Raw genomic sequence first — 57671 nt, 5'->3', positions numbered from 1 at the left:
AAGGTCTTGGACGAATCGACTCCCGGCTCGAACAATGGGCAACCCGTTGCCGCAATGCGACCGCCAACGGTACGGGATCTGATGCGCCACACGGCGGGCCTTGACTACGGGTGGCTGGCGCCGCACTCCGAGCGTACCAAGCTGCTGAACGCGACAAGCCGGGACTACCCCCGTGACTTCAGCACCGCTGAGCTTGCTACCTGGCTGTCACGCGCTCCGTTGGCTTCGCAGCCTGGAACTGTGTGGGCCTACAGCTCGGCCATCGACGTGTTGGGGCGACTCGTCGAGGTGGCCTCCGGAAAGTCGCTGGGCGCGCTCATGAAGGATCGGATCCTCGACCCCTTGGACATGCGTGATACTGACTTCATCGTTTCGCAGCCCGAGAAGACGATGCGTATCGCCGAGCCCTTTCCAGGTGAGCGCCCGCCGATGGACGATCCCCGGCGAGTTCGTCGACTCCAGTCAGGAGGCCAGGGGCTTCACTCCACGGCCACGGACTACGCACGCTTTCTTCAGATGCTGCTCAATGGCGGCGAGCTCGACGGGCGGCGTGTCTTGAGTGCGCAGAGCGTCTCGGCCATGACGACTGATCAGCTCGGCAAGGGAATAGGCCGAGGAACGAACTACCTGCCAGGACCTGCCTACGGCTTCGGACTGGGTCTTGCGGTGAGAACACTTGACGGCGCTACTGCGCCGCGAGGTGAACTCGGCGACTACTGGACAGGCGGCGGCGCAGGCACGTACTCGTGGGTGGACCCCCGGAACAAACTCGTTGTGGTCTTCATGATGCAATCCAGAAGTCTGCGCGAACCCTATCGTGCGGCTCTGCGCGACGCCGTGTATGAGGCCTTGCAATAGGCGTGCAGATGATCGTATGCGTCCGGCAATCCCGTCTTGACCGAGCTTAGGATGCCGCGGTCGCCGGCCAGCGATGCGGCAACAGGCCTGCTATCCGATGTGCGGGATGGTTGGGAGTCGTGGACGAGGAAAGCCCGTGCTCAGCGCGGCACGCGGATCAGCGGCTGCGAGCGTGGCCTTCAACTGCCACCCGTTCAGCTTTCGAAGCCACGCATGATGAGCGTCGTCCCCGAAGACGCTCGCCGCTTTCGGACACGTTCATCGGAAGACCATCGCGCGCACCGTCCCGATGGCATCCAGCCACCCGCAGGTGTAGGCTGCTCTTCCATGGGGTGCTCGCAGGCTCGCTCGTCGGCGCCGGAAGGCCCCCGAGGAGCCGTCCGTGAAGCATCTGGCCTGGCTGTTTTGCGTGCTGACCCTGCTGGCCGCCCCCGTCGGGCCGGCCGGTGCAGCGGCAGTGCCTGCCCCGGCCGGCCCGGTCTTCGTGCTGCGCCTCGAAGGCGCCATCGGCCCCGTCGCCGCCGATCAAGTCCAGCGTGCGCTCGCACGCGCGTCCGTCGAGAGCGCCCAGCTCGTGGTGCTGCAGTTGGACACCCCGGGCGGACTGGACACCGCCATGCGCAGCATCATCAAGGACATCCTCGCGTCACCCGTGCCCATCGCGGGTTTCGTCTCGCCCCAGGGAGCACGCGCTGCCAGCGCCGGCACCTACATCCTGTATGCATCGCACATCGCGGCGATGGCGCCGGCCACCAACCTGGGTGCCGCGACCCCGGTGGCCATCGGCGTGCCCGGGCTGGGTGCCGAACCGCCGGACCGCCCGGCCAGCGCAGCGTCCGCACCCGGCGCCGGTCACGACACGATGGCTGCCAAGCGCACCAACGACGCCGCCGCCTACATCCGCAGCCTGGCCCAGCTGCGCGGGCGCGACAGCCTCTGGGCCGAGCAATCGGTACGCGAAGCGGCAAGCCTGCCTGCAAGCGATGCGCTGGCACGCCGCGTGATCGATCTCGTGGCCCTGGACCTGGCCGACCTGCTGCGCCAGCTCGATGGCCGCGTGGTCAAGATGGGCGACACCGGCGGGCGAACGGTGACCTTGGCGACGAAGCAGGCCCCCGTGGTGGCCCTGGCGCCCGATTGGCGCGCCCATCTCCTCGCCGTGATCAGCAACCCCAGCCTCGCGTTGCTGCTCATGATGCTGGGCATCTACGGCCTCGTGTTCGAGTTCCTGAACCCCGGCTTCGTCGCCCCCGGCGTGATCGGCGGTGTGTGCCTGCTGCTGGCGTTGTGGGGTCTGCAGATGCTGCCCATCAACTACGCAGGCCTGGCCCTCATCCTGCTGGGTGTCGCGCTGTTCGTGGCCGAGGCTTTCATGCCCAGCTTCGGCGTCCTGGGCATCGGCGGTGTCGCGGCGTTCGGGTTCGGTGCGCTGCTGCTGATYGACGCCGACGTGCCGGGCTTCGGCATCCCGCTGCCACTGATTGGCGCCGTGACGCTGGTCTCGGCGGCGTTCGTCATCGGCGTGGCCGGCATGGCCGTCAAGGCCCGCCGGCGGCCCGTGGTCAGCGGCATCGAACGGATCGTCGGCATGCAGGGCGAGGTGATCGAGTTCGACGGCGGTCAGGGCTGGGCACGGGTCGACGGCGAACGCTGGCAGGTCCGTGCCGACGAGGCGCTGAGCCCGGGGCAGCAGGTGCGCGTCACCCGCATCGACGGCCTGACGCTCGAAGTCCGCACGCTCGGCTTGCACACCACGCCCCAAGGAGCCACGCCATGACCGGTCTGTCCATCACCTTTTCGGTTGTCCTCGTCGGGCTGCTGTTCCTCGCGGTCAATTCGTTGCGCATCCTGCGCGAGTACCAGCGCGGCGTCGTCTTCCAGCTGGGGCGCTTCTGGCGCGTCAAGGGGCCGGGCCTGGTGATCCTGATCCCGGGCATCCAGCAGATGGTTCGCATCGACCTGCGCGTGGTGGTCATGGACGTGCCGAGCCAGGACGTGATCTCGCGCGACAACGTCACGCTCAAGGTCAACGCGGTGCTCTATTTCCGCGTGGTCGATCCGGAGCGCGCGGTGATCCAGGTGGAAGACTTCCTGGCCGCCACCAGCCAGCTCGCGCAGACCACGTTGCGCGCGGTGCTGGGCAAGCACACCCTGGACGAGATGCTGTCCGAGCGCGAGCGCCTGAACATGGACCTGCAGAAGATCCTGGACAGCCAGACCGATGCGTGGGGCATCAAGGTCACCAACGTCGAGATCAAGCACGTCGATCTCAACGAAACCATGATCCGGGCGATTGCCCGCCAGGCCGAGGCCGAGCGCGAGCGGCGCGCCAAGGTGATCCACGCCGAGGGTGAACTGCAAGCCTCCGAGAAGCTGGCGCAAGCCGCGGAGGTCCTGTCCAGGCAACCGCAGGCGATCCAGCTGCGCTACCTGGAGACGCTGACCGTGATCGCGGCCGACAAGAATTCGACCATCGTGTTTCCCCTCCCGATGGACATCGTCGCGCCGCTGATCGATGCGCTCAAGCGCGGTGCGCGGGAATGAGGGCGTGAAGCAGGTGATCGAACGAGCCCTGCCGGCAGGGCTTCGCATCCATCCGGCCGCCCGGATCCTCTCAGCCCAACCGCTCCCGCGTTCCTGCTCAACGTTGCCAACAATGCCAACATGATGTATTGTATTGGCAAAGTTGTCATTTCAAGGAGCTTGCATGAGCCCGGCCTTCGCCAGTCGAGACGCTGCCGACAGGCAGCCCGACAGGGGCGACATCGTCGTCCCGATCAGCATCCCCAAGGACATCGATCCAGCCGCACTTTCCTCGATGGTCGAGGCCATTCAGAAGGCCTTGACCGTGATGGACGGCGCCGGCGTACTCGATCGTGCCGACCGTCTTGCAGAACTCGCCACGGGGTTCGTGGAGCCGTCTCTCGAACTGGTGGAGGAACGCGTTCGCAGGATGCGCACGGTTCAGGAAGTCTTTGCCGCGGGCGACTGGCTCACTGCAGAGCAGTTGAACGCCCTTCAGGCAACGCCACCGGCGAACAGGGCGCATCCGGCAAGCGACTGGAAGCGGCGCGGCCGGGTCTTCAGCGTCAACTACCGCGGCAAGGAATACTTCGCACGCTACCAATTCGACGCACTGTATCAACCCCTGCCCATCGTCAAAGACATCATTGCCGCGTTCGGCGAGGTGGCTGATGCGTGGACCCTGGCTGCCTGGTTCCACTTCCCATCGCCCTGGCTGGTCAAGCGCGACGAGCGCGGCGCCACGAACATCGCCCCGAAAGACGTTCTGGACCGCGGCGATGCCGTGGTGCAGGCGGCAGGCAAACGCTTGAGCAGCTACGTCGCATGAGTTGCGACTTGCCGGCCCCGGGGCCAGCCGAGGACTTTGCCGTCAGGTTCATGACGACCGACGATGTCGGGGTCTGGTATCACGTCTACAACACGGCAACCTTCCCCACCACGGCGACCACCTTCTCCGAGGGTTGGGGCGACACCCGCTTTGCACCCATCCATCAGGCGGATGGGACACCTGTACACACCTACTACGTGGCGAGCTCGCGCGAGTCCGTCTACATGGAATCGGTACTCCACAACGTCTCGCTCTCTCCTCCTGGTGTGTTCGAAGTTGATTCGCTGCGCCACTTCCACCTCGTGACGCTCCGGCTCCCACCGTCGCTCAACTTCGTGAGCTTCCATACGCTGGATCTGCCTCGCCTGAAGTTGACCCGCGCCGGGCTTGTCGACAGCCCGACCGACTGCTATCCGCAGACCCGTGCATGGGCACAAGCGGCCTGTCTTCAGCGCCCAGGGGCGCAGGCGATCGGCTACGGCTCTCGTCGGAACGATTCCGGCCGCTGCCTCATGCTGTTCAAGCAGCGAATGCCTGACCCGCCGTTCACTGTGCTCGCAGAACAGCGCTTGGCCGCCCCGCCCCTGCGAGCCGAGGTACTCGCGCTGGTGCGCAGCTTGGCCATCCATGAGGTGTAGCGCCGGCCACACCGCAGTGGGCCAGTACTGGCAGCGTACTCCCCGCAACCACTGACCTTGCCCCGGCGGCAATCCCGATCTCCATCCCGGGCATTGACCGGCGGCACCTTCTCTTCAATGGGGCGTCAAGCTGGCCCGATGCAGGTTGATCGCCTCCATCACGATCCCCTTCAACTGCGGGCCTGCATCCCCCCCATCGATCTCCGCCAGCAGCTCCCGGCGCATCCGCGGCTCCCAGAACTTCTTGAGATGGTTGGCCACCCCATCGACCGCCTCGGCGTGATCGGGCATCGCCTCGAAGAAGGCCCCGATCTGGTTGGCCATGCGGATCAGCGATTCGACATGCATGCTTGTCGCTCCTTCACTTGGCCGGGATCGACTCGTGGACATTCGCCCGCGCGTCCAGCAGTTCCTGCTGCACCCGGTTGAAGCGGCTGTACTCCTGCTGCCAGGTCGAAGGCTGCATCACCGGCATCACCTGCACCGCCGTCACCTTGTACTCGGGGCAGTTGGTCGCCCAGTCCGAACTGTCGGTGGTGATCACGTTGGCGCCCGACTCCGGGAAGTGGAAGGTCGTGTAGACCACCCCCGGCTGCATGCGCTCGGACACGATCGCGCGCAGCACCGTCTCGCCGGCCCGGCTCTGGATGCCCACCCAGTCGTCGGTCTTGATGCCGCGCTCTTCCGCATCGTGCGGATGGATCTCCAGCCGGTCCTCGCTGTGCCACTGGTTGTTCTCGGTGCGCCGCGTCTGCGCGCCCACGTTGTACTGCGACAGGATGCGCCCCGTCGTCAGCAGCAGCGGGAACTTGCGCGTCACCTTCTCGTCCGTCGGCACGTACTGCGTGATGATGAACTTGCCCTTGCCGCGCACGAAGTGGTCGATGTGCATCGTCGGCGTGCCGTCCGGCGCGGCGTCGTTGCACGGCCACTGCACGCTGCCCAGCTTCTCGAGCTTCTCGTAGCTCACGCCGTGGAAGGTCGGCGTCAGCGCCGCGATCTCGGCCATGATCTCCTTCGGGCTCGCGTAGTTCATCGGGTAGCCCAGCGCATTCGCGAGCTTCACCGTCACCTCCCAGTCGGCCAGCCCGGCCTTCGGCGGCATCACCTTGCGCACCCGCGAGATGCGGCGCTCGGCATTGGTGAAGGTGCCGTCCTTCTCCAGGAACGATGAACCCGGCAGGAACACATGCGCGTACTTCGCGGTCTCGTTCAGGAACAGGTCCTGCACCACCACGCATTCCATCTGCATCATCGCGGCCGCCACGTGCTGCGTGTTGGGATCGCTCTGCACGATGTCCTCGCCCTCGCAGTACAGCCCCTTGAAGCCGCCGCTCAGCGCCGCGTCGAACATGTTCGGGATGCGCAGGCCCGGCTCGGGATTGATCGTCACGCCCCAGGCCGATTCGAAGGTGGCGCGCGAGGTCGCGTCCGACACGTGCCGGTAGCCCGGCAGCTCGTGCGGGAACGAGCCCATGTCGCAGGAACCCTGCACGTTGTTCTGGCCGCGCAGCGGGTTCACGCCCACGCCCTCGCGGCCGACGTTGCCGGTCACCATCGCGAGGTTGGCGATGCCCATCACCATCGTCGAGCCCTGGCTGTGCTCGGTCACGCCCAGGCCGTAGTAGATCGCGCCGTTGCCGCCGGTCGCGAACAGCCGCGCCGCCTTGCGCAGCTCGTCGGCCGGCACGCCGGTGGCCGCTTGCGTGGCCTCGGGCGAGTTCTCGGCACGCGACACGAACTCGCGCCATTCGCCGAACGACTTGCTGTCGCAGCGCTCCGCGACGAAGGCATCGGCCGCCAGCCCCTCGGTCACGATGACGTGCGCCAGCGCGGTGATCACCGCCACATTGGTGCCGGGCCGCAGCTGCAGGTGGTGCGCGGCCTGGATGTGCGGCGACTTGACGATCTCGATGCGGCGCGGGTCCACCACGATCAGCTTCGCACCGGCGCGCAGCCGCTTCTTCATGCGCGAGGCGAACACCGGGTGGCCGTCGGTCGGGTTGGCGCCGATCACCATGATCACGTCGGCCTTGTCCACCGACTTGAAGTCCTGCGTGCCGGCCGATTCGCCCAGCGTCTGCTTCAGGCCATAGCCGGTCGGCGAATGGCACACGCGCGCACAGGTGTCGACGTTGTTGTTGCCGAAGGCCGCGCGCACCAGCTTCTGCACCAGGTAGGTCTCTTCATTGGTGCAGCGCGACGAGGTGATGCCGCCGATCGAGTCCTGGCCGTACTTGGCCTGCAGGCGCCGGAACTCGCTGGCCGCGTAGTTGACGGCCTCGTCCCAGCTCACCTCCTGCCACGGGTCGGTGATCTGCTTGCGGATCATCGGCTTGAGCATGCGGTCCTTGTGGGTCGCGTAACCCCACGCAAAGCGCCCCTTCACGCACGAGTGGCCCTCGTTCGCCTTGCCGTCCTTCCACGGCACCATGCGCACCACCTCGCTGCCCTTCATCTCGGCCTTGAAGCTGCAGCCCACGCCGCAGTAGGCGCAGGTCGTGATCACGCTGTGCTCGCCCTGGCCGAGCCAGATCACCGACTTCTCCTGCAGGGTCGCGGTCGGGCAGGCTTCGACGCAGGCGCCGCAGCTGACGCATTCCGATTCCATGAAGGGCTCGTCCTGCCCCGGCGACACGCGCGAATCGAAGCCGCGGCCGCTGATGGTCAGCGCGAACGTGCCCTGCGTCTCTTCGCAGGCCCGCACGCAGCGGTTGCAGACGATGCACTTCGACGGGTCGTACGTGAAGTACGGGTTCGACTCGTCCTTCTTGCTGTGGATGTGGTTGGCGCCGTCGAAGCCGTAGCGCACGTTGCGCAGCCCGGTCACGCCGGCCATGTCCTGCAGCTCGCAGTTGCCGTTGGCCGAGCAGGTCAGGCAATCCAGCGGGTGGTCGGAGATGTACAGCTCCATCACGCCCTTGCGCAGTTCCTGCAGYCGCGGCGTCTGYGTGCGCACCTTCATGCCGGCTTCGGCCGGCGTGGTGCACGAGGCCGGGAAGCCCTTGCGGCCGTCGATCTCGACCATGCACAGCCGGCACGAGCCGAAGGGCTCCAGGCTGTCGGTGGCGCACAGCTTGGGCACCTGGATGCCGGCGTCGACCGCCGCGCGCATCAGCGAGGTGCCCTTCGGCACGGTGACCTGGTTGCCGTCGATCTCCAGCGTCACTTCCTGTTCGGATTCGCRCTTGGGCGTGCCGTAATCTGTTTCGTTGAGGTGGTTCAGCATCGTGGGCTCCTTGGGTCAGGCGGCGGCGCGGTCGGGGACCACCAGACCGAAGTCCTGCGGGAAATGGTTGAGGGCGGACAGCACCGGGAACGGTGTCATGCCGCCCATCGCGCACAACGATCCATGGACCATCGTGTCGCACAGGTCGCGCAGCAGGATCACCTGCTGGGTCCGGTTCTGGTCGGCGCGGATCTTGTCGATCACCTCCACGCCGCGCGTCGAGCCGATGCGGCACGGCGTGCACTTGCCGCACGATTCGATGGCGCAGAACTCCATCGCGTAGCGCGCCATCACCGACAGGTCGGCTGTGTCGTCGTGCACCACGATGCCGCCGTGGCCCACCGTCGCGCCGACGGCCGCGAAGGCCTCGTAGTCGAGCGGCAGGTCCCATTGCGACGGCGGCACGTAGGCGCCGAGCGGCCCGCCCACCTGCACCGCCTTGATCGGCCGGCCGGTCGCCGAGCCGCCGCCGTAGTCGTACAGCAGCTCGCGCAGCGTCACGCCGAAGGCCCGTTCGACCAGCCCGCCGTGCTTGATGTTGCCGGCCAGCTGGATCGGCAGCGTGCCGCGCGAGCGGCCCATGCCGTAGTCGCGGTAGAACGCCGCGCCGCGCGCCAGGATGATGGGCACGCTGGCCAGCGTGATCACGTTGTTGATCAGCGTCGGCTTGCCGAACAGCCCGGTGATGGCCGGCAGCGGCGGCTTGGCGCGCACGATGCCGCGCTTGCCTTCCAGGCTTTCGAGCAGGGCGGTCTCTTCGCCGCAGACGTACGAGCCGGCGCCCTTGCGCACCTCGAGCACGAAGGCCTTGCCCGAACCCAGCACGTCGGCACCCAGGTAGCCGGCCGCGGTGGCGTGGCCGATCGCCTCGTTCAGCGCCGCGATGGCATGCGGGTATTCCGAACGCACGTAGATGTAGCCGCGCGTCGCGCCGGTGGCGATGCCGGCGATCGTCATGCCCTCGATCAGCACGAAGGGGTCGCCCTCCATCGTCATGCGGTCCGAGAAGGTGCCCGAATCGCCTTCGTCGGCATTGCAGACGATGTACTTCTGGTCGGCCGGTGTCGCCAGCACGGTCTTCCACTTGATGCCGGCCGGAAAGGCCGCACCGCCGCGACCGCGCAGCCCCGAGTCGAGCACCTGCTGCACCACGGCCTCGGGTGCCAGCGCCAGCGCCTGGCGCAGGCCGGCATAGCCTTCGTGCGCCTCGTAGTCGGCCAGCGACACCGGGTCGGTGATGCCCATGCGGGCGAAGGTCAGGCGCTCCTGCTTCTTCAGGTACGGGATCTCGTCGGTCAGCCCCAGGTTCAGTGCATGCGCGCCGCCCGTGGCGAAGCCGGCATCGAAGAGCCCGGCCACGTCGTCGGGCGTCACCGGGCCGTAGGCGATGCGCCCCGCCGGCGTCGCCACTTCGACCAGCGGCTCCAGCCAGAACAGGCCGCGCGAGCCGTTGCGCACCAGTTGGATGTCGACACCGCGCGCCGCGGCTTCTTCCGCGATGCGGCGCGCGACGCGGTTGGCGCCGGCGGCCAGCGCCGCGGAATCGCGCGGCACGTAGACGGTGATGCTGCTCATGCCTCGCTCCTGGCTTGCGCAACCAGCGCATCGAAGGTCTTGGGGGTCACCCGTGCATGCAGTTCGTCGTCCAGCGTCATCGCCGGCGACGACGCGCACAGGCCCAGGCAGTACGCAGGTTCGAGCGTGAAGGCGCCGTCCTTCGACGTGCCGTGCGCACCGCAGCCCAGGTGCAGCTGCGCATGCGCGAGCAAGGCCTCGGCGCCCATCGATTGGCAGGCCTCGGCCCGGCAGATCTGGATCACGTGGCGCGCCGCGGGCTGCTCGCGAAAGTGGTGGTAGTAGGTGACGACGCCGTGCACCTCGGCGCGCGACAGGTTCAACGCGGTGGCGATCTCCGGCACGATGTGCTTGGGGATGTGGCCCAGCGCGTCCTGCACGTCGTGCAGTATCGGCAGCAGCGCGCCGAGCTCGCCGGCATGTCGTTCGAGTACACCTTGCAGCACGGCCGACGGGTCGGCGTGCGTCGCTGGGAGGGGAACAGTCACCAGGGTCTCCTTTGTTGTTGCACCGGGCAAGGGTGCTCTCGCGGAGTGTCGGCAATGGACGCGGACCGGTCTAATTCATTCGGGGAATCGGTCGATAGCGCCACCGAATGATGCACCGCACAACCCCCGGGCGGCAACCCGCCCCCGTTCCACGCGTCGCCTGCCGACGAACCATGACATGCTGCGCAGGATGAGGGAGGCCGTCATTGACTCCGGTCAACAAGCGGCACATTCGGCATGACGGCGCCTCACCGGGTCTGCAGGAGGCCCGAGTGCTGAACGGCCAGGTCGAGCCAGGCGGGATCGCGCGCAAACTCCAGCGCCGCGGCGAGGCTGCGCGATGCGCGGTTGCTGTCGTGCACCATGAAGGCCACCGGCACCGCCACCTCCGGCCCCACCAGCGGCAAGGCTTCGAGTCCGTGATAACCCTGTACTGCGCCGACCAGCGCGCCGGGCATCACGCTGCACACGCGGCCGGCCACCACGCTGAGCGCCAGCGTCAGGATCGAGTTGGTCTCGATGACCGGCGTCGGGTGGGCGCCTGCCGCGGCGAACGCGCGGTCGACGATGCTGCGGTTGTGCATTTCCGCACTCAGCAGGCACAGCGGCAGCGTGGCGGCCTCGGCCCAGGTCATCTGTTCGACGATCTGCAGCGGCTGCGTCCCGGAAGCCGCCTTGCGCAGCAGGAAGTAGTGCTCGGTGTACTGCGGCACCAGCTGCAGCGGCGCGCGGCTGTCGTCCATGCGCTCGGTGTAGCCCAGGCCCATGTCGAGCGCCAGGCTCTCGAGCCCGGTTTCCAGTTCGATCGAGCTCATCGAACGCAGCGTCGGCACGATGCCCGGGTGCCGCGCCTGCAGCATCGCGACGAAGCGCGCGGCGATCGGCATCGAGGTGGGTACGGCGCCGATCAGCAGGTTGCCGCGCGGGTCGCCTTCGCGGCTGTTCAGGTCCTGCTGCAGCAGCTCGTGCTCGCGCAGCATGCGCCGCGCGCTGAGCAGGATCCGTTCGCCTTCGTCGGTGAAGCCGGCGAAGTTGCGTCCGCGCTTGACGATGGACGCGCCGAAATTCTCTTCAAGCGCCCGCAGCGCATTCGACAAGGCGGGCTGCGTGACGTGACAGGCCAGTGCGGCGCGGCCGAAATGCCGGTGATCGTCCAGGGCGACCAAATACCTGAGGGAAACGAACAGATTCATCGGGCGTCATCGGGCCGGGAAAACGAATGTACCCGACAACGGCCTTCACGCCCGGTCGCCTTCGAGGGGTGCGACCGAGGCGCCCTGGATGCCGTGGCGAACCAGGGCATCCCTCACGAAACCGCCGGCCTTCATCGCTTCGACGAAGGCGGCGAGGAAGGTGGCCGCTGCCGGACCCCGTGTTTTCGCCAGGCCCATCGCCTGCCGGATGACCATGAAGCGGCCATCGAGCAAGCGCAGGCCGCCCAGGCGCCGCGCGTCCGCTTCGAGTTGCTGCTTCACGCCCGCGGCCACCTCCGCCTGCTGCCCGATGAAGGTGTCGACCACCGCCGGCGAGGTGGGGGCGCGGACGATCGCCGCGTGCTGCAGCTCGCGTGTCAGGTGCAGGTCGTACGCACTGCCCTTCCCCACCACGACCCGGTGGCCGGCGCGGTCCACCTCGTCGTTGGCCCGGATCGGCGACGCCTCGCGCACCAGGTAGCACCCCTCGATCAGCACGTAGGGCGCGGTGAAGGCGATGCCGGCGCCGCGCACCGGATCGACGGCGAAGAAGCCGATGTCCGCCTGCCCGTCGGTCACCGCCTGCACCGACTGGCTCGCGGCATCGAAGGCCACCAGTTCGATGTCCACGCCCAGCCGCTGCGCGAAGGCCCGCGCCAGGTCGACCGACACGCCCCGGGGCTCGCCGGTGGCGGGATCGGTGCCTGCCAGGATCGGGTTGCCGAGGTTGATCGCCGCGCGCAGCACGCCCGTGGGCGTGAACGCGGCCAAGAGGTCGGGTGCTGCCGTCATGCCATCTCCTTGCGGATCATCTTGCCAAGTATCGAGGCAATGGCAGCGCCGCAGCCTGGCGCACTCGGCGGCGACGACGAAGATCTCGAGGCTGCAAAGAAAAAAGCCCCCGGCGGTGCCGGAGGCTTCATTCAGAGAGAACAAGGCTCCATCAGGGAAAGTTCGTCACCGTCGGCGTGAACGACGCATTGCACCCCGTCTGCGCCCCGGTGTTGTTGATCACGTGCACGATCCCGCCGTTGCCGCCCAGGCACACCGAGATGATGCTGTGGAACTTCACCCCCGGCGTCGCCGGCACCTCGACCGCGCGGTCCAGGAAGATGCCGCCGTTGGTGAACACGCTGTAGATGCCCAGGCCCCAGGCCTCGTGGCTCGTCACGTTGTTCGACACCTTGTACGACGCGAAGCCGCGGCCGGTCGGGCTGTTCCACTGGCCCTGGCTCGGCGGGTCGTACGGGATCTCCGACTGGTAGAAGTACACGCGCCCGCCGTTGCCGTTCCACACCACCTGGTAGTCCTGGAAGTGCTCGACGAACAGGCCGTAGATGGTGACGTCGTTGCCGTTCACCCACAGGCCGTTCTTCGACGGGTTGCTGCCCCAGCTGACGCCATCGCCATGATCGGCGCGCCACAGCCAGGTGTGGTCGACGATCACGTTGTTGGAGTTCAGGCTCAGTGCGATGCCGACCCGGCCCGCGGCGGCGCCGCCGATGCGGAAGAACAGGTCGTGCAGCACCGTCGGGTTGGCCGCGTGGCTGGCGCTCGCACCGTTCGGGCCGACTTCCATCAGCACGCCGGATTCGCTGGCACCCGCATCGAGGAACAGGCCCGAGACGGTCAGGCCGTCCACGTCGGCCGTCTTGATCAGCGGCTGGCCGTTGTCCGAACGCAGCGTCGGGAAGCCCAGGCCCAGGATCACCGTACCGGGGTTGTTCACCTGCAGCGTCTGCGTCAGCACGTACACGCCCGGCGTGAACAGGATGTGCTTGCCGGCCGCCAGTTGCCCGTTGATCGTCGCCGCGCTGTCCGACGGACGGGCGATGAAGAACGCGCTGATCGGCAGCGTCGTGCCCGGCGTGGTGGCGCCATTGGCCCAGGTGATGCCCGAGGTGTTGGTGCCCAGCGCTGGCAAGCGCACCGCATAGCTGCCGTTGGCGTCGATGAACAGGTAGGGCTTCTCGCGGATCACCGGCGTCTGGTTGACCTTGGTGTAGCGCTGGCCCGCGGTCGGGAAGCTGCCGCCCGGCGCGTTCTGCACGCCGACGAACACCATGTTCCAGTTCGAGCCGCTCCAGCTGCCCCACTGGCTGTTGCGCGAGATCCACTGCTGCTGCGACGCCGAGTTGACGTTGCCGTCCACCAGCACGTCGGAGAACCAGCCGCCGCTCGACCAGCCGTTGTTCTGGTTCAGCTTGATGTTGCCGCGCACGTGCATGCGGCGGAACGGGATCGCCTGCGACACCGCCCACTGCATCGTGTTGTTGCCGATGCCCTGGCTCGGCGTGACCGAGAAGTTCTCGGCGCCGCGCCAGAAGTTCTGCGTGGCGTTGTCGCCGCCCAGGAAGGCGTTGGAACGCAGGTCGCCGTTGACGTGCACCTGGTCGGGGTGGCTGCCCAGCCCCAACACCTGGGTGTAGAAGCCCACCGGGATGCGCAGGCCGTTGTAGGTGCCCGGCGTCAGCAGGATCGCGTCGCGGCGCGGGCCGAAGTGGTTCGGCTGCTGCGCGTTGTAGATGGCGTCGATCTGGCCCTGCAGGTTCGGCGTCGACGGCGTGTAGATGTGCACGTTCGGCCCGAAGTCCGGCGTCGGCCCGGTCGGCGGGTTCGTCGGCGGATTGGTGGGCGGGTTGCCCGGCAGGTCCGAGATGACGAACTGTTCCCACGCCTGCACTGCCGGGCGGTCCGCGACCAGCGCGCCGCCGAYGTTCAGGTCGGCCGAGACGTACATGTTGTTCACCGCCGAGCGGATCGCGACCGTGCCGTTGCCCTGCGGCACCAGCACGAACTGCTCCCAGCCCTGGATCGCCTGGCGGTTGGCGATCAGCCGCGCCGTGTTGGGCGCGCCCAGGCCGAAGTCGGCGGACACGATGTTGCCGCTGATCGTGGCCCGGAAGGAAACGGTTCCGTTCGTGTTGTTGATGACCTGGAAGTCTTCCCAGGTGCTGGCGACCGGTGCGGTGGCGGTGAGGAACGAGGTCCCCGTGGCCGTCGCACTGACGAAGTTGTTGTTGGCGACCGCGCGGATCGTCGCTGCCTCGGCAGCGCCCACCGCCATCATCGCGGCGAGCGCGACGACCCAACTGGATCGCCGTCCAGTGTTCGACTGCATGTTTGTTTCTCCTTGAGGTTTCGGCTGTGCTTGTACTTCTGACCTTGCAAGACTTGTCCCATCAGCAAGTTCCCGGATTCTGGAAGGCCGCACGCGCCGAACATGTGTCTCTTTGCAAGACTCGTCGACAAAGTGGAACCGATTCCAGTCCGGAAGCCGATTTTGGCCATGTCCGGCCGGGCCGGGGCCGAGGGTTAGCCCCGACTTGGACAGCCGCCTCTGTTCGCAGGCGCCGGGGAGACGCCGGCGCGCAATCCGCCTAGTGCGGCGCGGGCGAGCCGGGCAAGGCATGCCCGGTCTCCAGCAGCGTCTTCAGGTTGGACAGCACTTTCGGCCAGCCACCGGAGATTCCTGCCAGCATCTGCGGGTCGCGCTCGACGTCGTCGTGCGTGACGGTCAGGCGCACCAGCCCGTGGCCGTAGGGCTCGATGTCGAACGAGACGCGCGAGTGCTTCGAGGCGTCGGCCGCCTCCGCCGGCCGGGCCCAGCTGATGACCAGGCGCTGCGGCGGCGTGCTCTCGACCACGGTGCCGACGATGTCGACCGCATCGCTGCCGTCGGCGCGCCGGTGCTCCCAGCGAGAGCCCGGCTGCCAGTCCGACACGTTCACGCGCGCGCAGCCGGCGCTCGGATCGGCCCAGTACTTCCTCGTCACGTCGGTGTCGACCAGCGCCTGCCACACCTTCGCGGGCGTGGTCTCGATGTAGGTCACGTACACGTAGTCAGGCTTCTTCATTCGTCATCGCCTTCCAGTTGTTTCTTGAGCTCGCGCAGCGCATCGAGTCGGCCGTGCTCGAACTTGGCGATCCAGCGCGCGTGGATCTCGTGCAGCGGCACCGGGTTCAGGTAGTGCAGCTTCTCGCGGCCCTGCCAGACGACGGCCACCAGGTTGGCGGCTTCCAGCAGTTGCAGGTGCTGCGTGACGGCCTGGCGCGTCATCGCCATGTGCTCGCACAGGGCGGACAGCGTCTGGCCGTTCTCGCGGTGCAGTTGATCGAGCAGGCGCCGGCGACCCGGGTCGGCCAGCGCCTTGAAGACCTTGTCGATGTCCAAAAGCGGTTCAGTTCCAGTTGTCGATCTTGACGTCGCGGGGGTTGGGTGCACCCGTGCCGGTTTCCGCCAGCGACTTCAAGCTCATCATGAAGATCGCCCACTTGGTGCTGCAGTGGTACATGAACTCCACCGGCTCCTTCCAGCCCTGGTGCCTGAAGTTGACGATGCAGTACTCGCCATCTTGCTTCAGATCGAAGCTGATGCGCGTGCCCAGCCATTCCTCGGGCCCGCCAACCGTCTGCCACAGCACGCGCGTGTCGGGCTGCAGCTCGAGCACCTTCATCTCCATGCCGCCGATCTCGGTGTCGGTGTCGCCATCGACGAAACGGAACTGCAGCGTGCCGCCGACCTGGCTCTCGCCTTGCGTGAGCTGCGTCCACCAGTGCGCCACGCCCTCGCGCGTGGCCAGCGCCTTGTAGACCTCGTTGACCGGCGCCTTGATGCCGACCCTGTGCAGGATATCCACCATGTCCATCTCCTTGCGGGTTGAGAGAGCTGATGGACTGGACTATAGGCAAGTATTTACCTGCATGTCAAGCGACGCGTCGTTCCCGCTGGACCGCGGGGTTGATGTGCCGGGCAATGCATTCGGCGACGAAGGCCGCGTCGCGCGCCACGCCCGAGAAGCGGCCCGATCCCCAGGTGTGCAGCCACGGCAGGCCGATGAAGTACAGGCCCGGCACGCGCGTCACGCCGCGTTCGTGCACCGGCTGGCCGCGGCCGTTGAAGACCGGCGCATCGAGCCAGCGGAAGTCGGGGGCGAAGCCGATGCACCAGATCACCGACCCGATGCCCGAGTCCTGCAACGACAGGGCCTCGCGCTCCTCGTGCGGCTGCCACACCGGCTCGTAGACGCTGCCGGGCGGCGCGTCGATGGCCTGTGCGGCGATGTACTTGTCGATGGACGCATTGATGCCGTTGTAGATGCGGTCGGCCTGGTCCAGCACCTCGCGCAGCCGCGGGACGAAGCGCAGCGTGTCGCCATCCAGCGCCTGCAGCGCGCCATGCAGCTGCATGCCTTCCTTCGCGAAGCGGCGCAGGTCGATGTCGCGCCCGCCGTCGCGGCCGGTCACGTAGTGGTTGGTGTTGTCGCGCACGCCCTCGCGCAGCGGGTGCTGGCCGACCGGCATCTCGTAGTAGCCCATGTCGGCCAGCCAGTCGACCACGTCGCGGCCTCGGTAGAAGCGCGCGCAGCGCGGCGCATCGCCGACGGCCAGCACGACCTCGCGCCCGGCCAGGTGCAGGTCTTCGGCAATCTGCGCCCCGCTCTGCCCCGAGCCGACCACCAGCACCTTGCCGGCAGGCAGCTGCGCGGCGTTGCGGTACTGCGCCGAATGGATCTGCGCGATGTGCGCCGGCAGGCGCTCGGCCAGGCGCGGGATGACCGGCTGGTGGTAGCCGCCCGACGCGACGACCACCTGCTGCGCAACGCAGTCGCCCTCGCTGCTGCGCACGAGGAAGCCGCCGTCCGCCAGGGGCTGCACCGACTCGACGGCCACGCCTTCGCGCAGCGGTGCCTGCACCGCCTGCCTGAAGCCGTCCAGGTAGCGCAGGATCTCGTCCTTCTTCATGAAGCCGTGCGGCTCGGGGCCGCTGTAGGCGTGGCCCGGCAGCGCGCACTGCCAGTTCGGCGTCACCAGGCAGAAGTTGTCCCAGCGCTGCGTGTGCCACACGTGCATCGCACGGTGCTTCTCGAACACCTGGTGTTCGACGCCCTGCGCCTGCAGGAAGTGGCTGACCGACAGGCCGGCCTGGCCACCGCCGACGATGACGACGCTGTGATGGGGGATGAGCTTGGAGGCGGTCATGGGGTTGTCCTTTGCAGGAGAAGGAGACGATCAGGCAAGGTCGAAGCCGAGCACCTGCACGCGCGCACCGGGCCGGCCGGCGAAGGCCGCGGCGTGCGCCTCGGTCTCGGCCAGCTGGTCGCCGGCGCGCGAACACGTGAAGCCGAACTTCGCCTGCACGCGCTGGTTGGCGATGGCGGTGGCCTCGCGCACGCGGTGCAGGAAGTCGTCGAGCGCGTAGTCCTCGCCGGGCACCAGGTGGTCCTGGATCACCAGCGACGGCGAATAGCAGCGGCTCTCGCTGGCATCGGGCCAGCGGATCCGGTAGTGCATGGCAGGCATGGGAATCTCCGGTTCAGGAAGCAGTCAGTGCACGTGCGTACCAGGCCTCGTGCAGCGCGGCGCTGCGCGCCCAGCTGTGGGCCCGGCAGACCGCCGGCGGCGTGCCCAGGCGCGGCAGCAGCGCGGCGGCCTGCAGGCCGGCTGCGATCGATGCCGTGTCCTCGGGGGTGCACCAAGCCACGGCCGGCGTGTCGTGCAGGTGTTCGGTGAAAGGTGGGCGGCGCGACACCAGCACCGGCGTGCCGCAGGCCAGCGCCTCCAGCGCCGCCAGGCCGAAGCCTTCGACCAGCGAGGGCATGGCCAGCACGGTGGCACGGCGCATCAGGGCCGGCAGCATCTCGTCCGGCAGTGGGCCGGTGCGCAGTACCGGGTGGCCCGCGCCCTCCGCCAGGCCCTGGTCGGCGAGGGCCCGACACCAGGCCCGGCGAGCGCCGCTGTGGTCCAGCATGCTGGCGCCGCCGGCCACCACCAGGCATGCATCGGCCCAGGCCGGATCGCCGTGGCGCAGCCTCGCAAAGGCCTGCAGCAGCCGCACGCTGTTCTTGCGCTCCTCGACGCCGCCGACCAGCAGGCAGACGCGCCCGGCGGCCGGCACGCCCAGGGCCTGCAACCGCGCGGGATCGCCCGCATCCGGCCCGGGGTGGTAGCGCCCCAAGTTGACGCCATTGAACATCCGCTCCGGGGCGCCGCCCAGGTCGTCGCGGACATGGTCGCACCAGCTGTCGCTGACGCAGGCCACGCCGTCGGCCGCGCGCCAGGCGCGCTCCTGCCAGCGGTTCAGCGTGTCCTGCCCGAACACGTCCAGGTGGTGCACGGTGCGCAGCCAGACCGGCAGCGGCAGCCCGCGCTCGCCGAGGATCGCCAGCGCATTGCCGCTCAGGCTGTCCTGCGCATGCAGCAGGTCGTAGCGGCCGGCCTGCAACAGCGGCGGCAACGCGTCGACCAGCGTCTCGATGCGCTGCCGCACCTGCGCGACCAGGTCACCGCCGAGCACCGGCAGGCGGATCAGCTCGACCGGGAAGTCCACGTCGCGGAACAGCCGCTCGCCCGGTTCGGCCGAGGCCAGCACCGTCACGCGGTGGCCGCGCTCGCGCAGCGCCTGCGCGAGCTCCAGCGTGTGCACGACGCCGCCACGCGGCCGCACCGAATGCGTCAGCAGGGCGAYGTGCATGCCGGTTCAGCCACCGCGGCGCCGATGAAGGGCGCTTCGGCCAGGTCCCACAACAGCGCTTCCTGGTCCTGCAGGCGCAGCACCAGCCGGCTTCCGGATTGCACGCTGCCGACGTCGGCACAGGCGATGCCCCGCGCACCGAACAGCGCCTGCACCGCACCGGCCTGCGCCTCGCGCACGCTCAGCACATAGCCGAAGCTGGGGAAAGCGCCGAGCCAGCGCACCCGCGCCGCATGGGCCTCGGCACGGCCGTCGGCCCAGCCGGGCGTGCCGGGCGGCAACGGCAGTTGCGCCAGGTCGACACGTGCGCCCATGCCCGAGCATTCCAGCAGCATCAGCAGCGTGCCCAGCACGCCGGCCATGCTGATGTCCTTGCCGGCATCACACAGGCCGGCCTCGGCCAGCTGCGGCAGCAAGGCCATGTCGCCGCGCAGGCGTTCGGCCGGCGCGTCGGTCGACGCATTCCAGAACGGATACGGGTCCTGCCAGCGGCCGCGCAGGTCCACCGCCACCAGCAGCCGATCGCCGGGGCGCGCTGCGAAGCTGCTGATCAGTCGCCGGGCCCGCCCGAGCACCGCGACCGCCAACTGGCCGCCGGTACTGCGCAGGTTGCTGTGGCCGCCGACCAGCGGCACGCCGTAGCGTTCGCACGCGGCCCGCATGCCGGCCAGCAGTTGCTGCGCCATCGCGTGCTCGCCGGACCACAGCGCATCCACCACCGCCAGCGGCCGACCGCCCATCGCGGCGATGTCGCTCAGGTTGACCATCACGCCGCTGTAGCCGGCAAACCAGGGCATGGCCTCGACGAAATCCTGCACCAGGCCTTCGATGGCCAGCAGCAGGTGGCCGTCCGCATCGGGCAGCACCGCGCAGTCGTCGCCGTTGGGCACGGCGGTCAGCCCGAAGGAGGACCCGATCCGCGGCAGCACCGCCGCGAGGTCGCGCTTGTGCCGGAAGCCGCGGCCGGCCCGCAACGCGTCGGCCAGGTCTTCGAGCGGGTTCATGACGACAGCTCCCGGGTCAGCACGAAGCCCGAGTACGGCGTGCTGCACGGCGGGTAGTGGTCCAGTCCGGCGCGCATCAGCGCATGCACGCGGCCATGCAGCACCCGCTCGTCGAGAACCTGCCACTGCAGGCGCTGGAACAGCGGCACGTTCTGCGCCTGCACGTGGGCCAGGAACTCGCTGCAGCCGAGCGCATGGGCACTGCACACCGCCAGCCGGATCAGGCTGCTGCCCAGGCGCCGGTGCTGCCGCCAATCGGCCTGCACCGCCAGCCGCGAGCCCCACCAGGTGCCCGGCGCGGCCTGGTGGATGCGCACCGTGCCGATCACCTCGTCGGCCTGCCCGGCCAAGCACGACAGCGCGACCAGCGAACGCGTGCTGGGCTCGCCGCGGTCGACCTCGTCCAGGTCGTCGTGGTCGAACAGCGCCTGCTCGCGGCAGAACACCTGGCGCCGCAAGGCCAAGGCCTGGCGGTCCATCCACGGATCGCTGGCCCATTGGATGCGGAACTCCTGCGGCTCGTACAGGCCGCTCAGCTCGCACCAGGGTTGCAGGGCGGGCGTGGCGACGGAGGCGGATGCCTGCAGGTCCATCACGCCGCCAGCGGCGCTTCGTAGCGCGACAACGTGGAACACGCGGCGCAGCGACCGCAGCCGGCCTTGATGTCGCCGGCCCGCAGCCCGGCTTCGGCCACCCGCTCGCCCAGCGGCTCCAGCACGCTGCGCATGAAGGCGGCGGACGGCGCGGGATGGTCCTCCAGCGGCGTGCCGCTGATCGGCACGAAGGGCACGACGAAGGGGTAGACACCCAGTGCCAGAAGCCGCTCGCCGGTGGCCAGCAAGGTCTCGGCGCTGTCGCCCAGCCCGGCCAGCAGGTAGGTGCTGACCTGGCCGCGGCCGAACACGTCCACCGCCGCGGCAAAGGCATCCCAGTAGCGCGCCATCGGCACCTCGGCCTTGCCGGGCAGGAGCTGGCGGCGCAGGTCTTCGCCCACCACCTCCAGGTGCATGCCCAGCGTGTCGATGCCGGCGTCCTTCATGCGCCGGAACCAGGCGTCGCTGTCGGGCGGCTCGCACTGGCCCTGCAGCGGCAGGTCGACCGCGGCGCGGATCGCCGCGGCGCTCTCGCACAGCACCGCGGCACCGCGGTCGGGCGTGGGCGGCGTGCCGGTGGTCATCACCATGTGCTTGACGCCATCGAGCTCGACCGCGGCCTTCGCCACCTCGGCCAGCTGCGCCGGCGTCTTGCGCGCGATGGTGCGGCCCGCTGCCAGCGACTGGCCGATCGCGCAGAACCTGCAGGCCTTGCGCCGGCTCTCGTAGCGGATGCAAGTCTGCAGCACGGTGGTGGCGAGCACGTCGGCGCCGTGCAGCGTGGCGATCTGCGGGTACGGCACGCCGTCGGTCGTGCTGAGCCCGTAGAAGCGCGGTTGCTTCGGGAACGCGATGCGGGCGATCGGGATGCTGTCGCGGCGCAGCACGCTGTGGCCGTCGGGCCCCGGCGCGTCGGCCACGAAGGGCGAGGCGAACGCCGTGGCGGTGTGCACCGGCACCATCAGCGTGACGCCGTCGACGGTGACGGCCTTGTGGTCCGACGGCCCCGCCCCGCCGCGCCGGCTGGCGGCGCCGGCACCCGGGTCCTGCAGGCGCAGGCCGCTTGACTGCAGCTCGGTCATCAGTGCGCGCGAGGCCGTGGGGTGGGCGGTGTCAATCATGGGCGGCTCCTTCGGGGGACGGCATCGAGACGGACACGAGCGGGTCGTGCGGTGCCGCAGCCAGCGGCACGGTGGTGCTGGCCGGCTCGCGCCGTATCGCCAGGCTCAGCAACTCGGGCCGTGCGTAGTGGCCGACCGAATCCATCATCCGTTTGCGCTTGGCGATCAGCGCGAAATCGAGGTCGGCGATCACCAGGCCCTCGCCTTCGGTCAGCGGCTCGGCCAGGTAGCGGCCCTCGGGCGACACGATGGCGGTGTGGCAGCCGCCGCGCAGCGCGCCCTGCAGCTTGTCGTCGGGCGTGATGGCGCGAACCTGCTCGTCGCGCAGCCAGCCGGTCGCATTGACGACGAAGCAGCCCGACTCGAGCGCGTGGTGGCGGATCGTCACGCCCATCTGGTCGGCAAACACCTGTCCGACCAGCGAGCCCGGGAACTGCGCGCAGTGGATCTCTTCGTGCTGGGCCATCAGCGCATAGCGGGCCAGCGGGTTGTAGTGCTCCCAGCAGGCCAGCGCACCGACCCGGCCGACGCGCGTGGCCACCGTCGCCAGCCCGGCGGCATCGCCCTGCCCCCAGACCATGCGCTCGTGGTAGGTGGGCGTGATCTTGCGGCGCTTCAGCAGCAGTCGGCCGTCGGCGTCGAAGACGAGCTGGGTGTTGTAGAGGCTGCCGTGGTCGCGCTCGTTGATGCCCAGCACGATCACCATGCCGGCCTCGCGCGCGGCGGCGGCCACCGCGTCGGCCAGCGGGCCGGGCACGCTGGGGGCGCGCTCCATCAGCAGCAGGTGCGCCGGGCCCTGCAGCACCGGCGGCTGCACGAACGAGAAGTAGGGGTAGTAGGGCACGAAGGTCTCGGGGAAGACGATCAGCTCCACGCCCCGGCGGGCGGCGTCGCGCACGGTCTCGAGCACGCGCGCCAGCGTGCCGTCGGCGCTGTCCAGGTCGGGGGCGATCTGGGCCGCGGCAGCGCGCACCGGCTTCTTCTTCGCGAGGTCAGCCATGGCCGTGCTCAGAGCGTCCAGGTGTCGAGGATGAAGGCGCCGGCCTTGCGGTGCAGCAGCACGATGTCCAGCACGTCCAGCGGGTTGATCGCGCGCACGCCTTCGATCAGCGCACCCTCGCCGTGGCCGTACAGCGCCTGCAGCGCGAAACGGCACGCATAGACCTTGCCGCCCTCGGCGATGAACTTGGTGATCTGCTCGTTGAAGTTCTGGTGGCCGGGGAAGGCGGCGTCGCCGAGTTTCGGGAAGCCGCGCTTGACGCCCAGCGTGACGCCGGGCCCGTACAGCAGGATGGCGGTCTCGAAGCCCTTGCGCTGCAGACGCGTGGCCTGCAGCAGGTTGACGAAGCCGATCGAGCCCTCGAAGGCGACGGTGTGGAAGGTGACGAGGGCCTTCTCGCCCGGCTCGGCCTTCACGTCCTCGAACACCTTCTCTTCGTAGTCGACCAGGAAATCGCCCTTCTGGGCAGCGGGATGGGTGACTTTCGGCATGGTGGGTCCTCGCAGCGACGATGGTGGGAAACGGATGCCGGCAACGGGTGCCGGACGCCTCCTCCATTGCGACCGGCGTGCCATGGCGCGCCGCGGGTGGCCGATCAAGATGCGATCAAAAGGGCGTCAGCGCCGGACGGTGGGCGGGAGCGCAACCCGCAGGCCGCTGCCGGGCCTGCACCAGATCGGTTGCGGGGATGCAATCAATGCACCCGATCAATGGCCGACGTGCACCGCGTCACGGCGGCATTGCCGAGGCGGCGCCGATGCAATCAGGCGCTGCGACAGGCACACTGGACGCATGCCGTTCACGCACTGGATCGCCCGCCTGAAGAGCAGCGGCCTGCCCGCCTACCAGCTGATCCCCGAGCTGATTGCCGAGGACCTGCAGCAGGGCCGGCTGGCGCCGCGCGAGCGCCTGCCGCCGCTGCGCGAGCTGGCGGGCACGCTGCAGCTGAACTACACGACGGTGGTGCGCGGCTTCGCGGCGGCGCGCGAGCGCGGGCTGATCGCGTCGCGCCCGGGCATGGGCTCGTATGCGCGCGGCTCCTTCATCGGCCTGCCGCTGCGTGCCGGCACCGGTGCCGAGATGACGATGAACATGCCGCCGGAGATCGAGGACCATCCGGCGATGCAGTCGCTGCAGCAGAGCGCGGCTGAAGCCATCACCTCGACCCCGCTGCACGACCTGATGCGCTACCAGGATTTCGGCGGCACGGCGCGCGACCGCGCGCTCGGTGCGCAATGGCTCGCACAGTGGCTGCCGGACGCGGCAGCGGAGCGGGTGCTGGTGGCGCCGGGCATCCACGGCGTGCTGCTGGCGCTGGTCTCGATGCTGGTGAAGCCGGGCCAGAGCCTGTGCGTGGAGAGCCTGGTCTATCCGGGCATGAAAGCCATCGCCGCGCAGTTGGGCACGCAGCTGCATCCGTTGGTGATGGACGCGCAGGGCCTGTTGCCCGAAGGCTTCGAGGCGGCCTGCAAGACCACGCCGGTGGGTGCGATCTACCTGTGCCCCAACCTGCACAACCCCACCACCGCGACGTTGCCGATGCGCCGGCGCGAGCAGATCGCCGACATCGCGCTGCGCTACAGCGTGCCGATCATCGAGGACGATGCCTACGGCATGCTGCCGGCGGCCACGCCGCCGACGCTGGCCGATCATGCGCCGGGCCTGGCCTACTACATCAGCGGCATGTCGAAGTGGCTGGGGGCCGGCGTGCGCACCGCCTACGTGCTGGCGCCGGGGCACGCCGCGTTGCAGCGGCTGGCCGGCGCGCTGCGGGCCACCACGGTGATGGCCTCACCCTTCATCAACGCGGTGGTGACGGGGTGGCTGGAACAGGGGCATGGTTCCGAGGTGCTGGCGGCGGTGCGGGCCGAATGCAGCTGGCGCAGCGCGCTGATGCGCGAGCGCCTGGGGCCGTGGGGCGTGCGCACGCAGCCGCAGGGGTTTCATGCGTGGTTGCCGCTGGCCGAGGTCGACGGGACGAGCCGGGCCAGCAGCATGGCGGCCGAGTTGCGGGAACTGGGCGTGGCGGCGGTGGCCGCCAGTGCGTTCTCGACCGACCGGCAGCCGCCTGAAGGCTTGCGGCTGTGCCTGGGGGGTGGGTTGACGCGGGACGATTGCGGGCGGGCGTTGCAGGCGGTGGTGGATGCGTTGGGGCCGGCGTAGTCTTCGCGCCGCAGCACGGCAAGCACACCTATCATGCCCGCGTGAACGCTCCAACCTCCACCGGCCTGCTGCGCCCACGCGACAAGCACGCGCACGCCCGCGTCACCAACATCGAGCTCTTCTTCGACCTGGTGTTCGTGTTCGCCATCACCCAGCTGTCGCACACGCTGCTCGCGCACCTGGGCATCCGCACCGCCATCGAGACGACCCTGCTGTTCCTGGCCGTCTGGTGGGTCTGGATCTACACCACCTGGTGCACCAACTGGCTCAACCCCGAGCACACCACGGTGCGCCTGCTGATGTTCGTGCTGATGCTGGCCGGGCTGCTGCTCGCCTGCTCGCTGCCGCATGCGTTCGACCACGAGGGGCCGCTCTTCGCCTGGTGCTACGTGCTGATGCAGATCGGCCGCACGCTCTTCATGGTGTGGGCCTTCGGACCGAACCGGCCGCAGCTGCGGCGCAACTTCCAGCGCGTCTGCGCGTGGTTGCTGCTGTCCGGAGCCTGCTGGCTTGCCGGCACGCTGTGGGAGGGCAACGTGCGCGTCGGCCTGTGGGCGCTGGCCATCGCCATCGAGTACGCCTCGGTGTCGCTCGGTTTCTGGGTGCCCGGCCTCGGCCGCACGCCCACGCGCGAGTGGGACATCGAAGGCACGCACCTGGCCGAACGCTGCTCGCTCTTCATCATGATCGCGCTCGGCGAATCGATCGTCGTGATCGGCGCCACCGCGGCGGCGCACCCGGCCACCTTGCCGGCCGTCAGCGCCTTCGCGGTGGCCTTCATCGACTGCGCGGCGATGTGGTGGATCTACTTCCACGTCGGCTACGAGAAAGGCGCACACGAGATCGCCGCCGCCGAAGACCCCGGCCGCATCGGCCGGCTGTACACCTACCTGCACATCCCCATCGTCGCCGGCATCGTGGTCGCCGCGGTCGCGGACGAACTGGTGCTGGTGCATCCCGACGGCCACGTCGATGCGCCCTTCATCGCGACGACGCTGGGCGGCGCAGGCTTGTTCCTGCTCGGCAACCTGGCGTTCAAGGCGATGCTGTGGGGCCGCTCGCCGCTGTCGCACCTGGTGGGGTTCGGCCTGCTGGCGCTGGCCGGTGGCCTGTCGGGCTTCATGTCGCCGCTCGGCCTGGCCACCACGGTGACGGCGGTGCTGGTGGTGGTGGCGGTGTGGGAGACGCTGTCATTGCGTGGTGGCACGGTGGAAAACTCCTCGTGACATACCCGCCCCCGTTCGGCCTCGACCTCGATGTGCTGCCCGCATCGGCCCCGGCCGACCGGCCCCTTTGTGCGCCAGCACACAGACGATGGCGCGCGCCCGGTCCAGGCTGGGCACTCCACTTCGAAGGAGACGTCATGACCCTCTCGTCGTTCATTCCACGCCCGCTCGCGGCGCTGGTCCTGGTGCTGATCACGCTGTGGACCGTGACCCTCGCCGGATGACGCAGCCCGAAGACTTCCGCCTGCTCGACGCCTGGTGGCGAGCCGCCAACTACCTGTCGGTCGGCCAGGTCTACCTGATGGACAACCCGCTGCTGCGCGAGCCGCTGCAGCTGTCGCACATCAAGCCGCGCCTGCTCGGCCACTGGGGCACGACGCCCGGCCTGAACTTCATCTACGCGCACATGAACCGCGCGATCAACGCCCGCGCGCTCGATGCCCTGTTCATCGCCGGCCCCGGCCACGGCGGCCCGGGCGTGGTGGCCAACACCTACCTCGAAGGCCGCTACACCGAGGTCTATCCGCACGTCACGCGCGACGCGGCCGGGCTGAAGCTGCTCTTCACCCAGTTCTCGTTCCCCGGCGGCATTCCCAGCCACGTCGCGCCCGAGACGCCGGGCTCGATCCACGAAGGCGGCGAACTCGGCTACGCACTGCTGCACGCCTATGGCGCGGTGTTCGACAACCCGGCCCTGCTCGCCTGCTGCGTGATCGGCGACGGCGAGGCCGAGACCGGCGCGCTGGCCGCCAGCTGGCACTCGAACAAGTTCCTGAACCCGGTGCGCGACGGCGCCGTGCTGCCGGTGCTGCACCTCAACGGCTACAAGATCGCCGGGCCGACGGTGCTCGCGCGCATCGGCGACGACGAACTCGCCCAGCTGCTGCGCGGCTACGGCCATGAGCCGCTGTTCGTCGTCGGCGACGAGCCGATGGCCATGCACCGGCTGATGGCCCAGGCGCTGGACACCGCGCTCGACCGCATCCGCGCGATCCAGGCCGAGGCGCGCGCCAACGGCTTCGGCACCCGCCCGCGCTGGCCGATGATCGTGCTGCGCTCGCCCAAGGGCTGGACCGGCCCGCAGCAGGTGGACGGCGTGCCGATCGAAGGCACGTTCCGCGCGCACCAGGTGCCGTTGGCCGACTTCGCCGCCAAGCCGGCGCACGTGGCGCTGCTGCAGGACTGGCTGCTCAGCTACCGGCCGCACGAGCTGTTCGACGACGGCGGTGCGCTGCGCGCCGAGATTGCCGCGCTCTCGCCCCTCGGGCCGCGGCGCATGAGCGCCAACCCGCATGCCAATGGCGGCCTGCTGCTGAAGGACCTGGCGCTGCCGGCCTTCCGCGACTACGCGGTCGCCGTGCCCGCCCCCGGCACCGTGCGGGCCGAGGCCACGCGGGTCAGCGGCGAGTACCTGCGCGACGTGATGCGCCTGAACGCCGCCGAGCGCAACTTCCGCGTGATGGGGCCGGACGAGACGCAGTCGAACCGGCTGGGCGCGCTGTTCGAGGTGACCAGCCGCATGAGCAGCGCGCAGATCGTCGACGGCGACGAGCACCTGGCCGCCGACGGGCGCGTGATGGAGGTGCTGAGCGAACACCTGTGCCAGGGCTGGCTCGAAGGCTACCTGCTGACCGGCCGGCACGGCTTCTTCTCGTGCTACGAAGCCTTCATCCACATCGTCGACTCGATGTTCAACCAGCACGCCAAGTGGTTGAAGGTGACGCGCGGYATCCCCTGGCGGCGCCCGATCGCGTCGCTGAACTACCTGCTGACCAGCCACGTCTGGCGCCAGGACCACAACGGCTTCAGCCACCAGGACCCCGGCTTCATCGACCACGTCGCCAACAAGAAGGCCGAGGTGGTGCGCGTCTACCTGCCGCCGGATGCCAACACGCTGCTGTCGGTGGTCGACCACTGCCTGCGCAGCCGCCACTACGTGAACGTGATCGTGGCCGGCAAGCAGCCCGAGCTGCAGTGGCTGGACGTGGACGCCGCGGCACGCCATTGCACGCAGGGCGCCGGGATCTGGACCTGGGCCGGCAACGACGCCGGTGTCACGCCCGACGTGGTGATGGCCTGCGCCGGCGACGTGCCGACACTGGAGACGATGGCCGCCGTCGACCTGCTGCGCCGTCAGTTGCCCGAGCTCAAGGTGCGCGTGGTCAACGTGGTCGACCTGATGGTGCTGCAGTCGCCGTCGGCGCATCCGCACGGCATGCCGGATGCCGAGTTCGACTCCCTCTTCACCGCCGATGCGCCGGTGATCTTCGCGTTCCACGGCTACCCGTGGCTGATCCACCGGCTGGTCTACAAGCGCCGCAACCATGGCAACTTCCATGTGCATGGCTACCAGGAGGAAGGCACGACGACGACGCCGTTCGACATGACGGTGCTGAACCGGCTCGACCGCTTCCACCTGGCGGCCGACGCGATCGACCGCGTGCCCCGGCTGCACGGGCGGGCCGGCCACGTGCAGCAACAGTTGCGCGACCGGTTGCTGGAGCATCGGGCCTACGTCAACACGCATGGCATCGACATGCCGGAGATCGCGCACTGGCGCTGGGGAGCGGCGGATGGCGCATGAGGGCCTGAAGATCGTCATCGCGCTCGGCGGCAACGCGCTGCTGCGGCGTGGCGAGCCCCTGACCGATGCGAACCAGCTGGCCAACATCCGCCGTGCGGCGGCGCAGATCGCGCGCATCGCGCCGGGCAACGAGCTGGTGCTGACGCACGGCAACGGCCCGCAGATCGGGCTGCTGGCCTTGCAGGCTGCCGCCTGGGCCGGCCACGAGCCGCATCCGCTGGACCTGCTGGGCGCGCAGACCGACGGCATGATCGGCTACCTGCTGGAGCAGGAGCTGGCCAACCTGCTGCCGTCGCGCGTGGTGGCCACCTTGCTGACGCGCATCCAGGTCAGCCTGGACGACCCGGCCTTCGCGCAGCCGACCAAGCCGATCGGCCCGGTGTACGGCTCAGACGAAGCGCAGCGCGTGGGCCGCGAGAAGGGCTGGACGATGGCAGCCGACGGCCCGGGCTTCCGGCGCGTGGTGGCCTCGCCGGCCCCGATGCGGGTGCTGGGCCTGAAGCCGATCGAGTGGCTGCTGGCACAGGGCGCCCTGGTGATCGCGGCCGGCGGCGGCGGCATCCCGGTGGGCGCCGGGCCCGATTGCTTCCGGCTGCAGGGTGTCGATGCGGTGATCGACAAGGACGCCTGCAGCAGCCTGCTGGCACGCGAACTCGGCGCCGACCTGCTGGTCATCGCCACCGACGTGGCGGCCGTCTACCTGGACTTCGGGCTGCCGACGCAGCGCGCGCTGGGCCGGGTGAGCCCGTCGCAGTTGCAGGCGTCGGGTTTTGCGGCGGGATCCATGGGCCCGAAGGTCGCCGCGGCGTGTGCGTTCGCGACGGCCACCGGGCACCGCGCCGTGATCGGCTCGCTGGACCACATCGAGGCCATGGTGCACGGCACGGCCGGCACGCAGGTCATGCCCGTCACGGCGTGATCGCCACCTTCAACACGCCGTCGCGCTGGTGGCCGAAGAGTTCGTACGCCGCCTCGATGTCGTCCAGCTTGAAGCGGTGCGTGACCATCGCGCCCAGGTCCAGGCGCTTGTTCTCGATCACCGACATCAGCCTGCGCATGCGTTCCTTGCCGCCCGGGCACAGGCTGGTGACGATGCGGTGGTCGCCCAGCCCGGCCGCGAAGGCACCCAGCGGAATCGTCAGGTCGGTCGAGTAGACGCCCAGGCTCGACAAGGTGCCGCCCGGGCGCAGCACGCGCAGGCAGGCCTCGAAGGTCTGTTGCGTGCCCAGCGCCTCGATCGCGACGTCCACGCCGCGCCCGCCGGTGAGCCGCAGGATGGCCTCGACCGGGTCCTCGCGGCTGCCGTCGATCGTGTGGTCGGCGCCCATCTGGTGCGACATGCGCAAGCGCTCGGGCAAGCGGTCGACGCCGATCACCAGGCTCGCGCCCGCCAGCTTGGCGCCCGCCGTCGCGCACAGCCCGATCGGCCCCTGAGCGAACACCGCCACCGTGTCGCCGATCCGCACGCCGCCGCTCTCGGCGCCGCTGAAGCCGGTCGACATGATGTCGGGGCACATCAGCACCTGCTCGTCGGTCAGCGTGTCCGGCACCGGCGCCAGGTTGGCCATCGCATCGGGCACGAGCACGTACTCGGCCTGGCAGCCGTCGATGGTATTGCCCAGCTTCCAGCCGCCCATCGCCTTCCAGCCATGCACGGTGCCGGCGCCGTCCTGCGAACAGGTGCCGCACAGGCAGGCGTTGCTCCAGCCGCTGGGCGTGATGGCCCCGGCGATCACGCGCTGGCCCTCGGTGTAGCCGCTGACCGCCGATCCCAGTTTCTCGATGATGCCCACGGGCTCGTGCCCGACCGTCAAACCCTGGGCGACCGGGTACTCGCCCTTCAGGATGTGCACGTCGGTGCCGCAGATCGTCGTCGTCGTGATGCGCATCAGCGCGTCCAGCGGTCCGACGTCGGGGATCGGCTTGTCCTCCAGCACGATGCGCCCCGGCGCCACGAAGACCGCCGCCTTCATCGGGGGTGCTCGCCGTCGTCGGTGCTGTGGCGCAGCGTCGCGAAGTGCACCGCGTCGCTCAGGTAGTGGTAGTCGAAGCCGGCGAAGGAATAGACGCCGTCCTTGAACCCGATGGCAAGTTCCGCCATCGTCTTGCGCTCGGCCTCGTTGGGCGGGTCCTCGGCGGGGCGCGAGCCCGGATCGCGCTGGCGCACCCGGTCGGCCTCGCGCRCCTTCACCAGGCGGGCATGGTTCACCGCGTCCGCGAGGTGCGTGTAGCGGATGCCGTTGCAGCTGTAGTGGCTGCCGTTGTAGCGGATGGCGAACTGCGCCATCAGCGCCGTGCGCTCCGCTCCGCATGCATCGGGTGGCCCGGGGTTGGGCTCGCGGCGATGGTCGAGGTGGCCGCCCTCGGCGGTGAAGGCGTCTTCCGCAGCGGCATAGCTGGCGAAGGCCTTGTCCGGTTGATTTTTCAGCATGGGATCGCCCTGTTCAACGTGCAGGCGTCTCGGCCGGCTTGGGGGCCTCGGCCGGCAGGATCTCGCGCGTGACGAGCTCGCGGTAGATGCCGCCGCCCGCCGCCGTGCCGGTGGTCGTGCCCTGCCCGCTCATGCGGGCCTCGCAATCGGCGCGGTCGGCATCCTGCAAGGCCTGGCAGCGCAGGCGCGCATTGCGCACGAAGGTGTCGTTGGCGTTCATCATCCGGCCGCGTTTCACCTCGGCCAGCGCGGCGGTGGCCTCCTGCATGCAGGTGGCGCGGTCCTGGTTCGAGCGGCCGCTGGCACAGATGGCACGGTCCTGCTCGAAGCGCTGCGTGGCCGCCTTGACGGCCGCGCTGTCGGCGGCCATCGCCGACGCGGCGCCCAGCGACAAGGCCAGCGCGAACGGCACCTGTGCCAACAGGGAATTCTTGCGGAAGAGGACGTTCATGCGGGACTCCTTCGCCGGGTGGCGTGTCCCGAGTCTGGGAGGTCCTTCTCGATCGGTCTGTGGGCTGCCGCACACTGGCGCGGCGAGGTTTCAGCGTTCCTTGACGTAGGCGCGGCCCAGCGCCTTCGGCGCCTCTGCGCGCCCGAAGAATCCTGCCAACAGCACCACCGTCAGCATGTAGGGCAGGGCCTGGATCAGCTCCACCGGCACGCTGCCCAGGCCCGGCAGCACCACCCCCTGCAGCCGGATCGCCACCGCGTCGAGGAAGCCGAACAGCAGGCAGGCCACCGCCGCGCGCAGCGGGTGCCACTTGCCGAACACCATCGCCGCCAGCGCCATGAAGCCGCGGCCGGCCGTCATGCCGGGCGTGAACGACGCGTTCTGCGCCAGCGTCAGGTAGCCGCCGGCCGCGCCGCACAGCACGCCGGCCAGCAGCACCGCGCCATAGCGCAGCGCGCCCACCGAGATGCCGGCGGCATCGACCATCGCCGGGTTCTCGCCGACCGCGCGCAGCCGCAGCCCGAAGCGCGTGCGGTACAGCAGCCACCACGAGGCCGGCACCAGCGCCACCGTCACCCACACCAGCACGTTGTGGCGCAGCAGGCCCTCGGCCAGCAGCGGGCCGATGACGGGCCAGCCCTGCACCGCGCCCGCGGCATCCGGGAACAGCGCCATGAAGCGGCTCGCGTCGCCGATGTTCGGCGTGCGCCCGCCCTGGTGGAACCACACCAGCCCGAGCACCACCGTCAGCCCGGCCGCGATCACGTTCAGCGCGACGCTGGAGACGATCTGGTCGCCGCGGTGCGTGATGCAGGCCCAGGCGTGCACCAGCGCCAGCAGCGCCGACACCGCGATGGCGCCGGCCATCGCCGGCCACGCCGGCCAGCCGATCGCGCCCAGGCAGGCCGCGGCAAAGGCGGCGGCAAGCATCTTGCCTTCGAGCCCGATGTCGATCACGCCGGCGCGCTCGCTGAAGACGCCGGCCAGCGCGCACAGCACCAGCGGCACCGCGATGCGCAAGGTCGCCCCCAGCACCGACGCGACGATCAGCCAGTCGTCCGTCATGCCGGCACCTTCGCCAGCCGCCCGTACACCCACGCCACCGGCGGCCGCAGCAGCAAGGCCAGCGCGCCGCAGAACAGCACCACGAAGCCCTGCACCGCCACCGACATGTCGCGCGTGAAGGCCGGCATCTCGAACACCAGTTCCGAGCCGCCCTGCGCCAGCGCGCCGAACAGCAGCGCCGACAGCACGATGCCCAGCGGGTGGTTGCGCCCCATCAACGCGACCGCGATGCCGGTGAAGCCCGCGCCGGCCACGAAATCGAGCAGCAGCTTGTGGTGCACGCCGGCGATCTCGTTGGCGCCGACCAGCGCCGCCAGTGCCCCCGAGATGCACATCGCGATCACCGTCAGCCGCCGCGGGTCGATGCCGGCATAGCGCGCCGCGCCGCTGGCCAGGCCCACCGCGCGCAGCGCATAGCCGAGCCGCGTGTGCCACAGCATGGCCCACACCAGCACGCAGGCCAGCAGCGCCAGCACGAAGGCCAGGTTCAGCGGCGTGTCGGGCCAGTCGATGCCGAACGCGCCGAACACCGCCTGCGCGCTCGGCAGCACCGCGCCGGGCGCGAACAGCCGCGACTCCACCGCCTGGTTGCCCGGCACCTTCACGACGTTGACGAGCAGCCACACCATCAGCGTCGACGCGAGGAAATTGAACATGATCGTCGTGATGACGATGTGGCTGCCGCGGCGTGCCTGCAGCCAAGCCGGCACGAACGCCCAGCCGGCGCCGGCCAGCAGCCCGCCCAGGATCGCCAGCGGCACCAGCAGCGGCGCCGGCAGCCAGGCATCGCCCGCCAGCAGCACCAGCCCGACGCCCAGCCCGCCGACCGTGCCCTGCCCCTCGGCGCCGATGTTGAAGTGCCCGCAGTGGAAGGCCACCGCCACCGCCAGCCCGGTGCAGATGAAGTTGGTGGTGTAGTACAGCGTGTAGCTCCACGCGAGCGCGCTGCCGAACGCGCCCTGCACCAGCAGCTGCACGGCGGTCAGCGGGTTCTGCCCGATCGCCCACACCACCAGGCCGGCAGCGAACAAGGCCATCGCGACATTCAGCACCGGCAGCAGCACGACGTCGATCCAGCGCGGCAAGACGGCAGGTACATGCTTCATGCAGCCGCCCTTGCATCGCCCTTCGCGTCGCCCATCAAGCAGCCCAGGCGCGTCTCGTCCGCCTCGCCCCGGTCCAGCGCCCCGGTGATGCGCCCGCCGCTCATCACGACGATGCGGTCCGACAGCGCCAGGATCTCGTCCAGCTCGGTGGAGACCAGCAGCACGGCGCAGCCGGCATCGCGCAGCTCGACGATGCGGCGGTGGATGAACTCGATCGCGCCGATGTCGACGCCGCGCGTCGGCTGGCCGATCAGCAGCACGCGCGGTGCGCGCCGGAACTCGCGCGCGAGGATCAGCTTCTGCTGGTTGCCGCCGGAGAACTTCGACGACGCGAGGCGCTCGTTGCGCGGGCGCACGTCGAACTCCTCCATCATCCGGCGGCACTGCAGGCGCGCCGTCGCGCCGGCGATGAACGGCCCGCGCTTCACCGTCGGATCGTCGACGTAGCCGAGCAGTGCCGACTCCCAGGCCTCGAAGCCGAGCACCAGGCCCAGGCGATGCCGGTCTTCCGGCACGTGGGCGACGCCGAGCGCGCGCAGCCGGTGCGGATCGCCCGGATGCGCCGCGTCGATCTCGACCCAGCCGCCCGCCACGCCGTCGGTGCCGCCGTCGATCCGCAGGCGGCCCTGCTGCAGCGGCTCGAGCGTGCTCAGCAGCGCCAGCAGCTCGCTCTGGCCATTGCCCGACACGCCGGCCACGCCGACGATCTCGCCGGCATGCAGCGACAGCGACACGTCCTGCAGCCGCAGCACGCCGCCCGCATCGCGCCAGCTCAAGGCCTCGGCCTGCAGGCGCAAGCCACCGCGCTCGTGCCTGCCATGCCGGCCCGAGCGCTGCACCTGGCGGCCGACCATCAGCTCGGCCAGCTCCGCCTCGCTGGTCTGCGCGGTCTCGCGGTCGGCCACCACGCTGCCGCCGCGCATCACCGTGACGCGGTCGGTCACGGCCAGGATCTCCTTCAGCTTGTGCGTGATCAGCAGCACCGTGACGCCGCGCGCCTTCAGCGTGGCCAGCACGCGGAACAGCGCCTCGGTCTCCTGCGGCGTCAGCACGCCGGTGGGTTCGTCGAGGATCAGGATGCGCGCGCCGCGGAACAAGGCCTTCAGGATCTCGACGCGCTGCAGCACGCCCACCGGCAGCTCGGACACGCGCGCGTCCGGGTCGACCGCGAGGCCGAACTCGGCGGCCAGCCGCTGCAGCTCGCGGCGCGCCGCGGCCAGGCTCTTGCCCAGCGCGAAGCCCTGCTCGGCGCCGAGCACGATGTTCTCGAGCACGGTGAACCGCTCGACCAGCATGAAGTGCTGGTGCACCATGCCGATGCCGTGCTGGATGGCGTCGTGCGTGCCGCGCAGCGCGACCACGCGGCCGTCGATCGCGATGTGCCCCTCGTCGGCCGGGTAGWAGCCGTACAGGATGCTCATCAGCGTCGACTTGCCGGCGCCGTTCTCGCCGACGATGCCGTGCACGCTGCCGCGCTGCACGGCAAGGTTCACGCCGCGGTTGGCGTGCACCGTGCCGAAGGTCTTGTGGATGCCGCGCAGCTCGACGGCCAGGTCAGGGCTCAAGGCAGCTCAGTATTTGCAACCGCCTTCGGGGGTGTAGTTCGCGACCGATTGCTTGCYCGACACGATGTCGGCCTCCACGGTGGCCAGCTTCTTCTTCGTGTCGTCGCTCACCAGCTTGGCGTTGTTCTGGTCCATCGCGAGGCCCACGCCCTGCTCCTTCAGGCCCAGCACCACCAGGCCCGGCTTCCACTGGCCGTTCTTCGCCGCGACGGCGAGGCCGTAGACCGCGTTGTCCACGCGCTTGAGCATCGACGACAGCATCGTGCCGGGCTGCAGGTGATTCTGGTTGCTGTCGACGCCGATGGCCAGCTTGCCCTGGTCCTTCGCGGCCTGGTAGACGCCGATGCCGGTGCCGCCGGCGGCGGCGAACACCACGTCGACGCCGCGCGAGAACTGCGCCTTCGCCAGCTCGCCGCCGCGCGTCGGGTCGCTCCAGGCCGACGGCGTCGTACCGGTCATGTTGCTGACCACCTCGACCTTCGGGTTCGCGACCTTCGCGCCCTGCTCGTAGCCGCACTGGAAGCGGCGGATCAGCGGCACGTCCATGCCGCCGACGAAGCCGACCTTGGCCGACTTGCTGGTGGTGGCCGCCAGCCAGCCGGCGAGGAAGGAGCCTTCCTGGTCCTTGAACAGCACCGAGGTCACGTTGGGCTGCTTGACCTCGGAATCGATGATCGCGAAGTGCGCCTTCGGGAACTCCTTGGCCACCTTGTCGAGCGCCGACGCATGGCCGAAGCCGACCGCGATGATCGGGTCGGCCCCCTTCTGCGCCATGCGCCGCAGCGCCTGTTCGCGCTGCGTGTCGTTGGAGATCTCGAAGTCGAGGTAGGCGCTGCCGGTTTCCTTCTTGAAGCGCTCGATGCCGTTGTAGGCGGCCTCGTTGAAGGACTTGTCGAACTTGCCACCGGCGTCGTAGACGACGGCCGGCTCGGCATGGGCCAGGCTGGCGGCAGCGGCGATGGCCACGGTGATGGCGATGCGGTGGGTCATGGGTCGTGTCCCTGGAAAGTGGTGCGGGCCATTCTCGCAAGAAGCGTGCTCGCAGACGCCGCGCCGCACCCCGGAGTAGCCCGGATGCCAATCCGGGTCGGCCGTGCCATTGCGATCCCGGATGGGCATCCGGGCTACAGGCGGAAGCCGTCGGGCAGCAGCTCGCCGGCGGTCGTGCGTCGCTGCACGCCCGCCAGGTTGGCCAGCAGCACCGCCAGCGCCGGGCCGCCGAGCTCGAACATCACCTGGCGGCAGGCGCCGCACGGCGAGATCGGCCCGTCGGTGTTGCCGATCACCGCCAGGCGCTCGAAACCGTCGACCGGCACGCCGGCCGCGATGGCGCTGAAGAAGGCGGTGCGCTCGGCGCAGTTGCACAGCCCGTAGGACGCGTTCTCGACATTGCAGCCGTGGAAGACGCGGCCGTCGCGGGCCCGCAGCGCGGCACCGACCTGGAAGCGGGAATACGGCGCATAGGCGTGCTCGCGCGCCGCGCGGGCCTGGGCGATCAGTTCGTCATCGGTCATGAGGGGTTCCGGGTGATGTGTTCGGCGATCAACGGTGCCGCGGCCGGTTCGCTGTCGGACAGCCGGCAGGCGCCACGCACCGCGGCGATGGCCTGGGCAGCCTGGTCTTCGGTGCGCGCATGCACGCGGGCCAGCGGCACGCCCCGCTCGACCCGCGTGCCGATCGGCAGCAGCGCCGACAGGCCGACCGACGGATCGATCGCGTCGCGGCTGTCGCGCCGCCCGCCGCCCAGCGCGACGACCGCCATGCCCAGCGCGCGCGCATCGACGTCACCGATCCAGCCGGCGCCTTCGCACGCCACGTCGCGCACGATCGTGGCCTGCGGCAGGCCGGGATGCTGCAGCACGTCGGCCGGCCCGCCCAGCCCGGCCACCATGCGCGCGAAGCGCTCGGCAGCGGCACCGCTGTCGAGCGAACGCAGCAGGCGCGCACGTGCATCGGCTTCGTCGCGCGCGAGGCCGGCCTGGCGCAGCGCGACGGCGCCCAGCGCCATCACGACGCCATGCAGGCGTGCGGGCCGCGCGACGCCGCGCAGGTAGTCCAGCGCCACCTGCACCTCCAGCGCATTGCCGGCCGCGGGCGCCAGCGCCTGGCCCATGTCGGTCAACAGCGCCTCGGTGGGCAGCCCGGCACCGCAGCCGGTCTCGACCAGGCTGTGCGCCAGCTCGCGCGCCTGCGGCATCTGCTGCATGAAGGCGCCGTTGCCGAACTTGACGTCCAGCACCAGCGTGCCCAGCCCGGCGGCCAGCTTCTTGGACAGGATGGACGCGGTGATCAGCGGCACCGATTCGACGGTGGCCGTCACGTCGCGCACCGCGTAGAAGCGCCGGTCGGCCGGGGCCAGCGCCGCGCCGGCGCCGACGATCGCGACGCCGGCCTCGCGCACGACCCGGCGCAGCTGCTCCGGCGTCGCCACCGCGCGGTAGCCGGGAAGCGCCTCCAGCTTGTCCAGCGTGCCGCCGGTGTGGCCCAGGCCGCGGCCCGAGAGCATCGGCACGAAGCCGCCGCAGGCCGCCAGCATCGGCCCGAGCATCAGCGACACCGTGTCGCCGATGCCGCCGGTGGAATGCTTGTCGAGCACCGGGCCGGGCAGCCCCGCATCGTCCCAGCGCAGCACGCTGCCGCTGTCGCGCATCGCCAGCGTCAGCGCGACGCATTCGGCGGCGTCCATGCCGCGCCAGCAGACGGCCATCGCGAACGCGGCGATCTGTGCCTCGCTGACCGTCTCTTGCGCGATGCCTTGCGCGAACTCGCGCAGCTCGGTGCCGCCGAGCGCGTGGCCGTCGCGCTTGCGGCGGATGATCTCCTGCGGCAACTGCATGGCTCTCAAGAAACGACGAACACCAGCGAACCGTTCGCCCTGGGCAGGGGCTGAGCTTGTCGACGCCCCGTGTCGAACGGTGCGAGCCGCAGCGCGCTGGAGCCGCCCGCGCACGGCCGCCAGGACTTCGACAAGCTCAGTCCGAACGGGTGCTCCGCGCGCAACAAACCGTTCGCCCTGGGCAGGGGCTGAGCTTGTCGAARCCCCGTGTCGAAGGGTGCGGGCYGCAGCGCGCCGGASCSGCCCGCGCACGRCCACCAGGACTTCGACAAGYTCAGTCCGAACGGGKGCYCTGCGCGCAACAARCCGTTCGCCCTGAGCAGGGGCTGAGCTTGTCGAAGCCCCGTGTCGAAGGGTGCGGGCTGCAGCGCGCCGGACCGGCCCGCGCACGRCCRCCAGGACTTCGACAAGCTCAGTCCGAACGGGTTTCTCAGTCCGAACGGGTTTCTCGGTCCGAACAGGTTTCTCGGTCCGAACAGGTTCTTTGCCATCGCCAGGTCCACCTTCGTGTCTGCTTTGCTCAATAGCCGCCTGCCGACCGGGCCGGCGCGCCGCCATCGATCGCCGCCAGCAGCACCGGCAGCAGGCTGGACGCGCCGAAGCGCAGCGTGCCCGGGCCGAGCCGCCCGATGCCGTACACCTGCGCCGCCAGCGCGATGTAGCGCTGCACGTCGGCGATGGTCGACACGCCACCGGCCACCTTCAACCCGGCGCGCGCGCCCTGTTCGCGAATCACCGCACCCATCAGCTCGACGGCCTGCGGCGTCGCGTTGACGGGCACCTTGCCGGTGGAGGTCTTCAGGAAATCGGCGCCCTCGCGCAGCGCGATCTCGGCAGCCTCGCGGATCAGGTCGGGGCGCTGCAGCTCGCCCGTCTCGAGGATGACTTTCAGCGGCAAGGGCCCGCTCGCGCGCCGGCAGGCGGCCACCAGCGCCGCGCCGGCCTGCGCATCGCCGGCCTGCAGGGCGCGCCACGGAAACACCGCGTCGATCTCGTCGGCGCCGGCGTCACGCGCCGCTTCGACCTGCGCCGCCACCTCGGCCGGTGACCCCTCGCCGCGCGGGAAGTTGACGACCGTGGCCACGCGCACCGCATCCAATCCACGCTCGAACAACGCGCGGCGCGCGGCCGGCACGAAGGCCGGGTACACGCACAGCGCGGCCGGCGCGCCATGCGGCGTCAACGCCTTCGCGGCCAGCGCCTCGATCGAGGCCGGCGAGTCGTCGTCCTTCAGCGAGGTCAGGTCCAGGCAGCGCAACGCCAGGCGCGCGGCATCGGCGGGGGGCAGCACGGGTTCGGGCATGCCGCATTGTGCTGCGAGCCGGCCGCGAACGGGACAGATGTCCGGGGCCGGCGCCGGCCCCGACGCACCTACAGTCGCGACCATCCCCGCCACCGAGTTCGCGCCCATGGAATCGACGCCCCTGCACCTTGACGACACGCTGGCGGCCCGCGTGGCCGCGGCGGCCCGGCTGGTCGGCATGACGCCGCACGAGTACCTGCGCGACGCGATCGCCCGCAGCGTCGAGGAGACCGAATGGGCCCTGCAGGACCTGGCCGACATCGCAGGAACCAGCGCCGGCCCTAACGCAAACCCAGGCGCCCCAGCTTCTTGATCAGCCCGACGCGCGAGATGCCCAGCCGCCGCGCGGCCTCGGACTGGTTGCCGCCGGCGGCCGTCATCGCATCGCGCACCAGGCGCAGTTCCAGTTCGGTCAGCGCCGCATCGAGCGGGCCGTCGCCGGTCGCCGGTGCCTCGGCGCGCGGCGCTTCCGCCGGATCGCCGCTCGCCAGCCGCAGCAGGTCGGCATCGACCTCGCGCTGCTCCGGCAGCAGCAGCGCCCCGGCCGATTCCACCACCGCCTTCAGCTCGCGCACGTTGCCCGGCCAGTCGCGCGCCGTCAGCCAGGCCAGCGCGCCGGCCGACAAGCCGGCACGCGGCGCCACGCGCTGCAGGAAGCGCGTGGCCAGCAGCGGCACGTCGGCCGGCCGCTCGGCCAGCGACGGCGTGCGCAGCACCACGCCCTTGAGCCGGTAGAACAGGTCTTCGCGGAACGCGCCCTCGCGCACCATCGCCTCCAGGTCGCGGTGCGTCGCCGCGACGACGCGCGTGTCGGCCCGCTTCTGCACCCGCCCGCCCACCGGCACGAAGCTGCCTTCCTGCAGGAAGCGCAGCAGCTTGACCTGCATCGGCGGCGGCATCTCGCCCACCTCGTCGAGGAACAGCGTGCCGCCGTGCGCCGCCTCGACCAGGCCCGGCTGGTCGCGGTAGGCGCCGGTGAAGCTGCCCTTCATGTGGCCGAACAGCTCGCTCTCCAGCAGCTCGGCCGACAGCGCGCCGCAATGGATCGCGACGAAGGGCCCGCCCTGGCGTGCGCTGCAGGCGTGCAGCGCGCGCGCCACCAGCTCCTTGCCGGTGCCGGTGGGCCCGAGCACCAGCACGCTGACGCTGGTCTGCGCGACGCGGCGCACCATCGCGCGCAGCTGCGCGGTGGCGGGCGCCTGGCCGACCAGGCCCAGGTCGTCGGCCGCCTGCGCGCTGCGCAGCGCCTGCAGCTCGGCATCGAGCCGCGCCTTGCGCAGCGCACGGGCGACGACGAAGCGCAGCATGTCGGGGTCGATCGGCTTGGTCAGGAAATCCCAGGCGCCGAGCGCGGCTGCGCGCAGCGCCAGGTCGTGCTCGCCGTGGCCGGTCAGCACCACCACCGGCACGCGGGCGAAGCGCGGGATCAGCTCGAGGCCGATCTCCGGGTCCATGTGGGGCGGCATCGCCAGGTCGAGCAGCACCAGCTCGGGCCGCTGGCGTTCGAAGGCGTCGAGCGCCTGCTCGCCATCGCCGGCCAGCGTCACCTGGTGCCCGAGGCCGGCCAGGAAGTTGCCGCCCAGGCGCTGGAACGCCGCTTCGTCGTCGACCAGCAGCACGCGGCCGGTGTCGGGGGTGTCCATCAGCTCGTCCTCGGCAGGTTCAGCGGGAAACTCAGGGTGAAGCAGGTGCGCCACGGCGCGCGTTCGGTCAGCGCCACCGCGCCGCCGTGCGCGCCCATCACGCGCGCGACGATCGCCAGGCCCAGGCCGGTGCCGCCGGGGCTGCGCGATGCGAAGGGCTCGAACAGCCGCTCGCGGATCTCGACCGGCACGCCGGGGCCGTTGTCGCAGACGTGCAGCAGCACGGCATCGGCGGTGGCCTCGGCATCGATGTGCACCCGGCCCTGACCGCCATCGGCCGCCGCGGTGCGCGCGTTCTCGACCAGGTTGGTCAGCGCCTGGTCGACGCGCCGCAGGTCGGCCTCGACCACCAGTTCAGCGTCCAGCCCCGGGCCCAGGCTGACGGCCGGCAGCCGCAGCGCGGCGCTGCGCACGTGGGCCGCAAGGTCGACGCGCGCGGTCGACAGCTTCCACGGCTTGGCGTAGTCCAGCAGGTCGCGCGTCAGGTGCGAGATGCGCGCGACCTGGTCGGCCACCTCGCGCCGCGTGTCGCTCGGTGCGCTCGCCACGGCCATCGAGATGATGTTCAACGGGTTGCGGATGTCGTGCGCGACGGTGGCCGCCAGCGAACCCAACTCGGYCAGCCGTGCCTGCAACTGGCGTTCGCGCTCGCGCGCGGCGATCTGCCGCGCCTGCTCGACGCGCGCCGCGGCTTCGGCGACGACGGTGCCGAACAGCTCGGCCACCTGGCGCGGCCCGGGCGGTGCGGCATCCCAGCCGTGCAGCGCGGTGGTCCAGCCGTCGGGGCCGGCGCGGCACACCAGGCGCGGCGCCTGGACAGCGGCGGGGCCGTCGTCGCCGACCTGCACCTCGACGCGCGTGCCGATGCGCTCGCTCAGCAGGGCTGCGGCGCGCTCGGCCAGCGCCTGCGGCGTCTCCGGCGCCTGCAGCGCATGGCGCCACGCGCCGAGGTCGGCCACCGTGACCTCGCCGCCGGGGTACACCAGCCGCTCGGCGAAGCGCCGCACCGGACCGTTCAGCGCCAGGCAGCTGGCTGCCACTGCCAAGCCGCCGATCCAGCGCGACTCGATCGGCAGCAGCGGCGTCAGCGCGACGATGGCCGCGCCCAGCGCCAGCAGCAGCGCCCACACCAGCGCGCGGCGCGCCCAGGCGTTGGCGACGAACACGCCATAGCGCAGGATGCCGTAGACCAGGATCAGCGGATAGAACGGCAGGCCGAGCAGCGGGAACGGGTAGACCGGCCAGTCGAGCACCGCGATGCCGTAGCCGGTGAGGCACAGCATGCCCCACAGGCACGATGCGGTGACGGCGGCGATCTGGCTGAAGGCCGGCCGCTGCGCACGCATCAGCGAGCGCAGCAGCACCGCGACGCCGCCGATGCCCAGGATGACCCAGGCCATGCTGGCGATCCAGCCCGTGGTGTCGGCCATCGCGATCCAGCCGACATCGCGGTGCCATTCGATGTGGCCGGGCACCAGGATCTCGGCCGCGAGGGTGGCGACTGCGCCCAGCGCGTAGGCGGCCACGATGCCGGCCCGGCCGATCTCGACGCGGCAGAACACCACGCAGAAGTGGAAGAAGAACGACGAGGTCAGCGGCGCGGTCGCCAGCAAGGCCATCATCGCGCGCTCGGTGCCGGGCCCGAACCAGTTCGGCAGCTCGTTGCCGGTGATCCAGACCGCGATGCCGAAGAGGAACGCGGCCAGCAGCCGGGCCCCGGCGACACGGTCGGCCCACCACAGCAGCACGCCGGCGAGGGCCAGTGTTTCGAACAGCGCGAAAGCCAGGACGGCGTGGATCAGCATCGGCAGGAAGACCTGTCAACCAGGTTGACGACCAGGGGTTCGCGCACTGTATACGAAGTATGCAGGCCGAAATGCAAATTCCAATGAAATCAAGGGCTTGCGTGCGGCGCGCAGGGTGGCCCGGTTCTCGCGAAGAGAGGTTCATCCGACACCTCGAGAGCGCCTCATGCTTGCCCTGGCCACCCTGCTTCTGACCCGACTGCGCCGCGCTGCCACGGCGCCCACGCCTGCCCCGCTGGACCTTGCCGCGCTGGTCGGCGCCGGCGGCTGGGCCCGGCTGCCGGCCGCGGTGCAGCGGCGTTTCGGGCTGGCGCATGCGGACACCACCTACATCGGCCACATGGAACTCGGCTGCTCGCGCATCGGCGGGCTGTACGCGCGGCTCGCACACCTGTTCGGCGGGCCGCTGACCCGCATCAACGCGAGCGCGGTGACGACCACCGTGCGCGTGAGCGGCAACGGCCGCGGCGGCGTGGTGTGGGAGCGTGCCTTCCACCGCCGCGGCCGGCTCGGCGCCGGGCATGCGCGCGTGGTGCGTTCGACCAAGGAGCCGGGCCCCGACGGTGGCTTGCTGGAACGCACCGATGGCGGCCTGAGCATGGCGCTGGACGTGTTCGAGGAGAACGGCTCGCTGGTTTTCCAGAGCCGCCGCTTCTCGCTGGCGCTCGGCCGGCTGCACCTGCCGGTGCCGGCGCTGCTGACGCCGGGCGTGTGCCGTGTGGTGCACACCGACCTGGGCCACGGCTTCTTCCGCTTCACGCTGAGCATGGTGCATCCGCTGTGGGGCGAGACCTTCCATCAATCCGGCGTGTTCGCCGATCCTTGCGAAAGCGCGTCATGACTGCCGTCTTCCTCCTGCTGTCCATCCAGGCCCTGATGGGCGCCTTCGACAACCTGTGGCACCACGAACTGCAGGCCCGGCTGCCGCAGCGCGTGTCGGCGCGCCGCGAGCTGGTGCTGCATGCGGCGCGCGAGGCGATCTACAGCGTGGTCTTCATCGGGCTGGGCTGGTTCGAATGGCGCGGGGCCTTGGCCGCGCTGCTGGCGGTGCTGCTGGCGACCGAGCTGGTCATCACGTTGGCCGACTTCCTGGAGGAAGACCGCACGCGCCGGCTGCCGCCCTTCGAGCGCGTGCTGCACACCTTGCTGACGATCAGCTACGGCCTGTTCCTCGGACTGATGGCGCCGATCCTGTGGGTGTGGTCGCGGCAGCCGACGGCGCTGGTGGCGACGCCGCAGGGCTGGGTGTCGTGGCTGTTCACGCTGTATGGCGTGGGCGTGCTGGCGTGGAGCCTGCGCAATGCGCAGGCCGTCGTGCGGCTTGGACGGGTCGCTGCGCCGCAACCTCTCCCTGCGTCGCACCTGATCGCACCGGCAGTGCTGGTCACCGGTGCGACCGGCTTCGTCGGCAGCGCGCTGATGGCCGAGCTGCAGCGTGAGGGGCGCCGGCTGATCGTGCTGTCGCGCGATGCGCTGGCGGCGCGGGCGAACTTCGGCGCRGGCGTGTGGGTGGTCGAGAGCCTGGACGCGATCCCGTCGGAGACGCGCATCGATGCCATCGTCAACCTGGCCGGTGCGCGCGTGCTCGGCATGCCGTGGACGGCTGCGCGGCGCCGCGTGCTGCTGGCCAGCCGGGTGGAGGTGACGGCGGCGCTGGTCGCGCTGATGCGGCGCCTGCAGCAGCCGCCGCGCGTGCTGGTCAGCGCATCGGCGGTGGGCTTCTATGGCGCGTCGCCGAAGCACACGTTCGAGCCGCTGGACGAGGCCAGCCCGGGTCGCCCCGGCGAGTTCCAGTCGGACCTGTGCGCCGCGACCGAGCACGAGGCGCGGCGCGCCGAGGCGCTGGGGGTGCGCGTGGTCCGCATGCGCTTCGGCGTCGTGCTCGGTCGCGGCGATGGCGCGTACCCGATGCTGGCTCGGTCATCGCGGCTGGGTTTCGGCGCGGTGCTCGGCTCGGGCCGCCAACCAGCGCCGTGGATCCACCTGGACGATGCGGGCGGGTTGATCCGCTTCGCGATGGCGCGCAACGACGTGGCCGGTGCGGTCAATGCCGTGGCGCCGGACACGCCGACGCAGGCGCGGTTCGCGCAGTCGCTGGCCGCGTCGTTCGGCCGCCGTGCGCGGCTGCGCATGCCGCAGTGGCCGTTGCGTGTGCTGGCGGGCGAGATGTCGACGCTGCTGCTGGACGGACAGAACGCGGTGCCACGGGCGGCGTTGTCGGCGGGCTACAGCTTCCGGTTCGCGAAGCTCGATGCAGCGCTCGCAGACCTGGCCATGCCACCAGGGCTTCGACAAGCTCAGCCCGAACGGCTGCCACCGGCTTGTCGCGGCCTGTAGCCCGGATGCCAATCCGGGATCTGCGCACAAAGACGCTGGTTCGGCAAAGTCGCCGGCGCGGGACCGGCCCCCCGGATTGGCATCCGGGCTACGCGCTCTTTTTCGGCACCTTGCCGCCTGCCTTGCGCGCCTCCGACAAGCCGATCGCCACCGCCTGCGCGCGGCTCGTCACCTTCTTGCCGGACTTGCCGCTCTTCAGCGTGCCTTCCTTGCGTTCGTGCATCGCACGCGCGACTTTCTCTTCGGCCTTCTTTCCATACGCTGCCATAACGTTCTCCTGGCGGTGGGTGAGCGATGCCCCATCGCGGCAATCCACATGCCCGTCACACCAGCGGCGCCAGCAAGGCCTGCAGGTCGGCCTCGCTGAACTTGACGCTCGCCTCGCCGTCCACCCCCAGCACGCCCTCGGCCAGCGAGGCCTTGCGTTCCTGCAGCGCGAGCATGCGCTCCTCGATGCTCCCTTCCACGACCAGCTTGTAGACGAACACCGGCTGGTCCTGGCCGATCCGATGGGCACGCGCCGTGGCCTGCTGCTCGACCGCCGGGTTCCACCACGGATCGAGGTGGATCACGGTGTCGGCGGCCGTCAGGTTCAGGCCGACACCGCCGGCCTTCAGGCTCAACAGCATCAGCGGCACCTCCTTGCGCTGGAAACGGCTCACCACGTCGCCGCGCTCGGCGGGCGGCGTCTCGCCGGTCAGCACCAGGTGCGGCAGCTGCAGCGCCGGCAGCTCGGCCGCCAGCAGCCCCAGCATCTCGGTGAACTGCGAGAACACCAGGATGCGCCGGCCCTCTTCCACCAGCTCGGGCAGCGTCGCGCGCAGCCATTCGAGCTTGGCGCGCTCCATCGTCGCCGGCATCGCCGTGCCCTTCAGCAGCCACGGGTCGCAGCACACCTGGCGCAGCTTCAGCAGCGCATCGAGGATGCTGATCTGCGCCCCGTCGAAGCCGGTGCGCTTGAGCAGCCGGCGCACCAGCTCGTCGGCGGCGACGCGCACGCTCTCGTACAGCGCGCGCTGCTGGCCCTCGAGCTGCACGCGGCGCACCATCTCGGTCTTCGGCGGCAGCTCGGTCGCGACATCGTCCTTGCGTCGGCGCAGGATGAAGGGCCGCACGCGCTGCGCCAGCAGCTGGGCCCGCAAGGTCTCGCCTTGCACCTCGATCGGCTTGCGCCAGATGCGCTGGAAGCTGCGCGCGTCGCCCAGGAAGCCCGGCATCAGGAAATCGAAATGCGCCCACAGCTCGCCCAGGTGGTTCTCGAGCGGCGTGCCGGTGACGCACAAGCGGTGCCGCGACCGCAGGCGCCGCAGCGCGGTCGCCGCGCGGCTGGCGGCGTTCTTCACCATCTGCGCCTCGTCGAGCACGACCAGGTGCCACTCGGGCTGCGCCAGCGCATCGATGTCGCGCCACAGCAGCGGGTAGGTGGTGAGCACCAGGTCGTGCGCGCCGATGCGGGCGAACTCCTTCGCGCGCGCCGAGCCCTGCAGCGTCAGCACGCGCAGCGCCGGCGCGTGGCGTGCCGCCTCGGCCTGCCAGTTCGCGATCAGCGAGGTCGGCAGCACCACCAGTGCCGGCCGGTCGAGCCGCCCCGCCTGCTGCTCGATCAGCAGGTGGGCCAGCACCTGCGCCGTCTTGCCCAGGCCCATGTCGTCGGCCAGGATGCCGGCCAGGTGCTGCTCGCGCAGGTATTGCAGCCAGGCCACGCCGTGGCGCTGGTAGGGCCGCAGCACGAGGCCCAGGCCGGCGGGTGCCTGCACCGGCGGCGGCGTGCCGGCGGCGCGCAGGCGCTGCGTCAGCTCGGTGAGCCCGGCGTCGCCCTGCAACTGCCAGCGGCCGTGCTGCCCGGCGCGCGACGCCTGCGTGTCCATCAGGCTCAGCCGCAGCGCTTCGACGCGCTGCGCTTCCCAGCTGGACAACTGCATCGGCCCTTCCTGCCGCTTCGGGTCGGTCAGCAGGTCCAGCATCGCGCTGACGATGGCCTTCAGCGGGCCGGCCGGGGTCTCGATGCCGCGCCCGCCCGCCTTGTCACGGCGCAGCATGACGATCTCGTCGTCGGGGATCAGCGCCACCTCGTCGGCCTTCAGCCAGCGCGGCTCGCGCTTGAACAGATGGAACAGCAGCGGCGCCAGGTCGATGTTCTGGCCGTCGACCTCGATGCCCAGGCTGACCATGAACGAGCCCTCGCGCTTGGGCTGGTTCAAGGCCGACAGCGGGCCGCGATGGCGTGACGGGACGTCGACCAGCTCGCGGCCCTGCTCGGCGCCGGTGACCGGATCGATCAGCAGGTGCCAGCGCTCCACCGGCACGCTGACGTGCGCGAAACCCGGCGCCACCACCACCGACCAGCCGAGCTTCTGCAGCCGCGGCACCTGGTCGAGCCAGAAGTCGCCGAACTGCACTTCCTCGGGCAGCGACCACAGCTGCGGCTGGCCTTCGGCAATCTCCGGGCTGCGCCATTGCAGCGCCCGCATCGGCAGCGGGCGCAGGCCGGTGGACCACAGCAGGTCCATCGCATCGGCCTCGCCGGCCAGGTCGCGTTCGAGCACGACGCGCTCGTTCCACGCGCCGCGCAGCAGCTCGGTGGGCGACGGTCGCTTGCCGAGCACGCTGGTCGGCGCCGGCGTCTCCCAGCGCAGGCCGGGCGCGGCCTCGTAGGTCCACTCGATGCGCGCGACGCTGAGCTTCTGGCTGCGCGGGCCGAAGCCGTTGGCCCCGCGCATGCCGAGCAGGCCGTCGCCGCGGGTCAGGGTCTGCAGGGTCAGGCGCGGGCGCAGCGGGATGGCGATGGGCGCCTGGGACGGGGATGGCATCCGCGCATTCTCACAGCGGAGGGGACAGATGCACCGTTGTCCAAGAGACCGTGCGATTGCTCTACTGCTCGACCCGTGAATCAGGGAAACGCAGTTTGCAGAATCATAGCACTAAGTGCTATACATTAGACCAAGGAAACTGGGATGTCGATCTACAAGACCCGGTGGTTCGACCGGTGGGGGGCGCAAACAAGGATTGACCACGCCGAGCCTCTGCGCTGCTGTCCGCGAGATGTCGGAAGGGCTGTATGACGCTGATCTGGGTGGCGGCCTGTTCAAGAAGCGGATCGCGCGGCAAGGACAAGGGAAGAGTGGCAGCTTTCGCACGTTGGTCGCGACGAACAAGGGGAATCGTTGGGTCTTCGTGTTCGGCTTCCCGAAGAGCGAGCGCAGCAACATCGACGAGGATGAAGCTGAGGCCTTGAAGAAGTTGGCAGCGCACCTGCTGTCATTGACACCGCAGGGGATGAGCAAGGCACAACGTGCCGGTGAACTGATGGAGGTAGATTGCGATGCGAAAGACGAAATCACCAATCCTTGAAGCCGTCCAGGACACGGCCAAGGGCCTGCACAAGGCGGGCGTGATGGACCAAGTCACGCTGCGCGAATTCGAGCAGTTGCGCCTGCCACCGGTGGAGCCGCTCGAGCCTGCACAGATCAAGCACATCCGCGAAAGCACGCGGGTCAGCCAGGCGGTCTTTGCCCGGCTGCTGAACACGAGTCTCTCCACGGTCCAGAAATGGGAGATCGGCCAGAAGAAGCCGACGGGCACCGCCCTCAAGCTGTTGCATCTGGTGCGCAAGCGCGGTTTGGAAGTTGTCGTCTGACAGCGACTTGCTCACACCGGCGTGCGCAGCCGCACTTCCGACGCCGGCACCGGCTTGTAAGGCTGCTCCTCGTCGTTCGCGCGGAACGTGGCCTCCAGCGCCTCGACTCCCTCCAGCAACGCCTGCAACTGTGCAGCCTCGTCGTCGTGAAGCCGCCGCGCGCCGGCGTCATCGCCGCGCAAGGGCTGCGCCTGCGTGCTGTCGTCGATCGCCTGCCGCAGCGGCACCGTGTGCGCCTGGCTCGCCGCGGCAGCCGCCGCACCTTTCAGCCAACCCCGCAATCCCGCCAGCAGCGCCTGCAGCCGCACCCAGCGCTGCTCGCGCCACGCGGGCGTCGCCCCCTGCCCCGGCGCGTCGGCATACCTCTCGACGAACAGGCGCCCGCTGGCCGTGCCGTAGCGCCGGGCCATGCGCAGGATGCGCTTGCGCGGCATGCCGATGTGCAGCTCGCCCTCGCCGGGCCGCAGCGCGAGCCGCGCGACGCGGTTGCGGGCGGTCGCCAGGCGCATCGCGCTGCGGTCCTGCCAGTCCTTCGCGGTGAGGCCGGCCGCCAGCAGGAAACCGGCGAGAAAGCCCAGCGGCTTGCCGACCCGCTCGCGTGCCTGCACCCGCGTGCCCGGGTCCTCGGGGTCGAAGCGCTGCCAGCTGTCGCGGCTGCCCTGCAGGTGCGTCTCGGGCAGCCACACGAACACGCTGCGGCGGAACGGGTTGCGCTGGCCCAGCCACAGCCCGAAGGTCGGCCAGCGCGGCACGGCCGCATCGAACAGGTGGATCGGGAAGTTCGAGCACAGCCCGCCGTCCGAGAACCAGCAGCGCTTCAGCCGACGCGTCTTCTTCGGCATCTCGTGGTCGACCGCCCACAGCGGCACCGCCGAGAACAGCAGCGGAAAGCTCAGGCTCAGCCGTGCCGCGACCACGACCGGCAGCTCGCCCCGCGGCAGCTCGAACAGGCCCTCGGTGTCGCGCCCGGCCGGCGGATCGAATTCGCTCGCGGGTTCGTACGGACGCGCCGCCTTCATCATCGCGTCCATCACCCGCTCGGGAAAGAACAGCGCCAGCGCCTCGCGCCGGAAATACAGGCGATCGGTCTCCTCCTGCAGCGGCAGCCGGTACGGCCGGCCGTGCGTCACGTTGGTCGTGATCATCTCCAGGTTGATCGAGCGCCGGCGGCGATCGTCGCCATCGCCGACCGGCACGCTGGGCGCCCCCGGTGCGGCCGGCGCCGACCACAGGTCGCGGAACGTGAGCGGAGCCTCCTCGCGCCCGAGACCGGCGGCCAGCTGGATGCCCTTGTCCAGCCATTCGACGAGGCCCGGATCCGTCTTCGGGTCGCGTCCCGGCTGCGTCTTGCCGCGGCACAGGCCGAGGTCGTTCTCCACCAGGCCGTCGATCAGGTCGCGTCGCAGGCCGAACCAGCCGAGCGCGACCAGGCTGCCGATCGGGATCGCGAGCAGAAAACCCAGCAGGCTGCCCCAGCTGTGCGGCGGAGTTGCGGCGAACAGCGCCGCAATGACGAGGCCGGCGAAAGCCCCCCACGCCGCCGGATTGCGGTAGCTGCGCAAGACCGGCCACAGCACGCGCAGCCAGCGCGGCACGCGGCTGCGGCGCGCCTCGCCATAGATGTCCACCGCCCCGACGAACAGGTCGAACAGCCGCTGCCCGCGCGGCGTCGGCTGGAACAGCGACAGCATCGTCGTGCGCAGCCCGCGCGGCCCCGGTTTCGCCAGGTCGCCCGGCGCGCGCCGCAACACCTCGAAGCCCCGGTCGTCGCCGTTGCGCCGGCCGTATTCCGCCGCCGCGGCCAGTGCCGCCGCCATCGCGCCCACCGAGGTACCGCCGATGTTCTTGAAGCGGAAGGCGCGCGCGATCTCCAGGATCGCCCATGGGTAGACGACGCCGCTCGCGACGCCGCCGGTCAGCACCAGGTCGCAGAAGCGGTCCGGCGGCGGACGCTCGGTCAGCGGCTCCGGCACCTCGACAAGGTCTTCGCCCGAGTAGATCGGCTCCCTCATTCGAACCGTTCCCGATCCACCGTGTCGAGCCACCCTTGTCCGTTGTCCTCGGTGACCAGCTGCGCGATGCCCTTCATCGTGGGATAGAACAGGTAGGCCATGCCGCGCGTGCGGACGAAGGGCGCCAAGCCGGCGACGGCCTTCACGTTGCCCGGTGCGCCCGGCAGGTCCAGCCGGGCCGCGGCGTTCTCGTGATGCGCGGCCAGCGGGTCCTTGGCGTTGCCGGTGTCGGCACTGCCCATCGGCACCCGGTCGGCCCATTCGCCCAGCAGGTGCTCGAACTGGTTTTCGATGCTGCTGCAGAAGAACAGGCCCAGCAGGCCGCGGCTGATGCCCGGATCCTCGCCCGCCTGCCACACGGCGCCATAGGGCGTGCCGCGGCGGATCAGCGGCCGGCGGCGCCGGTTGTGCGCAATGTCGCCGCCGCGCGGGTTCATGCGCCGCATGTGCGCACCAAACGGACACCCCCTGCCGTCGCGGTCATTGGCGTAGTCGAAGTCGTGCGTCGGCAGGCCGTCGAGCGGCTGCTGCGTCAGCGGGTCGATGCGATGTCCGTCCGGGAAGCGCCCACACAGCTTGGCCTGCACCAGTTGCTGCGCTGCATGGGTGGGCATCGGCTTGCCCTGGCCATCGCGCAAGGTTGCGGCCTGCTGCGCGACATACGCGCGGAACGCCGGCTCGTCCTGCTCCATCTGCCGCAGCACGCCGAAGCTCGCATCATGGAAGAACTCGCGCACCGGCCCGGGCTGCGTCGCCAGTGCCCATGGCACCGCGCCCGCGTCGTCGGGATGGCCGAGCAGGAACTCCCCCGCGCCATGAACGGAGATCGGCAACACGCGCCCCTTGTCATGCTCGGCCGACGGGTCGTGCGACCAGCCGGCGATGCGCAGCTGCGACAGGCCGTCCCTGTACCCGAAATGCACCCAGCGTTCCGGCTTGTCCCCTGTCCCCGCCACCTCGATGTGCTCGCCGCACAGGGGATCCGCCACGTCCACCTGGTACTGGGCCGCCAGTTGCCGCACGTACGTCGTCACCTGTTGCGCGGCCTCGTCGTTGCCGTGGTGCAGGCTGACCACCGCATGCAGCGCTTCCAGCTGGAACGCCGCATCCCAGTGGGGGGATGCGCTGGCACCGGTGTCGCCCACGCGCGTCGCGGCCTGCACCGGCGCGCCGAGGAAGAACGACGGCGCCAGCTTCTGCAGCACCAGCCGCACGTGAAACGGCAACTCCAAGGCCTCCAGTCCGCGGTAGCTGAGGCCCAGGCTCAACTGCGCAGGAAGGTCGTCGCGCCGGCTCGGCCGGTACGCCAGCCGGTCCTTCAGCGCGGACAGGAAGCTGCGCGCCGGCGAGCCCGCTGCGCGAAACCGCAGCAGCAGGTGCAGCACCTTCGTGTGCTTCGGGGCCCGCAGCACGATACGCTGCACATGGTCCAGTCGATCGACGCGCGGCTTCCGGGCAGGGCCTGCCGCGGCCGTCATGGCGCCACCCCGAACGCGCGCCGGATGGCCGCCGTTTCGACCTCCGGATAGGCGCTGAAGAAATACCCCGCCGCCACCGGCCGGTCGTTGCGGCGGATCAACTCCAGGAACGCCCCCGGGTACTTGTCGACCGGCATCGGCGGCGCATCCTCGACGTGCTCGAAGATCTTGTCGAACAGCTCGCCGACGGCCAACGCGAAGTGCTCGATGTAGGACTCGAACAGGCCGTCATACACCGTGTGCAGCACCAGCCGGTTGTCGTTCTCGATGAACTCGAACCACGCGAAGTGGATGTGGCGCGATTCGCGCAAGGCCCACTCGATGCGTGGCGCACCGGCGCGGATCACGGCCTTCAGCTTCTCGGCATGCTCGGCAATCGGCGCCTTCACCCGCATCGACACGTTCAGCGCATGCTGCCGGTCGAGCCGGCAGCTCAGCGGGTAGCGGTTGCAGGTGAAGCCCCAGCGGCGCTCCAGACCGGCCACCGTGCCGTCCTCCGGGTCGATCGCTTCCGCGAGACCGCGCAACAGCAGCACGCGGCGCACGATGGCGCCGATCAGCGGCCTGGCCAGCAGGTTGCCGATGCAGGCATGCAGGCCATGCGGCGACGAGCCGCCGTCCAGCCCGAAGATCAGCGGATCGGCCTCGGCCGGTGGCGCGACCCTGACCTGGCCCTTCTCGTCGAACGACCCCACGAATGCGCTGCCCTTCGCACGCAGCGCCGCCACGATCGCGAGCACGCATTCGTTGCCCTCCTTCAAGGTGGCACCGCCGCGCAAGGTGATCGTCTGCTTCACGCGGCGCGGCAGGTAGGCGGCCGGCGGGTTCAGGCGCAAGGCCTCGGCGATCCACGGCCACAGCAGGTCCTGCGGCCGGCCGGACGCGCGCACCAGGTCGCGCAGCGGCTCGACCAGCCGGTTGCGGAAGAACTCGTGCAAGGCCGAGCACACCGCCGCCTGCACGTTGCCGACCACGCCGGCCATCACGCCGACCACGACCACGCCCAGTTCCTCGCCGCTCAAGTCGCCCGGGTGGCGTGCCAGCTTGCGCATCGCCGGCTCGAAGCCGGGCACCACGTCGGTCCGCAGGTCGACGCCGGTCGGCAGGTTCTTCGGGTCGTCGGTCGGATCACGCTGGTATTCGTCGATCAGCGCACACGAGCGGGCGAACAGCAAGCCCATCGCATCGCGCGCCTTCGCCAGCGTGACCGGGTCGCTGGCGAAATGCCGGCCGAGGATCTGGTGCGTCAATGCCAGGTACGCCAGCCGCAGCCCGCCTTCCAGCAGCGGGTAGTCGCTGGTCGCGAAGCCGAACAGGCGACTGCAGAAGCGCAGCGCCGCCTGCTCGGCCAGCTCGGCCAGGTCGAAGTACGGTGCGCGCAGCGAGATCGGCGAGGCCTCGTCGACCGCCAGCTCGGCGAGCTGCGAAACGACCAGCGGGTCGTAGTGCAACGCGGCGGCGGCGGCCTGGCGCTGCCGGTCGCGCAGGACCGGGTCGTCCAGGCCGAGCAGGAAGCTGCCGGAGCCGAGCTTGTTGTACGGCTCGTTGCTGAAGTGCGTGCCGTTGGCCAGCACCTCGGCGATGTCCTCGGCGCGCAGCAGCAGGTGCACCTCCTTGTGGCCGGACGCGGGATCGCGCCGCCCGAGGCTGTCCTCGGGCTCGTACTCGCCCGGGTGGCGGATCGCGCGGCTCGGGAAGGTCAGCACGCCATCGAGCCGGGGCCGCCGCAGCAGGCCGGCGAACAGCGCATCGCGCTGGGCAGGCAGGCTGGCAGGATCGTCAGGCCGGTGGTTGTGCCAGTCGGAGAGCCAGTCGAACAACCTGCGATTGCGTACGTAGTCCGAGACCTCCGGGTCGAAGTACGCGTCCAGATCGACCTGGCCCGGCCGGAACTTCCTGTTCGTCGTCATCGCCACCCTCCTGCGCGTCGCCGCATCAGCTCATCGTCCGCAACAACGCCCTCGCCTGCAGCACGTCGCGCGTCTGCAGGCCTTCGGTGAACCAGCCCAGTGCCGGCTTCAGCACGCCCAGCGCATCGCGCATGCGCCCGTCCTCATGCCACAGCCGTGCCAGGCTGGTGGCGCTGCGCAGCGCGAAGCCGCGCTTGTGCTGCTGCATCGCCAGCGCATGCGCGGCCTGCAGGCCCTGCGCCGCCGCGGCGCGGGCCGCCGGATCCTCGACACCGTCGCGCTGCAGCGCCAGCTCGGCCACCAGGCGCCGCAGCTCGGCCTCGAAGTAGCGCTCGCCATGCCCCTGCACGATGGCCATCGCCTCGTCCAGGCGCGACAAGGCCTGCACCAGGTCGCCGCTGCGCGCCAGGCCCTCGGCCAGCAGCGTCAGGTAGAGCGGCCGCGTCACGATGGCGCCGCTGCGCTGCCACAGCGCCAGCCCTTCGTGCATCTCGGCGATGCCCTCGGCATGCTGGCCGCGCTCGCAACGCAGCCAGCCGCGCATCACGTGCGCATGCGCCAGCCACACCGCGAAACCGCCTTCCTCGCAGATCGCGATCGCCTGCTCGGCACAGGCCAGCGCCGGCTCGTACTCGCCGCGGTAGCGGTGCACGTTGGCCGCGAAACCCCAGGCCTCGCCGAGGCTGAACTTGTGGTCGAGCACGCGCGACAGCTCGAGCACGCGGCCGATGCGCGCCATCGCGTCGTCCGGGTACCCCAGCTCCCACTGCCCCCAGGCCGAATAGCACAGGCACATCACGCCCGGGTCCTGCACCGCGGCGCGCCGGTGGTGCTCGGGGCGGTAGACCGCGAGGCAGTCGTCCATGCGCTGCACGGCGGCCACCGCATGGCCCTCGTGGAACAGGATGTTGGCGATCGCCCAATTGACCTGCAGCTGCGCCATCGGGTCGCCCACCTGCTCGGCCATCGCCGAAGCACGCCGCGCGATCTCGTGCGCCCGCGCGAAATCGCCGCGCATGAAATGGCAGCCCTCCAGCCCGAGCTGGGCCTTCAGCCGCGCCACCGGATCGGCCAGCTCGTCGCCCAGCTGCTCGGCACGCGCATACGCGCGCTCGACGCGCTCGGCGCCGTAGCCTTCGGTGGCGATGAAGCGCGAGGCCAGCAGCAGCTGCAGCCGCAGCTCGGTGCCGCTGCGCTCGCGCCCCTCGGGCTGCCCGCCCAGCAGCGCCAGCGCGCGCTGCAGGTGCTGGATGGCCTCGTCGTGCGCCGAGCGCGACGCGGCCCGCCGCGCCGCCACCTCCCATTGCACCAGCGCCTCGGCATCCAGGCCGGCTTCGGTCTGGTGATGTGCCAGCAGCTCGGGCTGGCGCAGCGCAAGCTCGGGCCACGAGGCGCGCAGCACCGCCGCCACCGCGCGGTGCACCTGCTGCCGGTCGCTGGTCCACAGCGACTGGTAGGCGATGTCGCGCACCAGCGCATGCTTGAAGGCGCAACGGCGCTCGCCGGGGCCGCCGACGCTCGCCAGCAGGCCCGACTGCTCGATCAGGTCGAGTTGCGCCGCCAGCTCGGCCGGCGTCACCGGCCGCCCGCCATGCGCCAGCACCTGTTCCAGCAGGCCGACCGGGAACTCGCGCCCCAGCACCGCGCCGAACTGCGCGATCGCGCGCGCCGGGCCCAGCCGGTCCAGCCGCGCCATCAGCAGGTCCTGCAGGCTGCCCGGCACGTCGAGCACCTGCGGCAGCGTCTCGTCCAGCGCCGCGCCCTGCTCCACCGCCATGCGCGCCGACTCTTCGAGGAACAGCGGCACGCCGTCGGCGCGCCCGGCCAGCAGCCGCACCACGCTGGCCGGCAGCAGCGCATCGCCGCAGGCCTGCTTGACGAGCCGGCGCGCCTCGTCCGCGCGCAGGCCGTGCAGCTCGAGGGTCTGGTGCACCCGGCCCGGCAGCCAGTCGCCACCGGCGCCGTCGCCGCCCGCACGCTGGGTCAGCAGGATCATCAGCGGCATGCCGTCGCCGCCGGCCACCAGCCGGTTCAGGAACTCGCGCGTCGACGGGTCGGCCCAGTGCAGGTCCTCGACCACCAGGCAGGCCGGCGCATGGCGCGCCGCGCGCTGGAACCATTCGATCAGCGTCGCCAGCGTGCGCTCGCGCAGCCGCTCGGGGGTGCCGTCCAGCGGATCGCCGGGCAACGACAGCAGCGCGGCCAGCACAGGGACCGCCTGCTGTGCGTCCATGCCCTGCGGCAGGCCGTCGGCGATCTTGCGGCGGCGGGCGGCCGCGTCGTCCTCGTCGCGGAAGCCGAGCCAGTGCTGCAGCGCGTCGGTCAGCGCATGGAAGGCGCTGCCAGCATGGTCGGGCAGGCAGCGGCATTCGAACGAGGCCACGCCGCGCGCCTTCAGCCAGCGGCGGAACTCGCGCACCAGGCGCGATTTGCCGATGCCGGCCTCGCCCTTCAGCTGCACCACGCGCGCCTGGCCGGCCTGCAGCGCCTCCCAGTGGCGCACCAGCGCCGCCAGTTCCAGCTCGCGGCCGACGAAGGGCGTGAGCCGCGGCAGCRCATCCAGCCGGTGCCCGCTGCGGTCGTGCAGCACGATGCCGGCCTGCTGCTCGCCGTCGATGCCCTTCAGGTTCAACAACCCGTCCAGCGGCTGCAGCGCGAAGCGGTGCTGCACCAGCGCCTGCGTCAGCGCCGAGACCAGCACCGTGCCGGGCTCGGCCCGGCCCTGCAGCCGCGCCGCCAGGTGGATCGACACGCCCACCGGCTGTCCGCCCATCACCGCGACGCGGCCGGTGGCGATGCCGATGCGCACCTGCACCGGCGTCGACATGCCGGCCACCGCCTCGACGATGGCCAGCCCGGCGGCCACTGCCTGCTCGGCGCTGCGCTCGCTGGCCGCCGGGTAGCCGAAGTACGACATCACGCCGTCGTCGCCCTGCGGGTCGTCGGCCACGCCGCCGTGGCGCTCGATCTGCGCGATGCAGCGCTGGTGGAACTCGGCCAGCAGGCTGGCATAGCGCTCGCTGCCCAGGCGCTGCAGCCAGCCGGTGGAATCGACGAAATCGAAGGACAGCGAGGTGACCTGGCGCGCATCGTTGCCGGCCGACGCGCGCGCATCGGGCAGCACCAGCACCGCCTCGCCCTCGCCATGYAGTTGCAGCCACGGCGCGCCGCGGTCGGCGCGCGTCAGTCGCACCGCCTCGGCCACCGGCAGGCCGTCGGCGAGCCGCGTGCACAGCGCRTCGAACCAGGCTTCGTCGCCGATGCGCGGGGCGGCCAGCAGGCCGGCCCCGAGGCCGGCCAGGCGCTGCGCCAGTTCGGCGATCCGCAGCGCCGGCCCGTGCTCGACGACGAAGAGCTTGGGCGGCCGCAGCCAGTCGGCCGTCGCCAGCAGGCCCAACGGCACGCCGGCGTCGAGCCGCACCAGCTCGTGCGCGGCCAGCAGCTCGGCCGCGCGCTCCGGCGTCAGCGAGGCCTGCAGCACGGTGTGCAGCGACACCGCCTCGCTGTCGAGTGCCGGCAGATCGGCGTGGGCCGCGGCCGGCGGCGCATCGGCCAGCCGCAGCACGCGCAGCGGCCCGCGCCGCGGTGTCGCGG

50 protein-coding genes (1 of these 50 running past the window's edge) are annotated in these 57671 nt (G+C 70.4%); 14 read left to right on the top strand and 36 right to left on the bottom strand.

Translation table 11 applies throughout. From position 1 onward, the window contains the following. The 5 genes from AC1DYN_RS13505 to AC1DYN_RS13485 form a co-directional block, all read left to right on the top strand. Positions 1-858 carry the 3' portion of a serine hydrolase domain-containing protein gene (locus AC1DYN_RS13505; RefSeq protein WP_477960253.1) on the top strand. Its footprint begins 249 nt before the window's first position, so the window shows 858 of its 1107 coding nt (coding positions 250-1107); its start codon lies off the left edge, out of view; it ends in the stop codon at positions 856-858. 382 nt (positions 859-1240) lie between these two features. Next, positions 1241-2635: an NfeD family protein gene (locus AC1DYN_RS13500; RefSeq protein WP_477960251.1), complete on the top strand. Its 1395-nt coding sequence runs from the start codon at positions 1241-1243 to the stop codon at positions 2633-2635. Then, positions 2632-3402 (top strand): slipin family protein, encoded by a 771-nt coding sequence (locus AC1DYN_RS13495; protein WP_477960249.1) that lies wholly within the window; start codon positions 2632-2634, stop codon positions 3400-3402. The genes AC1DYN_RS13500 and AC1DYN_RS13495 overlap by 4 nt, the downstream gene beginning before the upstream one ends. A 163-nt stretch (positions 3403-3565) precedes the next feature. Beyond that, positions 3566-4210: a hypothetical protein gene (locus AC1DYN_RS13490; RefSeq protein ID WP_477960247.1), complete on the top strand. Its 645-nt coding sequence runs from the start codon at positions 3566-3568 to the stop codon at positions 4208-4210. A gap of 50 nt (positions 4211-4260) precedes the next feature. Then, positions 4261-4848, top strand: a complete 588-nt coding sequence (locus AC1DYN_RS13485; protein ID WP_477960246.1) for an RES family NAD+ phosphorylase — start codon at positions 4261-4263, stop codon at positions 4846-4848. A gap of 114 nt (positions 4849-4962) precedes the next feature. On the opposite strand, the gene AC1DYN_RS13480 is transcribed toward AC1DYN_RS13485, so the two are convergent. The 18 genes from AC1DYN_RS13480 to AC1DYN_RS13395 form a co-directional block, all read right to left on the bottom strand. Next, positions 4963-5196, bottom strand: coding sequence for a formate dehydrogenase subunit delta (locus AC1DYN_RS13480; RefSeq protein ID WP_477960245.1), 234 nt, complete (start codon positions 5194-5196; stop codon positions 4963-4965). Between the two features lie 13 nt (positions 5197-5209). Then, entirely contained in the window at positions 5210-8077 is a 2868-nt protein-coding gene (fdhF, locus tag AC1DYN_RS13475; RefSeq protein WP_477960243.1) for a formate dehydrogenase subunit alpha, read from the bottom strand. 15 nt (positions 8078-8092) lie between these two features. Then, a complete protein-coding gene (locus AC1DYN_RS13470; protein WP_477960241.1) occupies positions 8093-9652 on the bottom strand; it encodes a formate dehydrogenase beta subunit in 1560 nt (519 codons plus the stop codon). Continuing rightward, a complete protein-coding gene (locus AC1DYN_RS13465; RefSeq protein WP_477960260.1) occupies positions 9649-10098 on the bottom strand; it encodes a formate dehydrogenase subunit gamma in 450 nt (149 codons plus the stop codon). The genes AC1DYN_RS13470 and AC1DYN_RS13465 overlap by 4 nt, the downstream gene beginning before the upstream one ends. A gap of 290 nt (positions 10099-10388) precedes the next feature. After that, on the bottom strand, positions 10389-11333 hold the full coding sequence (locus AC1DYN_RS13460) for a LysR substrate-binding domain-containing protein (RefSeq protein ID WP_477960239.1): 945 nt from the start codon (positions 11331-11333) through the stop codon (positions 10389-10391). Between the two features lie 45 nt (positions 11334-11378). Further along, on the bottom strand, positions 11379-12125 hold the full coding sequence (locus AC1DYN_RS13455) for an ABC transporter substrate-binding protein (RefSeq protein ID WP_477960238.1): 747 nt from the start codon (positions 12123-12125) through the stop codon (positions 11379-11381). A 151-nt stretch (positions 12126-12276) separates the two neighbouring features. Continuing rightward, the gene (locus AC1DYN_RS13450; protein ID WP_477960236.1) at positions 12277-14454 is read right to left on the bottom strand and encodes a pectate lyase-like domain-containing protein; all 2178 of its coding nucleotides are present in this window, start codon (positions 14452-14454) and stop codon (positions 12277-12279) included. 259 nt (positions 14455-14713) lie between these two features. Further along, on the bottom strand, positions 14714-15190 hold the full coding sequence (locus AC1DYN_RS13445) for an SRPBCC family protein (protein ID WP_477960234.1): 477 nt from the start codon (positions 15188-15190) through the stop codon (positions 14714-14716). Next, positions 15187-15501 (bottom strand): ArsR/SmtB family transcription factor, encoded by a 315-nt coding sequence (locus AC1DYN_RS13440; RefSeq protein WP_477960258.1) that lies wholly within the window; start codon positions 15499-15501, stop codon positions 15187-15189. Before AC1DYN_RS13440 ends, AC1DYN_RS13445 begins: the two co-directional genes overlap by 4 nt. Positions 15502-15514: 13 nt before the next feature. Then, positions 15515-15976 (bottom strand): SRPBCC family protein, encoded by a 462-nt coding sequence (locus AC1DYN_RS13435; RefSeq protein ID WP_477960231.1) that lies wholly within the window; start codon positions 15974-15976, stop codon positions 15515-15517. Between the two features lie 64 nt (positions 15977-16040). Further along, the gene (locus tag AC1DYN_RS13430) at positions 16041-17315 is read right to left on the bottom strand and encodes an MSMEG_0569 family flavin-dependent oxidoreductase (protein WP_477960229.1); all 1275 of its coding nucleotides are present in this window, start codon (positions 17313-17315) and stop codon (positions 16041-16043) included. A gap of 30 nt (positions 17316-17345) precedes the next feature. Beyond that, a complete protein-coding gene (locus tag AC1DYN_RS13425; protein WP_477960227.1) occupies positions 17346-17636 on the bottom strand; it encodes an MSMEG_0570 family nitrogen starvation response protein in 291 nt (96 codons plus the stop codon). Between the two features lie 13 nt (positions 17637-17649). Continuing rightward, entirely contained in the window at positions 17650-18807 is a 1158-nt protein-coding gene (locus AC1DYN_RS13420) for an MSMEG_0565 family glycosyltransferase (protein WP_477960225.1), read from the bottom strand. Further along, the gene (locus AC1DYN_RS13415) at positions 18789-19811 is read right to left on the bottom strand and encodes a sll0787 family AIR synthase-like protein (protein WP_477960223.1); all 1023 of its coding nucleotides are present in this window, start codon (positions 19809-19811) and stop codon (positions 18789-18791) included. The genes AC1DYN_RS13420 and AC1DYN_RS13415 overlap by 19 nt, the downstream gene beginning before the upstream one ends. After that, a complete protein-coding gene (locus AC1DYN_RS13410) occupies positions 19808-20404 on the bottom strand; it encodes an MSMEG_0567/Sll0786 family nitrogen starvation N-acetyltransferase (protein ID WP_477960221.1) in 597 nt (198 codons plus the stop codon). The genes AC1DYN_RS13415 and AC1DYN_RS13410 overlap by 4 nt, the downstream gene beginning before the upstream one ends. Beyond that, positions 20404-21486, bottom strand: coding sequence for an MSMEG_0568 family radical SAM protein (locus AC1DYN_RS13405; RefSeq protein WP_477960257.1), 1083 nt, complete (start codon positions 21484-21486; stop codon positions 20404-20406). The genes AC1DYN_RS13410 and AC1DYN_RS13405 overlap by 1 nt, the downstream gene beginning before the upstream one ends. Before the next feature lie 31 nt (positions 21487-21517). Then, positions 21518-22525 carry a Nit6803 family nitrilase gene (locus AC1DYN_RS13400; protein ID WP_477960219.1) on the bottom strand — a complete coding sequence of 336 codons (1008 nt, stop codon included), beginning with the start codon at positions 22523-22525 and terminating at the stop codon, positions 21518-21520. Positions 22526-22533: 8 nt separating this feature from the next. Further along, positions 22534-23016 carry an MSMEG_0572/Sll0783 family nitrogen starvation response protein gene (locus AC1DYN_RS13395; protein WP_477960217.1) on the bottom strand — a complete coding sequence of 161 codons (483 nt, stop codon included), beginning with the start codon at positions 23014-23016 and terminating at the stop codon, positions 22534-22536. Between the two features lie 301 nt (positions 23017-23317). On the opposite strand from AC1DYN_RS13395, the gene AC1DYN_RS13390 reads away from it, so the two are divergent. The 4 genes from AC1DYN_RS13390 to arcC all read left to right on the top strand — a co-directional run bounded on the left by AC1DYN_RS13390 (position 23318) and on the right by arcC (position 29417). Then, positions 23318-24688, top strand: a complete 1371-nt coding sequence (locus AC1DYN_RS13390; RefSeq protein ID WP_477960215.1) for an aminotransferase-like domain-containing protein — start codon at positions 23318-23320, stop codon at positions 24686-24688. A 41-nt stretch (positions 24689-24729) separates the two neighbouring features. Next, entirely contained in the window at positions 24730-25914 is a 1185-nt protein-coding gene (locus tag AC1DYN_RS13385) for a low temperature requirement protein A (protein ID WP_477960213.1), read from the top strand. 220 nt (positions 25915-26134) lie between these two features. After that, positions 26135-28498, top strand: coding sequence for a phosphoketolase family protein (locus tag AC1DYN_RS13380; protein ID WP_477960211.1), 2364 nt, complete (start codon positions 26135-26137; stop codon positions 28496-28498). Positions 28499-28502: 4 nt separating this feature from the next. Then, the gene (gene arcC, locus AC1DYN_RS13375; protein WP_477960255.1) at positions 28503-29417 is read left to right on the top strand and encodes a carbamate kinase; all 915 of its coding nucleotides are present in this window, start codon (positions 28503-28505) and stop codon (positions 29415-29417) included. Here arcC and AC1DYN_RS13370 read toward each other — a convergent pair. The 10 genes from AC1DYN_RS13370 to deoC form a co-directional block, all read right to left on the bottom strand. Next, complete coding sequence (locus tag AC1DYN_RS13370; protein ID WP_477960209.1) at positions 29407-30471, bottom strand: NAD(P)-dependent alcohol dehydrogenase; 1065 nt, start codon at positions 30469-30471, stop codon at positions 29407-29409. The two genes, arcC and AC1DYN_RS13370, sit on opposite strands and share 11 nt — an antisense overlap. Next, positions 30468-30929: a hypothetical protein gene (locus tag AC1DYN_RS13365; protein WP_477960207.1), complete on the bottom strand. Its 462-nt coding sequence runs from the start codon at positions 30927-30929 to the stop codon at positions 30468-30470. Before AC1DYN_RS13365 ends, AC1DYN_RS13370 begins: the two co-directional genes overlap by 4 nt. 13 nt (positions 30930-30942) lie before the next feature. Further along, positions 30943-31380, bottom strand: a complete 438-nt coding sequence (locus AC1DYN_RS13360) for a hypothetical protein (RefSeq protein ID WP_477960205.1) — start codon at positions 31378-31380, stop codon at positions 30943-30945. A 90-nt stretch (positions 31381-31470) separates the two neighbouring features. Then, complete coding sequence (locus AC1DYN_RS13355) at positions 31471-32445, bottom strand: ABC transporter permease (protein WP_477960203.1); 975 nt, start codon at positions 32443-32445, stop codon at positions 31471-31473. Beyond that, positions 32442-33551, bottom strand: a complete 1110-nt coding sequence (locus AC1DYN_RS13350; protein WP_477960201.1) for an ABC transporter permease — start codon at positions 33549-33551, stop codon at positions 32442-32444. The genes AC1DYN_RS13355 and AC1DYN_RS13350 overlap by 4 nt, the downstream gene beginning before the upstream one ends. Next, entirely contained in the window at positions 33548-35116 is a 1569-nt protein-coding gene (locus tag AC1DYN_RS13345) for an ABC transporter ATP-binding protein (RefSeq protein ID WP_477960200.1), read from the bottom strand. Before AC1DYN_RS13345 ends, AC1DYN_RS13350 begins: the two co-directional genes overlap by 4 nt. 6 nt (positions 35117-35122) lie before the next feature. Beyond that, positions 35123-36106 carry a BMP family lipoprotein gene (locus tag AC1DYN_RS13340; protein WP_477960198.1) on the bottom strand — a complete coding sequence of 328 codons (984 nt, stop codon included), beginning with the start codon at positions 36104-36106 and terminating at the stop codon, positions 35123-35125. 134 nt (positions 36107-36240) lie between these two features. Next, on the bottom strand, positions 36241-36630 hold the full coding sequence (locus tag AC1DYN_RS13335) for a cytidine deaminase (RefSeq protein ID WP_477960196.1): 390 nt from the start codon (positions 36628-36630) through the stop codon (positions 36241-36243). Continuing rightward, positions 36627-37952 carry a thymidine phosphorylase gene (deoA, locus tag AC1DYN_RS13330; RefSeq protein ID WP_477960194.1) on the bottom strand — a complete coding sequence of 442 codons (1326 nt, stop codon included), beginning with the start codon at positions 37950-37952 and terminating at the stop codon, positions 36627-36629. Before deoA ends, AC1DYN_RS13335 begins: the two co-directional genes overlap by 4 nt. 520 nt (positions 37953-38472) lie before the next feature. Next, positions 38473-39255, bottom strand: coding sequence for a deoxyribose-phosphate aldolase (gene deoC, locus AC1DYN_RS13325; protein ID WP_477960193.1), 783 nt, complete (start codon positions 39253-39255; stop codon positions 38473-38475). Positions 39256-39361: 106 nt separating this feature from the next. Here deoC and AC1DYN_RS13320 point away from each other — a divergent pair, with 106 nt between their 5' ends. Then, positions 39362-39568, top strand: a complete 207-nt coding sequence (locus AC1DYN_RS13320) for a hypothetical protein (RefSeq protein ID WP_477960192.1) — start codon at positions 39362-39364, stop codon at positions 39566-39568. Here the strand turns inward: AC1DYN_RS13320 and AC1DYN_RS13315 are convergent. After that, positions 39537-40898, bottom strand: a complete 1362-nt coding sequence (locus AC1DYN_RS13315; RefSeq protein WP_477960191.1) for a sigma-54-dependent transcriptional regulator — start codon at positions 40896-40898, stop codon at positions 39537-39539. The genes AC1DYN_RS13320 and AC1DYN_RS13315 overlap by 32 nt on opposite strands. Next, on the bottom strand, positions 40898-42703 hold the full coding sequence (locus tag AC1DYN_RS13310; protein WP_477960190.1) for a sensor histidine kinase: 1806 nt from the start codon (positions 42701-42703) through the stop codon (positions 40898-40900). The genes AC1DYN_RS13315 and AC1DYN_RS13310 overlap by 1 nt, the downstream gene beginning before the upstream one ends. A 166-nt stretch (positions 42704-42869) precedes the next feature. On the opposite strand from AC1DYN_RS13310, the gene AC1DYN_RS13305 reads away from it, so the two are divergent. Beyond that, positions 42870-43544 carry a DUF4166 domain-containing protein gene (locus tag AC1DYN_RS13305; RefSeq protein WP_477960188.1) on the top strand — a complete coding sequence of 225 codons (675 nt, stop codon included), beginning with the start codon at positions 42870-42872 and terminating at the stop codon, positions 43542-43544. Further along, on the top strand, positions 43541-45040 hold the full coding sequence (locus AC1DYN_RS13300) for a TIGR01777 family oxidoreductase (protein ID WP_477960186.1): 1500 nt from the start codon (positions 43541-43543) through the stop codon (positions 45038-45040). The genes AC1DYN_RS13305 and AC1DYN_RS13300 overlap by 4 nt, the downstream gene beginning before the upstream one ends. 88 nt (positions 45041-45128) lie before the next feature. On the opposite strand, the gene AC1DYN_RS13295 is transcribed toward AC1DYN_RS13300, so the two are convergent. Both AC1DYN_RS13295 and AC1DYN_RS13290 read right to left on the bottom strand, forming a co-directional pair. Further along, positions 45129-45308, bottom strand: coding sequence for a DUF6496 domain-containing protein (locus AC1DYN_RS13295; RefSeq protein ID WP_477960184.1), 180 nt, complete (start codon positions 45306-45308; stop codon positions 45129-45131). A 55-nt stretch (positions 45309-45363) separates the two neighbouring features. Next, the gene (locus AC1DYN_RS13290) at positions 45364-47850 is read right to left on the bottom strand and encodes a DEAD/DEAH box helicase (protein WP_477960182.1); all 2487 of its coding nucleotides are present in this window, start codon (positions 47848-47850) and stop codon (positions 45364-45366) included. 232 nt (positions 47851-48082) lie between these two features. Here AC1DYN_RS13290 and AC1DYN_RS13285 point away from each other — a divergent pair, with 232 nt between their 5' ends. Together AC1DYN_RS13285 and AC1DYN_RS13280 are read left to right on the top strand one after the other, a co-directional pair. After that, positions 48083-48391, top strand: coding sequence for a type II toxin-antitoxin system RelE/ParE family toxin (locus tag AC1DYN_RS13285; RefSeq protein ID WP_477960180.1), 309 nt, complete (start codon positions 48083-48085; stop codon positions 48389-48391). Continuing rightward, positions 48363-48677 (top strand): helix-turn-helix domain-containing protein, encoded by a 315-nt coding sequence (locus AC1DYN_RS13280; RefSeq protein ID WP_477960178.1) that lies wholly within the window; start codon positions 48363-48365, stop codon positions 48675-48677. Before AC1DYN_RS13285 ends, AC1DYN_RS13280 begins: the two co-directional genes overlap by 29 nt. Before the next feature lie 11 nt (positions 48678-48688). On the opposite strand, the gene AC1DYN_RS13275 is transcribed toward AC1DYN_RS13280, so the two are convergent. From AC1DYN_RS13275 to AC1DYN_RS13260, 4 genes are all read right to left on the bottom strand, one after another. Continuing rightward, on the bottom strand, positions 48689-50689 hold the full coding sequence (locus AC1DYN_RS13275) for a patatin-like phospholipase domain-containing protein (RefSeq protein WP_477960176.1): 2001 nt from the start codon (positions 50687-50689) through the stop codon (positions 48689-48691). Next, a complete protein-coding gene (locus AC1DYN_RS13270; RefSeq protein ID WP_477960175.1) occupies positions 50686-52167 on the bottom strand; it encodes a hypothetical protein in 1482 nt (493 codons plus the stop codon). Before AC1DYN_RS13270 ends, AC1DYN_RS13275 begins: the two co-directional genes overlap by 4 nt. Continuing rightward, the gene (locus AC1DYN_RS13265; RefSeq protein ID WP_477960173.1) at positions 52164-54077 is read right to left on the bottom strand and encodes a hypothetical protein; all 1914 of its coding nucleotides are present in this window, start codon (positions 54075-54077) and stop codon (positions 52164-52166) included. The genes AC1DYN_RS13270 and AC1DYN_RS13265 overlap by 4 nt, the downstream gene beginning before the upstream one ends. 25 nt (positions 54078-54102) lie before the next feature. After that, positions 54103-57671, bottom strand: a 3569-nt coding sequence (locus tag AC1DYN_RS13260; protein ID WP_477960171.1) for an ATP-binding protein, incomplete at its 5' end; no start/stop codon positions are given.

This window comes from Rhizobacter sp. P2_D12, assembly GCF_056404395.1.
Note: the sequence above shows the minus strand (reverse complement) of the source record. Positions and strands in the feature narration are given on the sequence as shown.

Coding starts and splice junctions, on each gene's coding strand:
- AC1DYN_RS13495 (WP_477960249.1), top strand. CDS start 2,632: ATGACCGGTCTGTCCATCACCTTTTCGGTTGTCCTCGTCGGGCTGCTG.
- AC1DYN_RS13490 (WP_477960247.1), top strand. CDS start 3,566: ATGAGCCCGGCCTTCGCCAGTCGAGACGCTGCCGACAGGCAGCCCGAC.
- AC1DYN_RS13485 (WP_477960246.1), top strand. CDS start 4,261: ATGACGACCGACGATGTCGGGGTCTGGTATCACGTCTACAACACGGCA.
- AC1DYN_RS13480 (WP_477960245.1), bottom strand. CDS start 5,196: ATGCATGTCGAATCGCTGATCCGCATGGCCAACCAGATCGGGGCCTTC.
- AC1DYN_RS13470 (WP_477960241.1), bottom strand. CDS start 9,652: ATGAGCAGCATCACCGTCTACGTGCCGCGCGATTCCGCGGCGCTGGCC.
- AC1DYN_RS13460 (WP_477960239.1), bottom strand. CDS start 11,333: ATGAATCTGTTCGTTTCCCTCAGGTATTTGGTCGCCCTGGACGATCAC.
- AC1DYN_RS13455 (WP_477960238.1), bottom strand. CDS start 12,125: ATGACGGCAGCACCCGACCTCTTGGCCGCGTTCACGCCCACGGGCGTG.
- AC1DYN_RS13445 (WP_477960234.1), bottom strand. CDS start 15,190: ATGAAGAAGCCTGACTACGTGTACGTGACCTACATCGAGACCACGCCC.
- AC1DYN_RS13435 (WP_477960231.1), bottom strand. CDS start 15,976: ATGGTGGATATCCTGCACAGGGTCGGCATCAAGGCGCCGGTCAACGAG.
- AC1DYN_RS13430 (WP_477960229.1), bottom strand. CDS start 17,315: ATGACCGCCTCCAAGCTCATCCCCCATCACAGCGTCGTCATCGTCGGC.
- AC1DYN_RS13425 (WP_477960227.1), bottom strand. CDS start 17,636: ATGCCTGCCATGCACTACCGGATCCGCTGGCCCGATGCCAGCGAGAGC.
- AC1DYN_RS13410 (WP_477960221.1), bottom strand. CDS start 20,404: ATGGACCTGCAGGCATCCGCCTCCGTCGCCACGCCCGCCCTGCAACCC.
- AC1DYN_RS13405 (WP_477960257.1), bottom strand. CDS start 21,486: ATGACCGAGCTGCAGTCAAGCGGCCTGCGCCTGCAGGACCCGGGTGCC.
- AC1DYN_RS13400 (WP_477960219.1), bottom strand. CDS start 22,525: ATGGCTGACCTCGCGAAGAAGAAGCCGGTGCGCGCTGCCGCGGCCCAG.
- AC1DYN_RS13395 (WP_477960217.1), bottom strand. CDS start 23,016: ATGCCGAAAGTCACCCATCCCGCTGCCCAGAAGGGCGATTTCCTGGTC.
- AC1DYN_RS13390 (WP_477960215.1), top strand. CDS start 23,318: ATGCCGTTCACGCACTGGATCGCCCGCCTGAAGAGCAGCGGCCTGCCC.
- AC1DYN_RS13370 (WP_477960209.1), bottom strand. CDS start 30,471: ATGAAGGCGGCGGTCTTCGTGGCGCCGGGGCGCATCGTGCTGGAGGAC.
- AC1DYN_RS13360 (WP_477960205.1), bottom strand. CDS start 31,380: ATGAACGTCCTCTTCCGCAAGAATTCCCTGTTGGCACAGGTGCCGTTC.
- AC1DYN_RS13355 (WP_477960203.1), bottom strand. CDS start 32,445: ATGACGGACGACTGGCTGATCGTCGCGTCGGTGCTGGGGGCGACCTTG.
- AC1DYN_RS13350 (WP_477960201.1), bottom strand. CDS start 33,551: ATGAAGCATGTACCTGCCGTCTTGCCGCGCTGGATCGACGTCGTGCTG.
- AC1DYN_RS13335 (WP_477960196.1), bottom strand. CDS start 36,630: ATGACCGATGACGAACTGATCGCCCAGGCCCGCGCGGCGCGCGAGCAC.
- deoA (WP_477960194.1), bottom strand. CDS start 37,952: ATGCAGTTGCCGCAGGAGATCATCCGCCGCAAGCGCGACGGCCACGCG.
- deoC (WP_477960193.1), bottom strand. CDS start 39,255: ATGCCCGAACCCGTGCTGCCCCCCGCCGATGCCGCGCGCCTGGCGTTG.
- AC1DYN_RS13320 (WP_477960192.1), top strand. CDS start 39,362: ATGGAATCGACGCCCCTGCACCTTGACGACACGCTGGCGGCCCGCGTG.
- AC1DYN_RS13315 (WP_477960191.1), bottom strand. CDS start 40,898: ATGGACACCCCCGACACCGGCCGCGTGCTGCTGGTCGACGACGAAGCG.
- AC1DYN_RS13305 (WP_477960188.1), top strand. CDS start 42,870: ATGCTTGCCCTGGCCACCCTGCTTCTGACCCGACTGCGCCGCGCTGCC.
- AC1DYN_RS13295 (WP_477960184.1), bottom strand. CDS start 45,308: ATGGCAGCGTATGGAAAGAAGGCCGAAGAGAAAGTCGCGCGTGCGATG.
- AC1DYN_RS13290 (WP_477960182.1), bottom strand. CDS start 47,850: ATGCCATCCCCGTCCCAGGCGCCCATCGCCATCCCGCTGCGCCCGCGC.
- AC1DYN_RS13285 (WP_477960180.1), top strand. CDS start 48,083: ATGTCGGAAGGGCTGTATGACGCTGATCTGGGTGGCGGCCTGTTCAAG.
- AC1DYN_RS13280 (WP_477960178.1), top strand. CDS start 48,363: ATGCGAAAGACGAAATCACCAATCCTTGAAGCCGTCCAGGACACGGCC.
- AC1DYN_RS13275 (WP_477960176.1), bottom strand. CDS start 50,689: ATGAGGGAGCCGATCTACTCGGGCGAAGACCTTGTCGAGGTGCCGGAG.
- AC1DYN_RS13270 (WP_477960175.1), bottom strand. CDS start 52,167: ATGACGGCCGCGGCAGGCCCTGCCCGGAAGCCGCGCGTCGATCGACTG.
- AC1DYN_RS13265 (WP_477960173.1), bottom strand. CDS start 54,077: ATGACGACGAACAGGAAGTTCCGGCCGGGCCAGGTCGATCTGGACGCG.